We start from the raw sequence: 57,541 nt of genomic DNA, 5'->3' as shown, positions 1-57,541 counted from the left end.
GACGACGAGCTCGGGAAGGTGATCGCCTCGCACGCGCCCGACGCGGCGGCGGTGGAGAGCCTGTTCTTCGCGAAGGACGCGCAGAGCGCGGCGAAGCTCGGCCACGCGCGCGGCGTCGTGCTGCTCCGGCTGGCGCGCGCCGGCGTGCCGATCTCGGAGTACCCGCCGGCGCTGGTGAAGCGGACCATCGTCGGCCGCGGCGCGGCCGAGAAGGCGCAGGTGGCGCAGGTGATGACCGCGGTCCTGCGGCTCGCCGCGCCCCCGCGGCCGGACGCGGCCGACGCGCTGGCGATCGCGATGACCCACCTCAGCGCCGCGGGCTTCGCGGCCGCGCTGGCGGCGTCCGGCGCGCCCGCCCCGTCCCGGGCCCGGCCGCGGCGGGCGCGGCTCGGTTGAGCGCTGCCCGGCCGCGCGCGGCGGCTGGGCTCGACGCGGCCCCGCCGGGCGCGACCCGGGCGGTCCGGGCGCGCACACCGTGTGCTATGGAGCCTGCATCGGACGCGCCCGCGCCGCGTCCAAAGTGGAAAGTTGCGGCGCGCCCCGGCTTCGGCGAGGGCGGCGGTCGCCGGGGGGACCGGCGGTGATCACCGGTGCCCCTGTCTCACGAAGCGCGGAGGCGACACGCCTCTGGACATCAAAGGAGATCGGGAAGGATGACGCGAACCTCACTTTACCGCCTGGCCGCCGCGTGCCTCATCGGGCTGGCGGCGCCCGTCACGGTCGTGCTCGCGACCGCCGGCGAGTCTCAGGCCGCGGGCCCCACCGCCGAAGAGCTCGGCAGGCGCGTCCAGCAGTTCTACGACTCCACCAAGACCTTCAAGGCGAGCTTCACGCAGACCTACACGATCAAGGTCCAGGACGTGAAGAAGGTCTCCACCGGCAAGGTGACCTTCGAGAAGCCCGGCAAGATGAGCTGGATCTACGACGCGCCGAACGGCAACCGCGTCGTCTCCGACGGCGAGACGATCAAGGTCTACGAGAAGGACAACGAGCAGATGTTCGAGACGCCGGTGAAGGGCTCCCAGTACCCGGCGGCGCTCGCGTTCCTGATGGGCAAGGGCCAGCTCACCAAGGATTTCTCGCTCCGCCTGCTCGACCCGGCGCAGATGAAGTTCGAGGGCGGCTATGTCCTCGAGGGGACGCCGAAGGAGGCGACCCCGGCCTATCAGAAGATGCTCCTCTACGTGGACGGGCAGACCAACCAGGTGCGCCGTGTGCTGATCCTCGACGCGCAGGGCAACCGGAACCGGTTCGACTTCGCGTCGCCGGTCGTCAACCAGCCTGTCGCCAAGAACGAGTTCAATTTCACGCCCCCTCCCGGCACGCGCATCGTCCGCCCCTGACGCCATCCTGGCGCGCGGCGGCCGCCGCCGCGTCACCTCCGTCGACAGCTCGAGGAAGCGGAGCGTCACGGCGCCCGCGCTGCTCGCCGAGCGCGCCGCGCCGGACGCCGCAGGGAGGTATGCCCGGCGCGTCCCGGCGTGGTAGAAATATCGTGTGATGCTTCGATCCGGCGGGTGTGAACGACAGCTCCGAGACTGCCGTTGCCCGCCGCGGATCGTCGCCGCTTCTGGCGGCTCCATGCGTGCGGTGGGGGTCCGTCTCGGCTGAGCGGTCACCCGCTGTCACGAGGATTTCGCGAGAGCGCTCGAGCCATGGACAACGCCCACGGACACCGTCCCGATTTCCGCGGCCTGCCGCAGCAACCCCGGCCGGCGGAGCGCCCGAACGAGCACGCCCAGCCCAGCGGCGGGCAGGTTCGCCCGGGGTATCCGGCGCAGGGCGCGGGGCAGCACTCCCCGGGGCAGCCGCCGCACTGGCCGCAGGGGCACGGGTCGGCGCCGCAGGGGCATGGGCAGGCGCCGCAGGGGCATGGGCAAGCGCCGCAGGGCTACGGCCAGGCGCCGCAGGGCTACGGGCAAACGCCGCAGGGCTACGGTCAGGCGCCGCAGGGCTACGGTCAGGCGCCGCAGGGCTACGGTCAGGCGCCGCAGGGCTACGGTCAGGCGCCGCAGGGCTACTGGCCCCCGGCCCGTGCGCCGATGCCAGCGCACGGCCCTGGTCCGCAGCACGGCGTCCCCTCGCCGCACGGCCTCGCGCACCCTGCGCCCGCGCATCCCCACGCTGGCTACCCTGCGGTCATGCGGGCGGCGCGAAGGCCCGACCCGGACCGGCGGCGGCGCATCGCCGGGCTGTGGCTGTGGGCCAACGGCATCATCGCGGGCGCGGTCCTCAACGTGATCTTCACGCTCTTCGGCGTGATCGAGTCCGGGGGGAGCATGCTCGGCGCCATGGTCGTCGGAGCGCTCTTCGCGTTCCCGCCGCTCGTCCTCTACCTCTTCGTCCCGATGGTCATCGATCGGTACGATCCGGAGCCGTGGTGGTGCTTGCTGATGGCGTTCCTGTGGGGCGCGCTCGCGGCGACCGGCTTCTCGATCCTGATCAACACCGGCGTCCACGTCGGCGTCTCCAGCAGCTTCGGCGAGCCGATGGGCGAGCTCGTCAGCGCGTCGGTCAGCGCCCCGTTCGCGGAGGAGCTCTTCAAGGGGCTCGGCGTGTTCGGCTTCTTCTACTTCTTGCGCCGCGAGTTCGACGGCATCGTCGACGGCATCATCTACGCCACGTTCTGCGCGCTCGGCTTCGCCGCGGTGGAGAACGTGCTGTACTACGCGCGCGCCTCGATGCAGGGCAGCGACGTGCTCGCCGGCACCTTCGTCCTGCGCGGCGTGTTCACGCCCTGGCTCCACCCGCTGTTCACGTCGATGACCGGGATCGGCTTCGGCCTCGCCCGGGAGTCGTCGAAGACCTGGGTGCGCGTCGCGGCCCCGATCGGCGGCTACCTGCTCGGCGTCGCGCTGCACGCGGTGTGGAACTTCCTCCCGACCGCGCTGGGTCGCGCGATGGGGGATCTCTTCATGCCGTGGCTGCTGCTCTGGCTGTGCTTCGTCGCGTCGTTCTTCGGGATCATCGTGGCGCTCGTCATCCGCAAGGGCTGGGTGATCCGGGATCACCTGCGCGACGAGGTCGCGCTCGGCATGCTCACCCAGGACGAGCTCGAGCTCGTCTGCTCTCCGATCGGGCGGCTCCGGTGCACCCTCGGCTGGCGCGGGGCCACCGGGCGGAGCTTCATCCGCGCCGGCGCGCGGCTCGCGCTCAGCAAGTGGCACACGGCGCGCGCGCTGGAGGGCCGCAACCGGACGCTCAGCGCCGACTTCATCGGCCCGCTCCGGCTCGAGATCGCCCAGCTCCGGCAAGAGCTCCTCGCTCGAGCTCCGCGTTAGAGAGCGGCGGCTTGCGGTCAGCTCTGGGGGCCGTTCGGCTCGTCGGCTGCGCTCGGAAGCGCGGTGGCCTGGGCGGCTCGGTCCTCGCGGCGCTGCACGGGCTTCGCGGGGATGCCGACGACCGTCGTGTTCGGCGCGACGTCGTGCACGACCACGGCGTTGGCGCCGATCCGGGCGCCGTCGCCCACCGTGACGCCGCCGACGATCTTCGCCCCGGCGCCGATGAAGAGATCGCTCCCGAGCACCGGCGTCTGCCGCCGATCGGCGCCGATCGTCACCTGGTGCTCGATGAGCACGTTCGAGCCGCCGCGGACGTTGCCGTTGATGACGACGCCGTTCGAGTGGATCAGCACGAACCCCGGACCGAAGTCCGCGCCGCGCCCGATGACACAGCCACCGGCGAGGTTGGTCGCCTTGTTCAACAGCATCTCGACCACGGGCATCCGGTGCGCCCGCGCGGCCTGCGTGCACCGGTAGAGGACCATCGCCGCCGTGCCGTCCGTCGCCAGCGTCTTCAGGAGCGTCGGCCATGGATCGCCGCCGTAGCACCATGTCGCCTTCTTGCGCACGTCGGCAGCGATGAGTCGCAAAGTCCGCAGCATCCCCGCGAGACTAGCGCATCTCGCCCCGCCGGTGCGACCTTTCGCCGCGCGTCCGCGTAGCCGCGCGCCCACGTAGCCGCGCGCATCGCCGCTCGCCCCTTCACGACGAACCGCGGCGCATTCTCTCCGGAGAAAGAGGCGCACCGCGCTGTTGCCATCCGGTCATCTGCCCGTCACATCGCTCGGGTACACGCGCTCTTCAGCATGGCGCGGATTTTGGTCATCGAGGACGAGCCGGCGCTCCAGAAGGTGCTCGATTACAACCTCAGGCAAGCCGGGCATGAGGTGCTCCTCTCGGGACAGGGCGGTGAGGGGGTCCGGCTGGCCATGGACCAGCGGCCGGATCTCGTCTTGCTCGATCTCATGTTGCCCGACATCTCGGGCACCGAGGTGTGCCGCGCTCTCCAGCAGAGCGAGGGCACCCAGCAGATCCCCGTGATGATCGTCTCGGCGCGCGGGGACGAGGTCGACCGCATCGTCGGCTTCGAGCTCGGCGCCGTCGATTACGTCGTCAAGCCGTTCAGCGTGCGAGAGCTCATGCTGCGCGTGCAGGCCGTGCTCCGCCGCGCGAAGTCCTCCGGGGACGGGGAGCGGAGCATCGAGTTCGGGTGCCTCCGGATCGACGAGGGCGCTCATCGCGTGTGGGTCGATCGCGAGGAGGTCGAGCTGACGCTCCTCGAGTTCAAGCTCCTCGTCGCGCTGTACGAGGCGCGCGAGCGCGTGCAGACGCGCACCGCGCTGCTCGACGGCGTCTGGGGCATCGACGTGAGCATCACGACGAGGACCGTGGACACCCACGTCAAGCGGCTGCGCGACAAGCTGCGCCGCGCCGGCGATTACATCCAGACCGTCCGCGGCATCGGCTATCGATTCGCTTCCTCGCCCGACGTGCCCGAGAGCCGCAGCGCCTGATCGCGATATCGGGAAATACCCGGCAATCGTTGCCACCACGTCATTCTGGCGTAACGAAAAGTGCCTACCGTGTGCGTGTTGGTTCACAGCGTGGACCAACCCATTGAAGCCGGTTGCGCTTGCCTGAGCTCAGGTGGAGCTCTGGCTTTTTCACCAGCTGGCGCCTGGAGCCTCGATGCACCTGGAGACGTGGAATGCGGGGGAGGTCGATCCCGACCGAGCGAAGCGGCTCGCGATCGGGTATGCGGCAGGGCTCCTGCTCTTCGCGGGCATTGCGCTCCTCGCCGCCCGCCTGAGCGGCGCGATTCAACCTCCTCCGCCCGAGGAGGAGGTCGTCGACGTCAAGCTCGCCACCCGGGTCCCCGAGGCGCCGCCTCCCGCGCCGGCGCCGGCGCCCCCACCACCGGCGGCGGAGGCCCCGGCGCCTCGTCCCGCGGCGCCCAGGCGCTCGGCGCTGGTCGCGCCGACCGCGGTGCCGAAGGAGGCGCCGCCCGAGGCCGACCCGAGCGAGGCGAAGGCGAGCGACGAAGACACCTACGGAGAGCCGGGCGGCGCGCCGGGCGGCGTGCCCGGCGGGGTCCCCGGCGGCACGGGGACGGCCGCCGTGACGGCAGCGCCGCCTCCGCCGCCACCGCCTCCGCCGCCACCGCCGCCGCCGAGGGGGCCGATTCACCTGCCCGAGAACGCGACGCCGCCGGTCGCGCTCTCCTGTCCGCCGCCGGTCCCGCCTGAAGCTGCGCTGAGCGCGGGGGTGGAAGCGACCGTGGCCGTCCGGTTCGTGGTCACCGAGACGGGCGAGGTCACGAATGTCTCCATCGTCCGCGGCCACCCCCTCTTCAATGACGCGGTCCTCGCGGCGATGAAGACGTGTCGCTACAAGCCGGCGATCTCCGAGGGGAAGCCGGTGTCCGTCTGGAGGACGATTCCATTCCGCTTCAAGGCGAAGCGGTGATTTCCAGCGCACGGCCGCGGAGGCGGCCTCTCGCGAGAGGAACGAAGGAGTAGAGTCATGATGCAGTTCGATCTCGGGCACATCTGGGCGAGCATGGGCCTCCTGAGCAAGCTCGTCGCGTTCGCCCTCGTGCTCATGGCGCTGGCGAGCGTCGCCGTCGTGGTCGAGCGGCTCATCGCCCTCGCCCGTCAGGCGTCCGAGACCCGGCGCTTCGCGACCGAGGCGCGGCCGGTGATGGAGGCGTGGGACACCGCGCGGCTCGTGCAGATCGCCGGCCAGTACGAGCGATCGGCGCTCGCCCGGCTCGTCGCGGCGGCGGTGCGCCGGTTCCAGCGCGCCCTCGACGCCGGCGAGGGCGGCGTGCCCCCGGTGGAGCTCGCGCGCCGCGAGGTGTTCCGGCGCCGCGAGGCGATCTCGGCCGATCTGCGCCGCGGCCTGTCGGTGCTCGCCACGGTCGGCTCGGTGGCCCCCTTCGTCGGGCTGCTCGGCACGGTCATCGGCATCATCACCGCCTTCCAGACCATCGCGTCGACCGGCTCGGGCGGCCTCGGCGCCGTGAGCGCCGGCATCGCCGAGGCGCTCATCGTCACCGCCCTCGGGCTCGGGGTCGCCATCCCGGCGGTGCTTTGCTTCAACTACCTCACCACCCGCATCGCCGCGGTGGAGCTCGCGCTCGAGCGCAGCGCGGGTGAGCTCATCGACGAGATGGAGAACGAGCATGGGCGTTCGAGTGGAGAGCAAGCGTTCGAGTCGGCAGCAGCCTGAGCCGGAGATCAACGTCACGCCGCTCGTCGACGTGGTGCTCGTGCTCCTCATCATCTTCATGGTCATCGCCCCCCAGATGGAGCACGGCGAGCGGGTCGAGCTCCCGGCGGTCTTTCAGCCGGATCCGAAGTCGAAATCGAAGCTCGACCCCATCTACGTGACGATCACCGGCGCCGGCACCGTGTTCCTGGAGAAGGAGGCCGTCGCCGATCTCCCGGCGCTCGGCGAGCGGCTGCGGGCCATCCGCGCCGCGGAGCCGGAGCGCCGGGTGGTCATCAAGGGCGACTCCTCCGCGAAGTACGGCCGCGTGCGGGAGACCTTCGCGCTGTGCCAGGAGGTCGGCTTCGCCGGCATCTCGCTGCAGGTGAGCCAGCGGGGCGGCGGGGCCTCCCCGGCGCCGGAGGAGGGATAGCGCCGTGGGGATGAGCGTTCCGCAGGGCAGCGGCAGGAAGGGCGGCGTCGCGCCGAGCATGAACGTGACGCCGCTCGTCGACGTGGTGCTCGTGCTCCTCATCATCTTCATGGTCGTCACGCCGCTGCTCGCGAAGCAGTTCTGGCTGAACCTGCCCAAGAAGGACGACGCCGCGAAGCTCTCGCCGCCCCCCGACGACGCCACGAGGCCCGTGGTGCTCACGGTGGACGAGCGCGGCGTCATCCGCATCAACCAGGCCGAGGTGCAGCGCGGCGAGCTGAAGGAGCGGCTCGCCCGCATCTTCGCGGCGCGCTCGGACGACGTGCTGTACTTCGACGCAGAGGACGAGGCCGCCTATGCGGTCGCGGTGGAGGCCATGGACGCCGCGCGCATGGGCGGGGCGAAGACGATCGCCGTCCTGACAGAGAAGACCGGGCGCTGAGCCGGCGCGGCGCGCGGCCCCGAGGCGGCGTCGAGGAGGCGCCCGCGGGGCCGACGCCCGACGGCGCGCGCGCGGCGCGGTGCTTCGAGAGGGCGGCGGGCAGCGGGCTCTTCCGCCCTCCTCATCGACGGGGCGCAGGTGCGCCCGGACATCGGATCGGAAGGCGCGCCCGAGCTCGGGGCGTGAAGGGACAGGTGCATGATTCGCAGGAGGATCTCGGGGGTAGTCGCAGCGCTCGTGGCGCCGCTTTGCTGGGGGGCCACGGCCCTCGCCCAGGGCGATCCGGGAGCGGCGGCGCCGCCGCCGGAAGGCGCCGGAACCCCGGCCGGCGCCGCGCCGGCCGAGGGCGCCGCAGGGCTCGACGAGCCGAGCCCGTCGCGCCCGCCGCCGGCAGGGAAGGGCGTCGTGTGGGGCGTCGTCACGGACTCCGCCACGAAGGAGCCGGTCTTCGACGCCCAGGTGTCCGTCGTCGGGACGAAGCTCAAGGTCATCGCGGATCTCGACGGCCGCTACCGCCTGGAGCTCCCGCCGGGGAGCTACCAGCTGCGGGTCTGGTACGAGGCGTACAAGCCTCAGCGCGTGCAGGACGTGCGCGTGACCGCCGGGCAGGTGAGCCAGGTCGACGTCGGCCTGGAGCCGGATCAGCAGGTCGAGGACGTCGTCGAGGTCGAGTTCGAGCCGGAGCGGGCGAGCGTCGCGGCGCAGCTGCTCATCCGGAAGAACGCGGCCCACGTGGGCGATGCCGTCGGCGCGAAGGAGATCGCGAAGACGCCCGATCGCAACGCCGCGGAGGCCGCGAAGCGCATCGTCGGCGCGACCGTGGTGGACGGCAGGTACGTGTACGTGCGCGGCCTGGGCGAGCGCTACACGAACGCGCTCTTGAACGGCGCCCCGCTGCCGAGCCCCGAGCCCGACCGGCAGGCCGTCCCGCTGGATCTCTTCCCGTCGCTGGTCCTCAGCGACATCACCGTCGTCAAGACGTTCACCCCCGACATCCCCGGCGATTTCGCGGGCGGCTCGGTCCAGATCAACACGCGGGAGCTCCCGACCAAATTCCTCTTCCAGGCCTCGCTGTCGCTCGGGCTGAACACCCGGGCGACGTTCCGGGATCGCCAGAGCTACGACGGATCCGGGACCGACTGGCTCGGGATCGACGGCGGCGCCCGCGCCCTGCCGGACGAGATCCCTGACTACAAGGTGGTGCGCCTCGGCCCCGAGCCGGGCGGCGGCACCATCTCCAGGGATGAGATGACGGCCTACGGGAGGGCGATCGACTCGTCCATGGCGACGACGCGATCGTTCACCCCGCCGAACGGCAGCGGCAGCGTGGTCGTCGGCGACACCCTGAAGCTCGGCGGCGAGCAGCGCCTCGGCTACATCGCCACCCTGAGCTACGGCCGGAAGTTCTCTCCGCGCGCGAGCGAGGTCGCCGGCATCTTCGATCCCGACCCGCAGACCGGCGAGCCCGAGCGTGTCGGCGACATCGCGACGGGGAACATCCGTGATCAGGTGTCCTGGGGGAGCTTCGGCAGCGTCACCTACAACCCGGATCAGGACCACAAGGTGACGCTCACCGGGCTCCACAGCCGTTCATCGGACGACCAGGTCAGCGTGGCCGACGTGGACCCGAGCCGCGGGGACAGCGCGTATAGCGACACGATGCTGCGGTTCACCTCGCGATCGCTCACCCTGGGCCAGCTCCAGGGCGAGCACCGCTTCGAGGCGCTCGACGGCGGGACCGTCGACTGGAAAGCGTCGCTCTCCCTCGCGACCTCGGACGAGCCCGACACCAGGGAGACCGTCTACGTCCGGGATGACGCGAGCGGCGCCCTCTCGTGGGACGAGGGCACGCTGAGCGGCGCGCATTTCTTCAGCGACATGAGCGACGTGAGCTACGGCGGGCAGCTCTCCTACACCCAGCCCCTCGTCCGCGGCGACACCCCGACCCGGCTGAAGGTGGGCGGTCTGCTCAACTTCCGGGAGCGCGAGTTCAACGCGCGCCGGTTCCGGTTCAAGCAGCGCCCGGGCGCGGATCCGGCGCTCCTGCGCCAGGAGCCGGGACAGCTGTTCTCGGACGAGAACATCGGCTCGGTGCTCGAGCTCGAGGAGATCACGCGCGAGACCGACTCCTATACGGCGAACGACGATCTCTACGCGGGTTACGTGATGACCGACGCCGCCGTGACGCGATGGCTCCGCGCGGTGCTCGGCGCCCGGGTCGAGGCCTCCTCGCTGTCGCTGAGGGCGTTCGACCGGTACTCCGCGGCGAACCCCGAGATCAACGTCGAGAGCGACAAGGTCGATCTCCTGCCGGCGCTCAACGTCATCGTCAAGACGACCTCGAGCTCGAACGTCAGGCTCGGCGTGGCCAAGACGCTGGCGCGGCCCCAGCTCCGCGAGCTCAGCCCGACCCTGTATCAGGAAGGCTATAGCGGCAGAGAGGTGCAGGGCAATCCCGAGCTCCGGCGGACGAGCGTCGTGAGCGGCGATCTTCGCTTCGAGATCTTCCCGACGGCCGGGGAGGTGGCGGCGGTCAGCGTCTTTTACAAGCACTTCCAGGAGCCGATCGAGGAGGTCATCATCCCGAACGGCGGCAGGGGCAGGCTCACCTACGTCAACGGAGACGCCGGCTACCTCGCCGGCGTCGAGCTCGAGCTCAGGAAGGGCCTCGGCTTCATCTCCCCGCTCCTGCGGGAGGTCACCGCGCTCGGCAACCTCACCTTCGTGACGTCGGAGGTGACGATCGATCCCGAGATCAGCGCGGGAGGGATCACCATCACGAGCAGCCCGACGCACCCCCTCCAGGGGCAATCCCCCTTCGTCGTGAACCTGGGGCTCGACTACACCGGGGAGTCGACCGGCACGAGCGCTCGGCTCCTCTACAACCTGTTCGGCGTCCGGCTCAGGAGGGTGGGGAGCAGGCTGCCGGACGAGTACGAGCAGCCGCGGCACCAGATCGACCTCACCGTTGCCCAGCGCCTCGGCGAGCACGTCGAGCTGAAGCTGGCCGGCGAGAACCTCATCGACGCTCCGGTGCGCATCACGCAGGGGAGGGAGAGCGACGGGGACAACATGGTCAGTCGATACAGCATCGGCACGACGGTGACATTGAGCGCCTCCTATACCTATTGAGCGCGTGCCATTGAATCGTCACGCGTCGATCGTCGCGATTTCGCGCGCATGATTCATGGTGGCTCGCCAGGAGGTAAATAACATGCGTACATTCGGAATTGCCTTGGCTTGCGTCTCGGCGCTCTCCGTCGCGGCGCTCGCCGCTTGCGGCGACGACGACTCGGTTTCTCCGGCCGCGACCGGCACCTCGGCCACGAGCGGCTCCGGCGGCGGCGGCGCTGGCGGCTCCGGCGGCGGCGGCGCTGGCGGCTCCGGCGGCGACGGCGGCGGCAGCCCCGCCGATTGCTCCGCCCCGGTGGCGGTCTCCGGGGCGATCGACGCCGACGCGACGTGGACCGCCGACAAGTGCTACCTGATGAAGGGCATCGTCTTCGTCGAGCGGGGCGCCACCCTGACCATCGAGCCCGGGACGACGATCATGGGCGAGAAGGTCAGCCTCGCGACGCTCGTCGTGAAGCCCGGCGCGAAGATCAACGCCAAGGGCACGGCCGACGAGCCCATCGTGTTCACGAGCCAGGGCGAGAAGGGGGACCGCGCCGCGGGCGACTGGGGCGGCGTCATCCTGCTCGGCGAGGCGCCGGTCAACGTCGAGGGCGGCAAGGCCACGGTCGAGGGCATCACCGGCAAGGGCACCGAGTACGGCGGCAACAAGCCGGAGGACAACAGCGGCGTCCTCGAGTACGTGCGCATCGAGTTCAGCGGGATCCTGCTCTCTCAGGACAACGAGGTGAACGGCCTCACCCTCGCCGGCGTGGGCTCCAAGACGACCATCGATCACGTGATGGTGCACCACACGCTCGACGATTGCTTCGAGTTCTTCGGCGGCACCGTCAACGCGAAGCACCTCATCTGCGCGCAGAACGGCGACGACGGCATCGACTGGGACCTCGGCTACGTCGGCAAGCTCCAGTTCATCGCCGTCCAGCAGGACCCCTCGGTGGCCGATGACACGAACGGCTTCGAGGGCGACAACGACGCCGACTCGTCGGCCAACACGCCGGTCAGCGAGCCGATGATCTACAACGCGACCTTGTGCGGCAAGAACAAGGACGTCGACAAGCAGCAGTACGGCATGCTGCTCCGCCGCTCGACGAAGGCCCATATCTTCAACACCATCGTGACCGGCTTCGAGGCGGGGGTGGACCTCCGCGACGCGCTCACCGAGGTCGAGCTCGCGAGCTCGATCTTCTTCGGCAACGTCAAGGCGAACATCGCCTACGAGGAGACCGACGTGAACGCGACCACCGAGTCGAAGCTGGATGACGACGACGACGCGGGGGTGGACGAGATCGCGTGGTTCGAGGGCGAGGCGTCCAACAGCGTCGAGGATCCGGGGCTCGCCGGGTGCTTCGCCGCGAAGCCCGACTTCCGGCCGGAGGCCACGCTCGTCGAGAACGCGGCCACGCCGCCCGACGACGGCTTCTTCGACGCCGAGGCGAAGTACATCGGCGCCTTCAAGGCGGATGACACCTGGGCGACGGGCGCCTGGGTCTCGTTCGACGCGAACTGACGCCGCGCCGTCCGCGTCGGCTCGTCGTCGCGTGAGGGGCGGACCGGATCCGTGGCGAGAGAAATGACGAAGGCCGGCTCATCCGCCGGCCTTTATCGTCGCGAGCGTCTCGGCTCCGCCGCAGGCGCTCAGCGCACGCGCGGCGTGAACCCGGACACACTGCTCCGGTGCTCGCTGCATACGCCTCGCGCGTCCGGGTTGTCCTTGAATGACACCCTCCCGCACACCTCGCAGATGCAGAGGTGTGCGCGATAGAACTCGCGGTCGAGCAGGATGTCGGCAGCGAGCAAACTGAGCACAATGTCGCCGAGGAAGTCGATCTCGCGCGGCGAGGCGACCCAGACGGGACGGCCGCCCACCGCGGCCCGGCGGACCCTGCCCCCGTAGATCGCCGCGTTCAGGAACCGATCGTCGGTGACGGGCGCGATGAGGCCCCGCAGCGCCGTGATGACGCGCCCGCGGGCCTTGTGGATCAGCTCCTCCAGGTTGCTGCCGCCGTCGGCGCGCGGGTCGAGCATGACGGGCGTCGCGCCGGGCTCGCGCACGATCTGAGGGCGCTTCATCAGGCCCGGGGTCACGAGGTGATCCACGAACCAGTCCTGGAGGTCCTTGGGCGTCCACTCGGAGGCCGGCCACTCCAGGAACTCGAGCGCGCCGCGGAGGCCGCTGATGCTCTGGAGGCCGGGATGGGTCGGGAAGCTCGGCAGGGTGCGGGCTGTGTGCAGACGCCGGGGTGAGCGGCGGCCCGCTTCGTCGATCGTGCGGCCGGAACCCATGTTCACCTCGAGGGCGGTCCCCCGGTCCCGATGGATGCGAGCTCTTGCAGAGGCCACCATACCGACCAGACAAGCACAACTCGTGCCGAGCCTGGCGAACGGGACGACGTTGATTTCCCAGGAGTTCTGCCCAGCTAGCTCGAAGCGATCGATGGGATGGCCGGCCACTGGCCGGCCAGGTTCTTGAACAGGTAAGATAGATCCTGATGGACCACTCCACCGTCCGCGTCTCGGTCCCGCCTGAGCCCTCGGTCGCCGAGCCCGTTCCCGGGATCGTCCTGATTTTCTCGGGGGATCAGCCGCGATGCGCGCCGATCCCGCTCGATCGCGGCGCCGTGGTGCTGGGTCGCGGGGGCGTGGCCGGCGTGCCCCTCGTGGACGACTCGCTCATGTCGCGGCGACACGCGCGCATCGCGTACGACGGCGCCGCGTGGACCGTGGAGGACCTCGGCAGCACCAACGGGACGTCGGTGAACGGCGAGCCCATCCGCGGCGAGGTGCGGAGGGACGCGATCCAGGTCGTCGGCGCGGGGACGTCGGTGTTCCTCGCGCTCGCGGACATCCGGAGCTTCGCGCGCGGCGCGGTGCGCATCGAGAAGGAGAGCGTCCTCGGGCCCAGGCTGCAGCTGGTCTACGACACCATCGTCCGCGCCGCGGCCGCGGGCGACAGCCTGCTCGTGACGGGCGAGAGCGGCACGGGCAAGGAGCTCGCGGCGCGCGCCTACCACGAGGCGGGGCCGCAGGCGCGCGGCCCGTTCGTGGCCGTCAACTGCGCGGCCATCCCGGAGGGCCTGGCCGAGCGGCTCCTCTTCGGCGCCCGGCGCGGCGCCTACTCCGGCGCGACGCACGACACCGAGGGCTACGTGCAGGCCGCGCACGGGGGCACGCTCTTCCTCGATGAGGTCGCCGAGCTCGACGCGGCGGTCCAGGCGAAGCTGCTCCGGACGATCGACACCCGGCAGGTGCTCGAGCTCGGCGCGGTCGCGCCTCGCCCGGTGCAGATTCGGATCTGCGCCGCGACGCACGACCTGCGCGCGCGGGTCGCGCAGGGCCGCTTCCGGGACGATCTCTATTACCGCATCGGTCGGCCCGAGGTCCGGCTCCCGCCGCTCCGGGAGCGCCTCGAGGAGATTCCCTGGCTGCTCACGCAATGCGCGAAGGCGGTGGGCGCGGTCTTCGGCAAGGTGCCGCCGGCGATTCACCATTCGATGATCATCGCGTGCGCGATGCGCCGCTGGCCAGGGAACCTGCGCGAGTTCGTCGGGGAGGCGCGGCGCGCCGTGACGCGCGCGCTCGACGAGGGGCGGCGCACGGTCGAGGCCAAGGATCTCGATCCGCTCGCGGGCGTCGGCCTGGGCCCGGAGACGACGGATTCGCACGCCCGTCAGACAGGGAGCGACGTCCGGTCGGGCCCCTCGCGCCCGAGCCAGGCGCCGCCCGAAGATGAGATCGCCGAGGCGCTTCGCCTCGAGCGAGGCAATGTGTCTCGCGCCGCCAACAGGCTCGGCGTGCACAGGAATCGAATCCGACGCTGGCTCGAGAAGAATGGCGTGGATCGCTCCCACTTCGCCGAGGGGAGCGAGCTGTCCGATAACGACTGAGCCGCTCGCCGTGCGCTGTATGCACAAGTACAGGAGTACGTCAATGGCGGCATTTCATCCCAGGGGAGCGCTTGCCCGCCGCGCTCCCGTGTCGCTGCCGGTGTCGCTCCGGGCGTAGGCGGCTGAGGCCGATAGGGCGGCCGTTCCATACATCGCCTCCACCAAGCGCTCTGGCCTTCAGGGCGATTGCGGGCCGAAGCGCCGCTCTCCTCAAGGAAGCAGGCCCGGCAGGTCGAGGAGCCCGGTCGTCGCAGGGTTGCCTCCATCCGGTGACGGAGCGCGGCTCGATCGACCGAGGGCCCATGTATAGGGACTTTACAGACCTGCTTATGCAGGCTGTAATGTAGTGTGTAAGCCCCGTCTCCCAGCGAGGTGCTGTCACGACCACGGTCAAGTCAACGAGTCCGGCGCGCGCGGCGCGCCAGGTCGGAGGGCGCGATGCGCTCTAAAGAGAGCAGCGGTGAGGTGTGCCGAGTCCTGCGCCCGCGCACCGCGGCGGCGCCGCAGCGCGCGCGCGGCGCGTCCTGCGACGGCGCTGCGCGTCTTGCGACGGCGCTGCGCGGCTGGCGGTCCGCTCGCGGCCCGCGGCGGGTGGGGACTCCCCCTGCGGGGCGGCGGCGGTCGTCTCGTACGGTGCCTACGAAAGCCTACGTCTGCCGCCGGAAGGTGGGTTCGGACGTCCGGGAGGGGGCGCGATGCACAATCATGATCTTGGACTTGACCGGACGAGCGGCTTCATCGATGTACAGAGAGTTGTCTGTCGGGCCCTCGTGCGAGCTCAGGTCCCGTCGCGTCATGGGCGGGCGCTGCGCTTCGCGGCGTTGCCGCGGGCGCGCGGCTGCCGAGCGCCTGTCCCCGGCTCGCCGTCGGGCCCTCCCGCAGCGACATCAGCAAACATTGAACCCCCCGGCTCCTGCGAGGTAGTCGACGTCATGCGTTCGCGCTTGAAATCGTCCCATCGTGGAGAGCCCAGCCAGGACGGCGGGCTGCCTGGTTGAACAGCCCAGGACACCATGAACGCGATCCGTAGACACGCATCGGCCGAAGAGGCGTCTGTCAGCCTACGAGAGCACATCGAGGGGCCCTCCAGCGCGGCCGCGTCCGGCCCGGGGCTCGGACAGCAGCCGAGCTCGGGCACCCGACAGACCCACTCGCGCCGCCGCCCGTTCCTGAGCCGCCTCCTCTCGGCGGGCGAGGCGATCGACGCAGGGGACCACGAGCGCGCGAGGGCCCTCGTGGAGGGCATCCTGCGGGCGGAGCCCGATACCGGTGACGCCTCGGAGCGCATTTCAGGCGTGTTCGGCCGGGCGTTGCTCGCCCGCCTGGACGGAGATCGCTCCGGCGACGGCAACCTCTACCTGCGCAGCGCCGGACCGCGGGACATGCTCGCGGCGTTTCAGCTGCTCGTGCACGCGACGCCGCTCATCCGCTTCGGATACCTCAGCGCCAACGCGGCGATCGTGGAGGCGTTCCAGCACGAGGAGGAGATCCACGTCATCGACATCGGCGTCGGGGGCGGTACGCAGTGGCCGTTCCTGCTACACCGGCTGGCGACGCGGCCCGGCGGCCCGCCGCGCGTCCGGCTGACCGGCATCGACCTACCGTGTCGGGGCCCGGATCCCGAGCAGCGGCTGCGCTGGGCGGGCGCGTTCATCGGGGGATGGGCGGAGCGGCTGAAGGTCCCGTTCGAGTTCCACGGGGTCGCGTCCTCGGTGGAGCGCGTCGACTGGAGCCGTATTGCGTCCCGCTCGACGGCGCCCATCGCCGTCAATGCGGCGTTCGCATTGCACCACGTACCCGACGCCTCGGTGCACCCCACCGCGAACCGCGACACCATTCTCACGAGGATCCGCGCGCTGTCGCCGCGCGTGCTGACGCTCGTCGAGCCGGACGTGGAGCACAACGCGCTCCCGTTCCTCCCGCGCCTGTCCGAGGCGATCGGCCATTATTATGCGGTCTTCCAGGCGCTCGAGGCGCTGCTCCCGCCGCACATCGCCGCGCGCGAGACGATCGAACAGGTCTTCTTCGGACAGGAGGTGATGAACGTGGTGGTGGGCGAGGGGGCCGCGCGGGTCGAGCGGCACGAGCGCCGCGGCGCCTGGCAGCGCCGGCTCCGCATGAACGGCTTCGAGCCGCTGCGCGTCTCGCCGCACGAGTCGATGGTCCGCGGAGGGCTGCGCCTCAACACGGGGTTCGACGTGCGGGCGGACGAGCCGGCGCTCTTGCTCATGCGCAACGGGGTGTCGATCGTGGCCGCGTCGGCGTGGCGGCCGCGGCAGGTGCCGCCGCCGTCGCGGTTCATCTCCGGGCTGTTCCGCCGGACCGGCTGAGCGCTGCCTTGCCAGGGGCGCCTGCGACGCGGGCGGCCCCTCGCCTCAACGCCCCAGCCCGGCGAGCGCCGCCCAGAGCGTCAGCGCGCCGATCGCGAGGCTCGCGAGGACGAGCCACAGCGCGCGGCGGCCGCGCGGCGCGAGGGCCCGGAGCTCGCTCGCGAGCTCCGGGAGGAAGCCGAGGCAGCGGCCGGCCCTGGGCCGTACGCCGCGAGGGGGCAGGGGGCTCAGCCCATGGCGTCGGACCATATCGAACAGCACGGAGCCGCGCTCCTGGGCGCGCGCGAGGCGCTCCAGCATCTCGCGACGGCAATGAAGGCAGAACGTCGACGCATCCTCCTCGACGTCGTCGAGGCCGAGCTCCCGCAGCTTCTGCTGCTCCCAGCTCTCCCTGGCCTGGCGGGCCTCGTCCGAATCGTCCGTCGGGCGGTCGTGATGGTGTGGGCTGTCCTTGGCGCTCATCGATGCTCCTGATCCCTGCCGCAACCTGCGACTCCTACGAGGATCTATTCCAGTCAGCCGCGGGGATTTCTCAGGCGTCGTGCTCGGGGAGCCACCGCAGCCCGGCCGACAGCGCCGAGCTGGCGCCGTTCCACGAGCGGCGCGCGCTCCGGTCTCCGGTCTCCGGTCTCCTCATTTACGGATGCTCTGGGAATTTCGTTTCGAAATATCGAGGATCTCCGAGCCTGATCCCGGGGTGTCTCGGGGCGCGTCGTTGCAGAGCGATCTGTGGCCGCAGGCGCGCACCTCGGGAGTCGGGGAAGCCGTCGAATCGCAGCAGCGCCCGGCTGGACGCGCACGGCGCGGTCGGGCCCGCGCCGGAGGCATCGCGGCCGATCGAGCGAATCCCCGAGTCACCCCGCCGTCGCGGACGAGCACCACCGGCGCGGGCGGCCCCCCTGGGCAGACGGACCGCGGCTTCACGGGCAGGGGATGCAGGCGGACGGCGTACCGGGTGAGAGGTGAGCCCCGTACCAGGTTGGGCGGAGGCGGGGGGAGAGTTTTTTGAAGGTGTAGAAATGTAGTATGATGCAAGCGTCGCTGGGCTCGGGACCGAGCTCAGCGGGTCACGAGCACCTTGAGGGCGCCTGGCGCAGCCGCGGCCCGCAGCGCCTCCTCGGCGCGCTCCAGCGGGAGGCGAGCCGACACGAGCGAGCGCACGTCGACGGTCCGGGCCTCCAGGGCGCGCAGCGCGGGCTCGAACAGCCCGCAGCGCGAGCCGACCACGGTGATCTCGTGGATGACGAGCTCCGCCAGGTGGACGCTGGAGAGCCCGGCGACGGTGCTCTTCAGCACGAGCGTTCCGCGCGGCCGGGTCGCGCGGACCGCCCTCATGAACCCCTCGGCGGTGCCGGTGGCCTCGACCACGAGCTCGGCCGGCTCGCCGGCCCAGGCGCCCTGAGGAGGCGCGGCGCCTCCGGCGGCGTCGGCCGAGGCCAGCGCGGCCGGGCGCACGAGCTCGGTCGCGATGCCCCGCGCGCGCAGCAGGGCGAGCTTCTCCTCGTGCTTGCCGACCGCGAGGACGCGGGCGCCGGCCTGGTGCAGCACCTGGGCGATGAGCAGGCCGAGCTTCCCGTCGCCGAACACGAGCGCCGAGGTGCCCGGCGCCACGCGCACCTGCTCCAGGATCTCGAACGCCGCCGCGAGCGGCTCGGTGAACACCGCCTCCTCGTCGTCCACCCGGTCATCCACGGCGTAGAGGTTCGCCACGGGCACCGCGACGCGCTCCGCCAGCGCGCCGTCGGCGCCGGCGATGCCCATCACCGTGCGCGCCGGGCAGTGCCGTCCCAGCCCGCGCGCGCACGCGCTGCAGCGGCCGCACGCGAAGTTGATCTCCCCGACCACGCGACGGCCGCGCCACGCGGCGGGCCCCTCCGCGACCTCCCCGACGAACTCGTGGCCGAGCGTGCCGCGGAAGTCCATGTAACCTTTGGTGATTTCGAGATCCGTGTTGCAGATCCCCGCGCACCGCACCTCGACCACGGCCATGCCGGCCGCGATCGAGGGCGGGGCGCGGTCGGTGACGCGCGCCGCCGTGCCGTCCCAGACCAGCGCTCGCACGGACGAGCCTAGCCCGCCGCGAGCGCCAGCCGGCGCTTCGCCGGCTGCATCAGGTACGCGTCGACCGCCTCGGCGGCCTTGCGCCCCTCCGCGATCGCCCACACGACGAGGCTCTGGCCGCGCGACATGTCGCCGGCGGCGAAGACGCCCTCCACGCTCGTGCGCCCGCCCGGGGCCTTCACGTTGCCGCGCTGGTCCATCGCGACGCCGAGCTGCTCGAGCAGCCCCTCGCGCTCGGAGCCGACGAAGCCCATCGCGAGCAGGACGAGCTCGCACGGGATCTCGAACTCGCTCCCCGGGACGGGCACGAACTTCCCGCCTTCCAGGCTCACCCGCGCCGCCTTGAGGGCGCGGACGTTCCCGTGCTCGTCCCCGACGAACCCGGTGGTCGACACCGACCAGTCGCGCTCGCCGCCCTCCTCGTGCGAGGACGACGTGCGGAGGATGAGCGGCCACGCGGGCCACGGGTTCGTGAGCGAGCGCTGCTCGGGCGGACGGGGGAGGAGCTCGAGCTGCGTCACGTGCGCCGCGCGGTGGCGATGGCTCGTGCCGAGGCAGTCCGAGCCGGTGTCGCCGCCGCCGATGACGACCACGCGCTTGCCCGTCGCGAGGATCGCCTCGCTGTCGGGGATCACGTCGCCGGCGACCCGCTTGTTCTGCTGCGTCAGGAAATCCATGGCGAAGTGGACGCCCTTGAGCTCGCGGCCCGGGACCGGCAGGTCGCGCGGCCGGCGCGCCCCGCCGCAAAGCACGATGGCGTCGTACTGCTCGCGCAGCGCGTCGCCGGTGACGTCGACGCCGCAGTGGACGCCGGTGCGGAAGGTCACCCCCTCGGCCTGCATCTGCTCCATGCGGCGGTCGATGAGGTGCTTCTCCATCTTGAAGTCGGGGATGCCGTAACGGAGCAGGCCGCCGATGCGATCGTCGCGCTCGAAGACCGTCACGTCGTGCCCCTTGCGCGCGAGCTGCTGCGCGGCCGCGAGGCCGGCCGGGCCCGACCCGATGACCGCGACCCTCTTGCCCGTGCGCTGCTTCGCGATGACCGGCGCGACCAGGTTCCGCTCGAAGGCGCGATCGGCGACGCCGCGCTCGACGTTCTTGATCGTGACCGGCTTGCCCTCGATGTTCAGCACGCACGACGCCTCGCACGGCGCCGGGCACACGCGGCCGGTGAACTCGGGGAAGTTGTTCGTCGCGTCGAGCGCCGCGATCGCCTCGGGGAGGCGCTCGCGGAACATGTGATCGTTCCAGTCGGGGATCAGGTTCCCGAGCGGACACCCGTCGTGGCAGAACGGGATGCCGCAGTCCATGCACCGCGCCGCCTGATCGCGCAGCTCGGCGTCAGGGATCGGGAGCTCGAACTCCTGCCAGTCGTTCAATCGCTCGGAGACGGGCCGCTTCTTGATGTCGACCCGCTGGATCTCGAGGAAGCCTCGTACCTTACCCATGGGCGGCCGACCTCTCTCCCGTGCTCGCGGGACCCGCGTTGGCGGGGATGTAACGTCCAGTGGAAACGTAGGGGGTGGAGGGTGAAAGCAGGGACACGATCCCGCTCGACGCGTCGGCCCCGTTCGTCGCGGGCGACGCCGCGGCCTCGAGGGCGCGCCGGTACTCGCTCGGGACGACCTTCACGAACTTCGGCAGGACGGCCTGCCAGGAGTCGAGCAGCTCGGTCGCCTTCCGGCTGCCCGTGCGCCGCACGTGCTCCTCGAGCAGCGCCCGCACCGACTCGGCGTCGGCCGCGGTCATCGTCTCGAGCTGCACCATCTCCTTGTTGCAGCGCGCCTCGAAGAGGGCGTCCTCGTCGAAGACGTAGGCGAGCCCGCCGCTCATGCCGGCGCCGAAGTTGCGGCCGGTCGTGCCGAGGATGATCACGGTGCCGCCCGTCATGTACTCGCAGCCGTGGTCGCCCACGCCCTCGACGACGGTGGTGGCCCCGCTGTTCCTGACCGCGAAGCGCTCGCCGGCGCGGCCGTTGAAGAACGCGCGGCCGCTCGTGGCGCCGTAGAGCACGACGTTGCCGACGATGACCTGGTCGTCCGGCTTGAACGGCGCCTCGCGCGGCGGGCGCACCGCCACGACGCCGCCCGACAGGCCCTTGCCGACGTAGTCGTTCGCGTCACCGGCGAGCTCGAGCGTCATGCCCTGCGAGGCGAAGGCGCCGAAGCTCTGGCCGGCGCTGCCGGCGCACTTCACGACGATGCTGTCCTCGGGCAGCCCGGCGCTGCCGTGGCGGCGCGCGATCTCGCCGCTCAGCATGGCGCCGATCGTCCGGTCCGAGTTCCGCACGCGCGTCTCGATGACGACGGGCGGCCCGCCGTCGATCGCGGCGCGCGCCTGCTCGATGAGCTTGAGGTCGAGCACCCGGTCGAGCTTGTGGTCCTGCGGCTCGACGCAGTGGTTCGGGCTCGTGAGGGCCTCCTTCGGGCGGTAGAGCACCTCGGAGCAGTCGATCTTCCTCGCCTTCGCGTGGAGCCCGGTGCGCCGCTGCACGATGCAGTCCGAGCGCCCGACCATCTCGGTCAGGGTGCGGAAGCCCAGGCTCGCCATGATCTGCCGGAGCTCCTCCGCCACGTAGAAGAAGAAGTTGATGACGTGCTCCGGCGCCCCGGTGAACTTCTTCCGGAGCTCCGGGTCCTGCGTGGCGATGCCCACTGGACAGGTGTTGAGGTGGCACTTGCGCATCATGATGCAGCCCGCCGCGACGAGCGGCGCCGTGGAGAAGCCGAACTCCTCGGCGCCGAGCAAGGCGGCGAACGCCACGTCCCGGCCGGTCATCAGCTTGCCGTCGGTCTGCACGATGGCCCGGCCGCGGAGCCCGTTCATCACGAGCACCTGGTGCGCCTCGGCCAGCCCGAGCTCCCACGGCACGCCCGCGTGGTGGATCGACGTGAGCGGGGAGGCGCCGGTGCCGCCCGAGTCGCCGCTGATCAGCACCACGTCGGCGTGCGCCTTCACCACGCCCGCGGCGATGGTGCCGACGCCCGCCTCGGCGACGAGCTTCACGCTGATGCGCGCCTTCGAGTTGATGTTCTTCAGGTCGAAGATGAGCTGCGCGAGATCCTCGATCGAGTAGATGTCGTGGTGCGGCGGCGGCGAGATCAGCGTCACGCCTGGGGTCGAGTGCCGCACCTTCGCGATCACCGCGTCGACCTTGTGGCCCGGGAGCTGGCCGCCCTCGCCGGGCTTGGCCCCCTGCGCCATCTTGATCTGCAGCTCGTCGGCGTTGACGAGGTACTCGGCCGTGACGCCGAACCGCCCCGACGCGACCTGCTTCACCGAGCTCCGCTTCGAGTCGCCGTTCGCCAGCCGGATGAAGCGCGCCGGGTCCTCGCCGCCCTCGCCGGTGTTCGACCGCGCGCCGATGCGGTTCATCGCGACGGCGAGGGTCTCGTGCGCCTCCTTCGAGATGCTCCCGAAGGACATGGCGCCCGTGGCGAAGCGCCTGACGAGCGAGGCGGCGGGCTCGACCTCCTCGATCGGCACCGGCGGGCCCGCGGGCCTGAAGTCCCACAGCCCGCGGAGCGACATCGGGTGCTCCTGCTGCTCGTTGATGATCGCGGAGTACTCGGCGTAGCTCTTCGCGTCGTCGAGGCGGACCGCCCGCTGGAGCGTCGAGATCGACTGCGGCGTCCAGAGGTGCCGCTCGCCGAACACGCGGAAGTGGTGGTGGCCGCCGACGTCGAGGTGCGTCCGCGCCCGCTCGCCGTACGCCGCCTGGTGGCGCGCGAGCGCCTCCTCCGCGATCTCGCGCAGCCCGACGCCGCGGACGCGCGACGCCGTGCCGGTGAAGTACGCGTCGATGACGATCTGGTCGATGCCGATGGCCTCGAAGATCTGCGCGCCCTGGTAGCTGGACAGCGCGCTGATCCCCATCTTCGACATGATCTTCAGGATGCCCTTCTTGAGCGCCTTCACGTACCGCGAGCTCGCCGCGGACGGCGACAGGTCGGGGCCGAGGGTCTTGTCGCGGCACATCGACGCGATCGACTCGAACGCGAGGTACGGGTTCACCGCGCCGGCGCCGTAGCCGATGAGCAGCGCCATGTGGCCGACCTCGCGCGCCTCGCCGGTCTCCACGATGATGCCGGCGCGCGTGCGCGTCCCCTCGTTGATGAGGTGGTGGTGCACGGCGCCCATGGCGAGCAGGCTCGGGATGGGGGCGAGCGTCTCGTCGATGCCGCGGTCGCTGAGGATGAGGATGCTCGCCCCGTCGGCGATCGCGCGGCTCGCGTCCTTGCAGAGCTTCGCGAGCGCGCTGCGCAGGTTGTCCTCCGGGTCGCCGTCGACCGCGAAGTACATGGGCAGCGTGGCCGCGCGGAAGTCGGGGAAGACGTTCTTGCGCAGCTTCGACAGGTCGTCCTGCGTGAGGATCGGGTGCGGCAGCTCGAGCATCCGACACTGGCGGGGCGTCTCCTCGAGGAGGTTGCCCTCGCCGCCGACGCAGCTCACGAGCGACATCACGATCTCCTCGCGGAGCGGGTCGACCGGCGGGTTCGTGACCTGCGCGAACAGCTGCTTGAAGTAGCGGAAGAGCAGCTGGGGCTTCTCGGAGAGGACGGCGAGCGGGATGTCGATGCCCATCGAGCCCACCGGCTCCTCGCCGAGGGTCGCCATCGAGGCGAGGATCATCCGCTGGTCCTCGTCGGTGTAGCCGAACGCCTGCTGCAGGGTCCGCAGATCCGCGTGCGGGATGGTGTAGAGGCTCGGCACGTCCTCGAGGGCGCGCAGGTCGATCTTGTTCTCGGCGACCCACGCCGCGTACGGCTTCTGGGTCGCGACGCGGCGCTTGATCTCGTCGTCGCTGACGACGCGGCCCTCGCTCGTGTCGACGAGGAACATCTTGCCCGGCTGGAGGCGCCCCTTCTGGATCACGCGCGCCGGCTCGATGTCGAGCACGCCGAACTCGCTCGCGAGCACGACGAGCCCGTCGCTCGTCACGACGTACTTCGCCGGGCGCAGCCCGTTGCGGTCGAGCGTCGCGCCGATCAGCCGTCCGTCCGTGAAGCACAGCGCCGCGGGGCCGTCCCAGGGCTCGATGAGGCAGCCGTGGTACTCGTAGAACGCCTTCTTCTCGGCCGACATGTCCGGGTCGAGCGCCCAGGCCTCGGGCACGAGCATCATCATCACGTGCGGCAGCGATCGGCCGCTCGCGAGCAGGAAGTCGACCACGTTGTCGAGCGCGGCCGAGTCGGACCCGCCCAGGCGGATGATCGGCTTGAAGTCCTCGATCGCGTTCGCGAACACATCGCTCTTGAGCAGCGCCTCGCGCGCCGACATCCACGCGGTGTTGCCGCGGAGCGTGTTGATCTCGCCGTTGTGCGCGATGACCCGGTACGGGTGCGCGCGCTCCCACGTGGGGAAGGTGTTCGTCGAGAAGCGCGAGTGCACCATCGCGAGCCGCGACACGGTGCGCTTGTCGGACAGATCGGGGTAGAACGCCGCGACCTGCTCCGCGAGCATCAGGCCCTTGTAGACGACCGTCCGCGACGAACAGGACGCGAGGTAGAAGTCATCCGCGTGGGCGGTGCGGCCGGCGCGCTTGCGGATCGCATAGAGGACCTGCTCGAAGGACTGGCGAGGCGCGACCCTGCCGATGAACAGCTGGCGGATCGCGGGGCGCGAGTCGCGCGCGACCGGGCCGATCGCCCCGTCGTCGATGGGGACGTCGCGCCAGCCGAGGACGCGCTGGCCGTGGTGCACGACCGCCGCCTCGAGGATCGCCTCGCACTGGCGGCGCCGGGACGGGCTCTGCGAGAAGAACGCCGTCGCGACCGCGTAGTCGCCGGGAGCAGGCAGCTCGATGCCCAGGGAAGCTAGGGAGGCGGCGTACAGCTCGTGCGGGATCTGGAGGAGGATGCCCGCGCCGTCGCCGGTGCAGGGGTCGCAGCCCGCGGCGCCGCGATGGGTTAGATTTTCGAGGATCTCGAGCGCTTGGCAAACGACCTCGTGCGTCGCTTCACGGCGGAGCGTGGCGACGAATCCGAGACCGCATGCGTCGTGTTCGAAAGCCGGATCGTAAAGACCTTGTCGTTGGGGCAGAGGCATGGTGCTGACTTCACACGCGCGTAGCACATGTTGCACAAGGATTGGAGCCCTAGTTAATGCGGCGCGCCAGCTCACCCGGAACCGGGCGCAAAACCCGGGGGGCGCGGCCCCCCTCTCCCCGGGCCGGATGGGCCGCGGGGGGCGGCGCGCGGCAGTGGACGCCCGTCGCCGCCCGTGGTGAAGGTGGGGATGGCGGGCCCGCTGGCCCGGCCGCCGGTGATGTGTCATTAGCATGAAGCTCTTCGCACTCAGTGATCTCCACGTCGGCTATGCGGAGAACCGCTCGGCCCTCGAGCGCATGACGCCGCGCCCGAACGACTGGCTGATCCTCGCTGGCGACCTCGGGGAGACGGAGCAGCACCTGCTCTACGTGCTCGACACGCTGGGCCCCCGGTTCGCGCAGCTCGTGTGGGCGCCGGGCAACCACGAGCTCTATACGATGCCGAGTGAGCGGGGCGGGCCGCGCGGCCGGGCCCGCTACGATCGGCTGGTCGAGCTATGCCGGAGCCGCGGGGTGATTACGCCCGAGGACCCGTACGTGCTTTGGGAGGGCGAGGGCGGGCCCCACGTGCTGGCGCCGATGTTCCTGCTCTACGACTACAGCTTCCGGCCGGCCGGCGTGGCCGAGCTCGACGCGGTGGCGTGGGCGATGGAGAGCGGCGTCCTCTGCAGCGACGAGGAGCTGCTCGACCCGGCCCCGTACGCGAGCCGGCCTGAGTGGTGCCGGGCCCGCCTCGCCGAGACCGAGGCCCGACTCGCCGCGATCGAGGCGCACCCCACGGTGCTCATCAACCACTTCCCGCTGCGCGAAGAGCTCGTGCGCCTGCGGTACATCCCGCGCTTCTCGATCTGGTGCGGGACGCGGCGCACGCACGACTGGCACACGCGCTTTCGCGCGCGGGTGGTCGTCTCAGGCCACCTCCACATCCCCCGCACCGACTGGATCGATGGTGTTCGTTTCGAGGAGGTTTCGTTCGGCTACCCGCGCCAGCGGCCCATCGGCCTCACCGCCGACAGCTGCCTTCGGGAGATCCTGCCGGGGCCCGCGGCCGCGGCGCCGCTGCCAGGGGCGACGTAGATGCTCGAGATCGCCCCCGGCGCCGCGCACCTCTGGTACGTCTTCTCCGAGCCGGTCCGCGACGAGGCGCTCCTCGCGGCGTACCACCGGCTGATGGCGCCGGACGAGGCGGCGCAGCAGGCGCGCTTCCTGTTCGCCGACAACCGGCACGAGTACCTGCTCACCCGCGCGCTCGTGCGCACGGTCCTCTCGAAGTACGCGGACGTCGCGCCCGAGGCGTGGACGTTCGTCCGGAACGAATTTGGCCGGCCGCAGATCGCGGGGCCGCCGGGGGGGCCGCCGCTGCGGTTCAACCTGTCGAACACGCGGGGGCTCATCGCCTGCCTGGTCGCGCTGGACCGCGACGTGGGGGTCGACGTCGAGGACACCGAGCGCTCGAGCAGCGCCGTGGACATCGCCGACCGCTTCTTCTCGCCCGCCGAGGTGCGCGCGCTGCGCGCGCTGCCGCCGGAGAGGCAGCGCGCGCGCTTCTTCGAGTACTGGACGCTCAAGGAGTCGTACATCAAGGCGCGCGGGATGGGGCTCGCGATCCCGCTCGACCAGTTCTCGTTCCACCTCGACGACGGACCGTCGATCGGCATCTCGTTCGATCCGCGGCTCGGCGACGATCGCTCGGCCTGGCAGTTCGCGCTCTACCAGCCCTCGGCGCGGCACACGATGGCCGCCGCCATCCGCACGGGGGGCGCGCCTCCGCTGTCGATCGAGCTCCGGGAGACGGTGCCGCTCCGCGACGGATGAGCGGCGGCCGAGGCCGCTGACCGGCGCCCGGGCCGCCCGCGCGGCGCCTTCAGTCCGGCCGCGCGATCGAGAGCTCGACGTTGCGCCACGACGGCTCGCCGCTGCCGTCGCTGCCGAAGCCGGAGGTGACGTCCACGACGGCGCGGCGGCGCCCCTCGGCGGCGACCGGGTCGCCGTCGACGGCGTAGTCGAGGGCGACCCCTCGGATGGCGACGGAGCCGTTGTCCTCGTCCCAGATCTCGATGACGCGGACCTGGTGGGGGTAGTCGGCGAGCGCGGAGGTCTCGAGCTCCCAGTAGGCGTGCCCGCCGCTCGGCGTCACCGGGGTCACCCGGTGCACGTGCGTGTGGCCCGCGAGGTGGAGGAGCACGTTGTCGTAGCCGCCGACGAGCGACTGCCACGCCTCGACGGTGAGCGCGCCGGGCACGGCGGGGGTGCCCGTCGCGGCGAAGGAGCCGTCCCCGAGCAGGCGCGACGCGTGGTGGGACGCGAGGACGACCCACCTGCGATCGCGCCGCGCGCGGTCGAGGGCCGGGCGGATGAACCGGTCGACGTCGGCCTGGAGGATCACGCCGCCCGGGCCGCCGGTCTCGGCGGCGGTGTCGAGCACGAGGACGCGCACGGGCGTGTCCTTCACGTCGAACTCGTAGAACGCCTTCCCGTACGCCTGCGCGTCGGGCCCGATCCCGTGCCCGTCGCCCGCGGCCGCCACTTGATCCATCAGCGCGGTGCGGCTCAGGAGCGCCCTCCGCGGATCGGGGACGACCTCGCCGGTGACCACCGGACCGCCGGGGCGCGACCAGTCGCGCGTCCCGCCGTCCGCGATGCTCCCCGTCGCGATGGCGGCGCGGGTGTCGACCGGGAAGTTCCCCTGGTGCAGGACGTCGTGGTTGCCGGTCACCCAGCGCCACGGCACGAGCAGCCCCTCGGCGACGAACGGATCCTTGGGATCGTTGTCCGGCCCCTGGACGGGATCGTCGTCGTCGCCCGAGTCGCACTCGACGCGCTCGGCGCCGTCGAGGATGGCCGTGAACCACGCGATCTCGTTCGTCTGCGCGCTGTCGGCGTTGTCGCCGCCGAGCAGGACGAAGTCGAGCGGCGTGCTCCGGTGGAGCGCGTTGATGGTGCGGACGGCGGCGTTGAGGATCCGGCACTCGTGCCCTTCCTGCGGGCGGAAGGCCGAGCCGATGGCGGGCGAGTCGAAGATCGCGAGCCGCGCGGGCGACTCGTCGTCGGCGAGCTGGGTGTCGGCGAGGTGCACGAACCGCGTGAGCAGCTTCGGCCGCGGGCCGCGCGGCGGCGGAGGCGCTCCGTCGAGCGTCGCCGGCGCGAGCGGCAGCCCCGGCCCGATCTCGAGCTCGCCGTAGCCCTCCGCGAGCATCTGCTCGATCTGCGCCGGCACCGCGGGGTTCCTCGCCGGCGGATCGGCGACCGCGGCGCGCGGCACGAGGGTTCGCTCGGTCGTCAGCGGCGGCGCGTCGGCGAGCGCCGGCAGCGGCGTCGGCGCAGGCGTGGGCGCGGGATCGACGGACTCCTCCGCCGCGCAGGCCGCCACGAGCGCGAGGGACAGGACCGCCGCGGGGCCACCTCGGCGCGCGCGTGCGCCGAGCGATCGGACGAGCTCCGCCGTTGCCGTGCTCCCTGCTCGTGTCTGGCTCATCGCTTCCTTACATGACAAGACAGCAGCGCCTGATCAAGAAATGTTCATTCGAGCGGTAGCGATCGTGTCGTCGGTCATCATCAGGCAATGAAAAGAGACTTTCCGGAATGAGGGTTAACCATCCCACGTGACGCCGGCGGCGCCGCGTGGCGTCACGTTGATGCGCACGGGCGGGCTGAACCATGGTAGGGCGGAGCCGCGGCCAGCGCGCCGGCGGCTGCTAGGATGCGGCGCGTCCGGGCTCCGGGCGCTCCTCTCGAGGTCATCACATGGTCCTTTCGCGATTTGTGGGCTTCGTGCTCGCGGCGGTGGCGCTGGCGGGCTGCGGTGAGCCCGATCCCATCATCGAGACCCATTACGGTCCTTACGAGGGGGACGCCTATCCGGATCGGCGCCCGAAGATCACGGTTCCGGAGGGGGGCATGGGCGTGGTGAGCGACAGCCGCTCCGACACGCTCTCCCTCATCTCGCTCGCGACGGGGGAGCGGTTCGGCGTTTACCCCGTGGGCCGCGATCCGGTGACGATCGACGGGCCTCACCATGTCGCCGTGGACGCTCCGGGAAACGCGGTCTATGTCGCGCTGTCGTACCCTGTCCTCGCCGGCACGATCGGCCCCCACGCGACCCACGGATCGAGCGCGATGGCCGGCTATGTCCAGAAGCTCGCGCTCGACGACATGCGCGTCCTCGGGCAGGTGCGCGTCGAGCCCAACCCGGGCGACATCGTGATCTCCGAGGATGGCGGCCGCGTGGTCGTCTCTCATTACGATCTCAAGCGCGCGATCGACAACCCCCACGACATCGAGGCGGCGCGCTCGTCCATCGCCGTGATCGATCCCGACGAGATCTCACGCTCGGGCTCGGCCCAGCCGGTGCTCATCCCGACCTGCATCACCGCGCACGGGATCGCCCTCTCGCGCCCGGACGGCGCACGCGCCTACGTCGCCTGCGAGGGCGAGGACGTCCTCGCGGTCGTCGACCTGACCGACCCCGGCGCCGAGGTGAAACGCGTGCCCGTGGGGCCGCTCCCTGCCGAGTGGGACTCGTCCTACGCCCCCTATGCCGCGGTCATGTCCCCGGATCAGAAGACCATCGCCGTGAGCAACACCAAGAGCCGGGATGTGCGCTTCTTCGACGTCGCGTCGGAGTCGTTCAGGGAGCCCCAGTCCATCTTGACGCTGATCGGCGCGCCGTACTTCGTCGCGTGGACCCCCGACGGGAGCCGCCTCTACGTGCCGACCCAGACGCCCGACGCGATCGCGCTCATCGACGTGGCGAACGGCAACGCCGAGCTCGCCTACCGCGATCTCACCGGGGTCTGCGAGAAGCCGCACGTCGTGGATTACGACGGGGGAGACGGGCTCTTCCTCGTCTGCGAGGGCGATCAGACCGAGACCCCCGGCCGGGTGCTCCGGCTCGATCCCGAGACGCTGGAGACGCGCAGCGACGCCGAGGTGGGCCTCTTTCCCGACGCGTTCGCGCGCGTCGCGGCGGAGGCGCCGTGAGGCCGCGCTCCCTCGCCCTCGCCGCGCTCGCCTTCGCGGCGCTCGCCTGCGGCTGCGCGGGCGATCCGGAGACGAAGATCGTCGACGCGACGGCCGTGGAGCACGGCGCGGCGCTCTTCCGGGACCCCTCGATCGCGGAGACGCGCTTCAATCGTTATTCATGCTCGACGTGCCATGAAGCGATCGCCGGCGAGGCGGGGGACGCCATGCTCCCCGGCGCCCCGCTCGCCGGCGCCGTGGATCGCCCGCATTACTGGGGTGGCCAGGAGGTCGATCTCCTCGGCGCGATCAACCATTGCCTCTATTACTTCATGACCAAGGACCTGCCCTGGGCCGCGGACGACCCCGCTGCGCGGGCCATGTACGCCTACCTGGAATCGCTCCCCAGCGACGGCGACGCGGCCGAGGCCGTCCCGTTCACGCCGGTCTACGGGCTGAGGGAGCCGCCGCCCGGCGATCCGGGGAAGGGCGCGCTCATCCACGATCGCGCCTGCGCCTCGTGCCACGGGCGCGCTCGTTCGGGGGAAGGGCGGCTCGTCGAGCGGGCGCCGGCGCTGCCCGATCAGACCCTCGAGGAGCACCCGCTCGGCGAGTACACCGAGCGCGAGCGGCGGCTGGTCTTCGTCGAGAAGGTCCGCCACGGCGGCTTCATCGGCTACGGCGGGCAGATGCCGCCCTTCTCGCTCGAGGTCCTCTCCGACGAGCAGTTCGGCGATCTCCTCTCGTTCTACGCGCTGCCCTGACGCCGCCCGTGAAGCGCGCCGAGAAAGCCGAGAGGATCGCCGAGATCCTCGATCGATTGTACCCGCAGCCGGCCATTCCGCTGGTCCACGAGGACCCGTATTCGCTGCTCGTCGCGGTGATGCTCAGCGCGCAGACCACGGACAAGATGGTAAACGCGGTGATGCCGGCGCTCCTCGCGCGCGCCCGGACGCCCGCCGAGATGGCGGCCGTGCCGACCGAGGAGATCGCCGAGCTCATCCGGAGGATCGGGTTCGCGCCCACGAAGGCGAGGCACCTGAAGGCGCTGAGCGAGCGGATCGCGGCCGAGCACGGCGGCGTCGTCCCCGCCTCGTTCGAGGCCCTGGAGGCCCTGCCGGGGGTCGGTCACAAGACCGCCTCGGTGGTCATGGCGCAGGCCTTCGGTCACCCCGCCTTCCCGGTCGACACCCACATTCACCGGCTCGCGTCTCGCTGGGGGCTGTCCTCCGGAAAGAACGTCGTCGAGACGGAGCGCGACCTCAAGCGCACGTTCCCGCCCGAGCGGTGGAACAAGCTCCACCTGCAGATCATCTACTTCGGCCGCGAGCACTGCCCGGCGCTGCGCCACGATATGTCCGGCTGCCCGATCTGCAGCTGGGCCGCGCGCCGGCGTTGAGGCGGCGCGCTCGCCGCTCGGTCGTCGGCGTCGGCGCCGGTCGGCCCGGCTCAGCGGCGAACCCAGCGCGCCCAGGGAGGCGACAGGCTATCCGGAGCGCCAGCGGCCGTCAAGCAGGGCGCACCGCTCCCGCGGCGGCCTGAATGCGGCTGCGGGGGCGTGCGGCGCGCCGCGTCGCGCCGTCGGGTTTCGGGCGCGGCCGCGTGCGGTTCCCGGTCGCCGCGGGCGTGCGGTTCGAGTAAGGCAGCTCTGTGGCAAAGATGGGATTTGAGATCATCGGGACGGGGCACTACGTGCCCGGCGAACCTGTCACCAACGACGACCTCGCGCGGGTGATCACGACCTCCGACGAGTGGATTTACCAGCGCTCTGGCATCCGCCAGCGACATTATGCGCCGGACGGAGTCGGCGTGAGCGATCTGGCGTGCGAGGCGGCGAAGCGCGCCATCGAGTCCGCGCGCATTTCACCGTCGGAGATTGATTACATCCTCTTTGCCACGATGACGCCGGACTACATATTTCCCGGCTCCGGGGCGCTGCTCGGCGCGAAGCTGGGCATCCCCGGCGTCCCTGCGCTCGATATCCGGCAGCAGTGCGCCGCGATGCTGTTCGGCCTCCAGACGATCGACGGGCTCATCCAGACCGGGGCCGCCAAGACCATCCTGTTCGTGGGCGCCGAGGCGCACGCCGGCTTCATGCCCTGGGAGGACTGGGGAGCGCTCGACCCGAAGAACGGCCGTTCCGCCACGCCGGAGGCGCGGGCGCGCGCCGACCGCCACCGGAACCTCGCGGTCCTGTTCGGGGACGGGTCGGGCGCGCTCGTCCTTCGCGCGACCGACCGCGACGCGGGCCTGCGCGGCAACAAGATCTGTTCCGACGGGCGCTTCGCCGAGCTCCTCTACGTCCCCGGGGGCGGCTTCCGCGCGCGGCCGTACTGGAAGCAGAGCTCGTTCGAGGACGACGCCCACATCCCTCGCATGGACGGCCGCGAGCTCTTCAAGTTCGCGGTGACGAAGCTCCCGGCGACCGCGCGGGAGCTCTGCGCCTCGCAGGGCGTCTCGATCGAGCAGATCGACGTGTTCCTGGCGCACCAGGCGAACGGCCGCATCAACGAGCACATCCGCAAGGACCTCGGCGTGCCGGTCGAGAAGCTCCCGAGCAACATCGACCGATTCGGCAACACGAGCGGGGCCACCGTGCCCATCCTCATCGACGAGGAGATGCGCGCCGGCAGGGTGAAGAAGGGGCAGCTCGCCATGGTGCTCGCGCTCGGGACCGGCGTCCATTGGGGCTGCGCGCTCTGGAAGCTCTGAGCTGAGCGGCTGTACATAAATCGCCGGCCCGGCGCCCTGCTGGGCCTGGCATCGTTCTCGCTTCGCCTGCGGGCCGGCGGCGGGGGGCGCCGGTCTGAACCGTCAGATCCCGCCGGATCCTCTGGATCCAGCGCGCCTCGGCCGCCTGAGCAGGGAAGGAGCGCGGCGGGGGTGCACAGCGCGAATCAGCTGGTGCGGTCCGTGTACGACCGGATCGCGGAGCGGTACGACGACCGATGGGGGCGCCACATGAGGGAGCCTCAGGATCGGCTCACGGCGGGGCTCGCGCTCGTTCCTGGCGCGCGGTGCGCCGACCTCGGGTGCGGCACGGGGATCGAGACCGTGGAGATGCTCCGGCGGGTCGCGCCCGGCGAGGTCGTGGGCGTCGACTGCTCCGAGGAGATGCTCCGGGCCGCCCGGGCCCGCGCCCGGGCCGCCGGGCTCGCGCTCTCGACGAGGCGCGCCGAGGCCGAGCTCTTCATCCGCCGCGCGGAGGCGTCGAGCTTCGATGTCGTCACGCTGCGCTTCTGTCTTGCCTACCTGGACTGGCGGTCAGCGCTGCCGTGCCTCGGGCGGATGGTCCGGCCCGGCGGTCGCGCGGGGATCCTGACGAACCTCTCGAGCAGCACCCCGCAGGCCTATGCGGTCTATTGCCGGATGATCGACGAGCTCAACCTGGGACGGGTGGCGCTGCCGGTCCCGGACAGCCCCGGGCAGGTCAGCGAGGCGCTCCAGCGCGGCGGGCTCCGCACCGTGGAGGCGTGGACCCACCGGTTCCGGCTGTGGTTCGGCTCCGGGGCGCAGGTGGCGAGCTGGCTGCAGGAGAGCGGGTTCGTGACCCACGCCGCCCTGCGGGAGTTCCCTCCGGAGGTGCTGCAGCCGCTCTGCGACGAGTTCGCGGCCCGCCTGGAGGCCTACCGGGAGCCCGACGGCATCCCGCTCGACTTCGAGCTCGCCGGCGTCATCGCGGTCCGGCGATAGCGCCGTTGCGCGGCCGGGGCGCCGGGCGCACTGTCGCGCTCGGCGCGCGGACCTTGTCGGATTTTCGACCGAGCGCGCCGTGGCGCGTTGCACACGGCGTTGTCTTTGTTACGTTTGAATCACCGCCTGCGGCGATCCCCGCGTCGGCAGCGCGGTCCACCTGGCGCCGTCGCCGGCAGGAAAGCCACGTTCACGGCTCGGCTGCACCGGCTCCCCTCCGGCGAGCGTCCGTCGAAAGAAGCGCGAAGGGGCCGTAAAAGCGGCCAACGAGCAGCCATCGAACGCGGAGCGGGGAACCGGGAACGAGCAGCGAACAAGCGGCGATCGCGGCGGCCGCGCGGCGATCGAGCAGTGCGCGGGTGCGCGGAGCACGCGTGAGCGCATGTGCTCGGATGTCGTCTTGCATCTCTCTCGACCACACGGCTCCAGGTTTTTCACTTCACCGGGCCCGCTGCGTCTGTTGCTCCGATGACGAAAACGCAAACTCTTCGTATTGACTTGGACGCACAATTAATGAATTTTGCATACTGAGGTGGGTGTGATCGGAGAACAGGGAGCGTCGATCCTCAGAGACACGCCGACCCAGCTTGGGCTCGGCCGATATCGTCCGATTGCGAAGCTCGGCCGCGGGGGGATGGCGGACGTCTTCCTCGCCATGGCTCACGGGCCGGCCTCCGTGAACAAGCTGGTCGTCGTCAAGCGCCTCCGCAGCTTCGCGGACGAGGAGGATCGCCAGGTCCTCATGTTCATGGACGAGGCCAAGCTCTCGGCGCGCATGAACCACCCGAACGTCGTCCAGACCTACGAGGTCGGCAGCGACCAGGAAGGGTACTTCATCGTCATGGAGTACCTGGAGGGCCAGCCGCTCAAGCGCGTCATGAAGGCGGCCATGGATCGGGCGTCCGGCACCGGCGGGCTGGTGCGCGGCACGTGGATCCGGATCGTCGCCGATGTGCTGCGCGGCCTTCATTACGCGCACGAGCTCTGCGATTTCGATGGCAAGCCGCTCGGGATCGTGCATCGCGACGTCTCCCCGCACAACATCTTCATCACGTACGACGGCGCGGTGAAGCTCGTCGATTTCGGCGTGGCCAAGGCCGCCGTCAACTCCTCCAACACGGAGAGCGGGACCTTCAAGGGCAAGCTCACCTATATGGCGCCCGAGCAGGTCACGGCGGGCAAGACGGTGGATCGCCGGGCGGACATCTTCGCGGTGGGCGTCGTGTTCTGGGAGCTCCTCGCCGGGCGGCGGCTGTTCGAGGGCGATCAGATCACCGTGATGCATCAGCTCCTCTTGGGGAAGATTCCGCGCCTCTCGACCGTCGTGCCGGGGATCCCGATCGCGCTCGACCAGATCGCCGCGAAGGCCCTTGAGCGCGACCCGTCGAAGCGCTTCGCGACGGCGCAGGAGATGTGCGACGTGCTCGAGAGCTACCTGCAGTGGTCGGGCGAGGACGTGCGTGGGGAGTTCCTCGGCGCCTGCATGCGGGGCATCTTCGCGGAGAGCAGGGCCAGCATCCGCCAGCAGATCAAGGCGCAGATCGAGCGGGTGACGAGCTCGATGATGATGAGCGATGGCTCGGGCCAGGTGACGCTGAGCGGAATCGGCCTCTCGGCGGGTCCGTCGAGCTCTCGCTCGGGCGGCAGGCTCCCCTACGTCGGCGAGCCCAGCAACTCGGGTATGGAGCGGGGCTCGGGTATGGAGCGGGGCTCGGGTCTGGAGCGAGGCTCGGGTATGGAGCGGGGCTCGGGCATCGAGCGAGGCTCGGGCGTCGAGCGGCCCAGGACCCCGGTGAGCGACTCGGTCAGCCTGCGCGCGACGACGACGGTGCCCTCGTCGCCCTCGAGGCGCGGCTACCTGCTCGGAGCGTCCGGGCTCGCCGTGCTGGCCGCGGTGGCCGGGGGCGCGCTGCTCGTCGCGAGCAAGCGCGCGCCCGCGGTCGAGCCTCCGGTGGCCGCCGCCGCTGCGCGCGGCGCGGAGGCCGTGGAGGCCGTCGAGAAGAAGCCGGACGAGGCCCCCAAGGTGAGCGTGGTGATCGCGAGCGACCCGCCCGACGCCACGGTGAGCTGGAAGGGGAACACGCTCGGCAAGACGCCGCTCAAGACCGAGCTGCCCGTGGGCACGCAGGTCGTGGTGGTGTCCCGGTCCGGCAGCTTCGACGAGACGATCATGCTGACGCTCACCCCGAACGAGTCGGTCGAGCGCTCCGTCAAGCTGCGGCCCACGAACTGAACGGTCGAGTCCAGGCGGCGTCCACGGCCGAGAGCACCCGTGGGGCGAAGACGGGGAGGGCGTCGCCGAACCAAGGAGAAGAGAGAAGAGAAAAGGAACCACAAAGGCACAGAGGGCGCAGAGGGAGGAGAGAGAAAGGCTATTTCTCTCTCCTCTGTGCCCTCTATGCCTCTATGGTTCGAATTCTTCCCCCTCGGCGTGCCCGGCGCTCATGGCAGCTGGAGCGACGAGGTCACGGCGATGATCCGTAGTGGATCTGGGAGATCACCTTGGTGACGCCCTTGGCTTCCATGGCCTCCTTCACCGCCTCGGTCGCCTCCTTCACGCTGGCGACCTTGCCTTGCAGCGTGACCACCCCGTTGTGCACCGTCACGCTCAGCTTCTTCACCGTTTCGTGGTCGCTGTCCGCGAGCTTGCCGCCCACCGCGTTGCGGAGCGCCTCATCGGCCTGCCGCTCGCCCGAGCCCTTCGACTCCTTGGTGGCGACGACCGAGCCGTCGCGGTTGAAGCTGACCTGGTAATCGTTGTCCTTCGCCTCCTGCGTCCACGTGTCGCGCGTGCTCGCGACGGCGCCTCCAGCCTGACCCTTGTCTCTGGCACCGCCGGTATGGCCTTGCGTCTCGCGGCCTTGCGTCTGCCCCTTCGCCTCGCGGCCCTGCGTCTCTCGACCTTGCGTCTGGCCCTGCGCTTCTCGGCCCTGCGTCTGCCCCTGCGCCTCTCGGCCCTGCGTCTGCCCGTGCGCCTCTCGGCCCTGCGTCTGGCCCTGCGCCTCTCGGCCCTGCGTCTCTCGACCTTGCGTCTGGCCCTGCGCTTCTCGGCCCTGCGTCTGGCCCTGCGCTTCTCGACCTTGCATCTGGCCCTGCGCCTCTCGGCCCTGCGGCGCGCCCTGGTCTCTGGGCGCCGGCGTCGGCGCCGCCTGCTCGTGCGTGCCCGGGCCCCGGTCGCCCTTCAGCGCGCCGGTCTGCTCGCCGACCCGGTTCATCTGCTCGTTGGCCTCGCGGCCCACCTCGCGCCCTTGCTCGGCCAGCTGCTCGGCCTTCTCGCCCACGCGCTCGGCCTGCTCGCGCGCCTCCCGGCCGAGCTCCTGGCCCTCCCGGGCGAGCTGCTCGGCCTTGTTGCCCACGCGTTCGGCCTGCTCGCGCGACTCCTGGCCGGGCTTCTGGTGCTGGCCTTCAGGCGGAGCGTTCCTGTCGCCCGTGCTCCGGTCCCCCGGCTCGCGGACCGCTCCCTCCGCTCTCTCGCTCTCGCTCCTGCAGGCGGTGCCGACGAGGGCGAGCGCAAGGACGGTTGCGCCGGAGAACCAGCGCATTCTGCTCATCGTGCAGCGATAGCTCATGGTGCCTCTCCGGCCGCACACCCAGGCAGGCGCCGTGCCATGAACGCGGTCGATCCCGGCCGCTCGGGAACAACCGCGCGGCGCGCGTGTCGGGACCGCCATGCCGAGACCTTCCCTGGCCACCGCAGAGCGGCGGCGCCGGACGCTGGACGAGCGCTCCGGCCCGACCCATCGTAGGCTCGAGATCGTGAGCGCGGCGCCGCCGGAACCCGTCCTGCCAGACGCCTCGCCCGGTCAGCGCGCCGCGCCCGACCTCCTCTCCCACCGGCCGGCGCTCCGGGTCGACGCGCGGGCCGTCAAGGAGTCGCTGGCGTTCGCCTTCGCGGGCGGCGCGCCCGCGGGGGCGCTCGACCGGCACGTCGAGTCGGCGTCGCTGCCCGCGTCGACCTGGGACCCGGCCCGCTTCGCGCAGCACGTCTTCCTGCAGGAGCTCATCGTGGGCTGCCTGCACTTCACGACCGAGGGGCGCACGCGCATCCCGAGCCCAGCGCTGCTCGGCCGCGCCCTCTCCCAGCCGCCGAGCGACCGCGACACGGTCGAGCTCCGGCGCGAGATCTTCCGGGAGCTCACCGGCTCGGAGGCGCTGCGCCGCGACCTCGCGCGCGCCTACGCGGCGCTGCGCCGCTGGGTGAGCCAGCTGGAGACGATCTCCATCTCCCGCCGGGAGGGCAGCCGCCGCCGGCTGGACATCCTCGTCGCCGCGAAGGAGGCGTTCGACGCGCTCGCCGACGGGTTCGCGGGCGCCCGCTCCGGCCTCGCGCGGCTCCCGGCGTTCGGCGCGGCCGTGCGCGAGACCGAGGCGTACCGCCGCCTCGCGGACCTGCTCGCGTACGACGAGGGGCTCGCGACGCTCGAGGTCCGGATCCGCGTCGGCGCCGACGGCCACGTCCGCGATCTCCGCGCCCTGTCGATCCGCGAGAACAGCGAGAACCGCTTCTATCAGTCGCCGATCGGGCGCGTGGTCACGAAGCTCGTGATGCTGTGGCGCGGATATCGATTCAGCGACGACGAGGTGCTCGCCCGCTACGTCAACGGCGTGTTCGACGGCATCGAGGACGATCTCGTCGCGCTCGTCCAGCTGCTCGGAGATCTCGAGTTCTACCTCGCCGGCCTCGCGCTGCGCGAGCGCGCCCGCGCGGCCGGGCTCGCCGTCTGCCTGCCCGAGCTCGCCTGGCCCACCGGCGCGCGCGACGAGGCCCCCGGGCGCGCGCTCAGGGGGCTCTTCAACCCGCTCCTGCTCGCGACCTCGGCGAGCATCGTCGCGTGCGACATCGCGACCGAGCACCACGACGCCACCGTCATCGTGACCGGGCCGAACTCGGGGGGAAAGACGCGGCTGCTCGAGGCGCTCTCGCTCGCCCAGATGCTCGGTCAGGCGGGCTTCTTCGTGCCGGCCGCGGAGGCCCGCCTGTCGCCGTGCCACGGGCTCTTCGTGTCGCTGATCGAGCAGGCGCAGGCCGACCAGAGCGAGGGCCGCCTCGGGATGGAGCTCCTGCGCATCCGGTCGCTCTTCGAGGCGATGCAGGTCGGCGACATGGTGGTGCTCGACGAGCTCTGCTCAGGCACGAACCCGTCGGAGGGCGAGGAGATCTTCCAGCTCGTGATCTCGCTCCTCGCGGAGCTCCGCCCCCAGGCCTTCATCACGACGCACTTCCTGGAGCTCGCGGCGCGGCTCGAGCGGGAGCGGCCCGTCGATCGGCTCGTGTTCCTGCAGGTCGAGCTCGACGCGCAGCAGTGGCCGACGTACCAGTTCGTGGACGGGGTCGCCCGGACGTCGCTCGCGCATCGGACCGCGGCGCGGCTCGGCGTCACGCGCGAGGAGCTCGTCGCGCTCGTCGAGCGGAGCAAGCGCGCGCACCGCCGCCGCGGGGTCGAGCCCGCCTGAGCGCGCGCGGTCCGGTGGAAAGGCGCGCTCGCCGGGGGCGGAAAAATCTGGTTGTATGCGCCGCCATGGAATATCGACCTCTTGGCAGAACGGGTCTCCGCATCTCCTCGGTGAGCTTCGGCGCCTGGGCGATCGGGGGCACCTGGGGCGACGTCGACGACAAGGAGTCGCTCGCGGCGCTGCACCGAGCCGTCGATCGCGGCGTGAACTTCTTCGACACCGCGGACGTGTACGGCGACGGCCGGAGCGAGCGGCTGCTCGCGCGCCTGCGGCGGGAGCGGCGCGAGGAGATCGTCATCGCGACGAAGGCGGGCCGGCGGCTGAGCCCGCACACGGCGGACAGCTACAACGAGGGGAACTTCACGGCGTTCGTCGAGCGCAGCCTGAAGAACCTCGAGACGGACGCGCTCGATCTCGTCCAGCTGCACTGCCCGCCGACGGACGTCTACTATCGGCCCGAGGTGTTCGACACCCTCGATCGGCTGGTGAAGGCGGGCAAGATCCGCTTCTACGGGGTCAGCGTCGAGCGGGTGGAAGAGGCGCTCAAGGCGATCGACTATCCCGGCGTCCAGTCGGTGCAGATCATCTACAACGTGCTCCGGCAGCGCCCGGCCGACCTCTTCTTCCCCGAGGCGAAGCGCCGTCAGGTCGGGATCCTGGCGCGGCTGCCGCTCTCCTCGGGGCTGCTCACCGGCAAGATGAGCGCCGCGACGACGTTCGCGGCCGACGATCACCGCAACTTCAACCGCGAGGGCGCCGCGTTCGACAAGGGCGAGACGTTCTCTGGGGTCGACTTCAACCTCGGCCTCGAGGTGGTCGAGGAGCTCCGCCCGCTCGTGCCCGCCGGCGTGAGCATGGGCGCGTGGACGATGCGGTGGATCCTCATGCAGGACGCGGTGACGTGCGTGATCCCCGGGGCGAAGCGGCCCGATCAGGTCGACCAGAACGCGAGCGCGGCGGACCTGCCCGCCCTACCGCCGGAGACGATGGCGAAGATCCGCGAGATCTACGATCGCCGGCTGCGGGCCGCGGTTCACCACCGCTGGTAGGCCCTCGGCGAGGAGCGCCGCGGCCGACGGCGCCGCGGCGCGGCTCCGCCCGCTGGCCGTGCGGCCCGTGTCGGCCGGGAGATCGGGGGCAGGTCAGAGGATGCGCGGCAGGAGCCACCCGGCGAAGGAGACCAGGGCGGCCGTGCCGAAGAGCGGGCCGAGGCCCCGGATCTCGAAGTCGTCGATGAGCTTGTCCGTCGCCCAGAGCAGCACGGAGTTCACGACGAGGCCGAAGAAGAGGTAGGCCAGGCCGAGCGTGAGGATGGCGGCGGGCAGGAGCGCCACGGCGACCAGGAACTTCACCAGCCATCCGAGGAGGAGGTTCAGCAGCGTGAACACGGCGGCGACGACGAGCGCCGTCTGGGTCCTGCGAATCCGCACGCCGGGCATGAGCTTCGCGCCGATGAGGACCGCGATGCCCGCGGCGAGCGCCTGGATGATGAGCGTCTTCATGACCACCTCCCTGGGCCGGCACCGCTCGCGGCGGGCCGGCGTTCGCCCGTTCTTGGTGACCCAGGTGTGGACCGAGCGCAACCCCGCCCGGTACAGGAGGGGGGCTCGCCCGGACTTCTTCAGGTGAGCAGCTCCGGGTGAGCAGCTCCGGGTGAGCAGCCGGGCAGCTCCGGCGGCCAGGCGGCGCGCGCCCGCGCAGCGCGCGGCGAAGGGCGAGGAAGCGCGCCTCCTCGCCCGGTCACTCCTTCGGCTTGTCGCCGCCGAGCAGCTCGCCGATGGCGGGGGCGCCGCCCGGGCCGAGGGCCTGGGTGCTCTCGATGAGGTGGATCAAGAGCTGGCGATTGTCCGTCACCGAGAGGTTCTGGAGCTCGAGCGCGCCGATGCGGTCCTCCGGGGTGAAATAGGCCTCTTCGACCTTCTCCATCGAGAGCTTGTGCGGCGCATACGCCATGTAATCGGCGCGCGTGTTCAGGATGCTGTAGTCGTCGCCGCGGCGCAGCTCGAGCGTCACCTCGCCGGTCACGCCGGGCGCGATCCAGCGCGAGAGCGCGTCCTTCAGCATCATGGCCTCGGGGTCGTACCACTTGCCCTCGTAGAGCAGGCGCCCGAGGCGACGGCCCTGGGTGAAGTACACGTCCAGGGTGTTCTCGTTGTGGATGGCGGACAGGAGCCGCTCGTAGACGGCGTGGAGCAGGGCCATGCCCGGCGCCTCGTAGATGCCGCGGCTCTTCGCGTCGATCACCCGGTTCTCGATCTGATCGCTCATGCCGAGCCCGTGGCGCCCGCCGATCCGGTTGCACTCGACGAACAGCTCGAACAGCGAGCCGTAGCGCTTGCCGTTGATCGTCGTCGGGACGCCGCGCTCGAACCCGAGCGTGACCGTCTCGGCCTCGATGGCGACCTCCGGCCGGAAGGAGGCGACGCCCATGATGGGCTGGACGATCTTGATCCCGGTGTTCAGGTGCTCGAGATCCTTCGCCTCGTGCGTCGCGCCGAGCACGTTTGCGTCGGTGCTGTACGCCTTCTCCGTCCCCATGCGGTAGGGCAGGCCGTGGCGCTCGAGGTACTCGCTCATCTCCTTGCGCCCGCCGAGCTCTCCCACGAACTTCGGGTCGAGCCAGGGCTTGTAGATCTTGAGCGAGGGGTCGACGAAGATGCCGTAGCGATAGAACCGCTGGATGTCGTTGCCCTTGTGCGTGCTGCCGTCGCCGAAGACGTGGACGTCGTCGTCGCGCATGGCGCGCACGATCGCGGTCGTGGTCACCGCGCGGCCGAGCGGCGTGGTGTTGAAGTATTTCTTGCCGCCCGTCGAGAGGTGGAAGGCGCCGCACTGGATGGCCAGGATGCCCTCGCGGACGAGCGCGTCGCGACAGTCCACCAGCTTGGCGGAGACGGCGCCGTGCTGCAGGGCGATCGGCGGGATGTCGCCGGGGGAGTCCTCGTCCGGCTGCGCCAGGTCGGCGGTGTACGCGTGCACCTTGAGCCCGTTGCGCGAGAGCCACGCCACCGCGCACCGCGTGTCGAGCCCGCCCGAGAACGCGATGCCGAGGTGGGTGCCGGCCGGGGGAAGTGAACGGAAGATCCTACTCATGGCAGCGCAGCATAGTCGCAACGCGCGCGGGCGCGCGAGCGGAGATCGTGGGGCGGCGGCGCGCTCGGCCGCTGCCGGGCGGCGCGCCGTCGGCGGCCGAGCGCGCCGCCCGGGAGGCCGCGCCGAGCGGCCCGACGCCCTCTGGAACCGGGGAGAGCTCGGGCGGCGAGGTACTAGGATGGTGGGCGCCGCGTCACGCGAGCCCTTCTCTTCTCCGATGAGGTACACGCCCATGCCGAAGCTTTCGTACGTCGAGATCGCCCGGATCGAGGAGCGCCGGCTGGCGCTCGGCACCTCCTCCGTGGTCGCCTGCGCCGAGCCCATCGCGGGCGGGTGGATGGCCTTCGATGGAGACGGCTCCTGGGGCAACTTCGCCGCGGGGCTCGGGCTCGATGGGCCCGTCTCCGACGAGGACCTCGATCGCCTCGTGGCGTTCTACGCGGCGCGGGGCATGGAGCCGCAGATCCAGGTCTGCCCCTTCGCGCACGAGTCGCTGGTGCGCGGCCTCGCCGAGCGCGGGTTCGTGCTGCGCGAGTTCGAGAACGTGCTCGCGCGCGAGCTCGCGCCGGACGAGGATCTCCGCGCGCTGGTGCCGCACGACGGCCCCGCGGGGCTCGAGATCGTGCGCGTCGATCCGCGCGACGAGGCGCAGGTCCGGGCGTTCATCGAGGTGTCGACGAGCGGTTTCAGGGCCGAGGACGAGCCGATCACGCCGGCGCTCTTCGAGATCACCCGCCGTGTCGTCGCGCAGCCCGGCTGCGACTCGTACCTGGCGCTCGTGAACGGCGAGCCCGCCGGCGGCGGCAGCGTGGAGATCGCCGGCGACGGCGCCGCGCTCTTCGGCGCCTCGGTGCTCCCCCGGTTCCGCGAGCGCGGCATTCAGCAGCTGCTCATCGTCCGCCGCCTGGAGCGGGTGCGCGAGCGGGGTCGCCTTCTGGCGTGCATCAGCGCGAGCCCGGGTATCCCCACGGAGCGCAACGCCCTGCGGCTCGGGTTCTTCATGGCCTACAGCAAGGGTGTTTTTGTGCAACGAGGGGGGAGCTCGCGATTGCCGACCTGAGCTTTCCGTGGCGCCGCAAGACTGTCCTCGCGGCTCGCCGATTTTGCAGGTGTGCAGCGCTGCAATTGCAGAAGCGCAACGATCGCCCCGGACAACCCTGCGAAATGCCCGACTACGACGGAATCACGCCATGGCACGCTCGGTGCTCTAAGGCATCCCAGCGTCGCTGGCGTGGCCTTTCCCCCCCCCGAGGCCCCGGCGGCGCTTTTTCATTTTGTGGTTTGAGTCGGTTCAGCAGAACCGCGAGAGGGAGTGCGCCGCGCGGCTCACTCCCTCTCGCGGGGCGGGCGATCCGGGATCCCCAGCCGCCGCCTTACCGCTTTACCGCTTCAACCTCGCGCCCCCGACGCAGCTCGGCCACCGCGTTGCGCACGAGCCGCAGCCCCACGTTGTCGTCCTGCGAGAGGATCGACTCGGGGTGGAACTGCACCGCGGCCATCGGCAGCTCCGCGTGCTCGATCGCCATCACGACCCCGTCCTCGGTCTCCGCCGTGATCTTCAGGGAGGAGGGGAGCGCGTCGCGCAGCGCGTGGAGCGAATGGTAGCGCCCCGCGTGGAACTCGCGCGGGAGCCCCTCGAAGATGCGCCCGCCCAGCACGCGCACCTTCGAGGCCTTGCCGTGCATCGGGTAGTCGAGCACGCCGAGCTTGCCGCCGAAGTGCTCGACCATCCCCTGCAGGCCCAGGCAGACGCCGAACACGGGCAGCCGCCGCTCGAGCAGCGCCGAGAGCGTCCCCGAGAGGTTGAAATCGCTCGGCGTTCCAGGGCCCGGCGAGAGCACCACCAGATCGGGCGCGTAGGCGTCGAGCTCCTCGTGCGGGAAGCCGGCGCGCAGCGTCATCACCTCGGCGCCCGTCTGCCGGAGGTAGTTGGCCAGCGTGTGCACGAACGAGTCCTGGTGATCGACGAGCAGCACCTTGAGGCCGCCCCCCGGCACCGGGTTGATCACCGCCGGCGCCGTCGCGGGCACCCCGCGCGGCCTCCGGATCGCGTCGATGAGCGCCGACGCCTTCACGTGGGTCTCGCGCTCCTCCTCGTCGGGATCCGAGTCGTAGAGCAGCGTCGCGCCCGCCCGGATCTGCGCCACGCCGTCCTTGATCCGGATCGTGCGCAGCGTCAGCCCCGTGTTCATGCTGCCGTCGAAGCCGATGAGCCCGACCGCGGCCCCGTACCACGCGCGCGGGGAGCGCTCGTGATCCTCGATGAACTGCATGGCCCAGGCCTTCGGCGCCCCCGTGACCGTGACCGCCCACGTGTGCGCCAGGAACGCGTCGAGCCCGTCGAACCCGTCGCGCAGCCGCCCCTCGACGTGATCGACCGTGTGGATCAGCCGCGAGTACATCTCGATCTGCCGGCGGCCGATCACGCGCACGCTCCCCGGCACGCAGATGCGGGACTTGTCGTTGCGATCGACGTCCGTGCACATCGTGAGCTCCGACTCGTCCTTCGCGGACGCGAGCAGGCGCGCGATCTGCGCCGCGTCGGCGATCGGGTCGCTGCCGCGCGGGATGGTGCCCGAGATGGGGCACGTCTCGACGCGGTTGCCCTCGACGCGGACGTACATCTCCGGCGAGGCGCCGACCAGGTACTCGGCCTCGCCGAGGTTCATCAAGAAGCCGTAGGGCGCCGGGTTGCGCTCGCGCAGGCGGTAAAACAGCTCGGTGGGCGCGGCCGGGCACGGCTCGTAGAACGTCTGGCCGGGGACCACCTCGAAGAGATCGCCCCGCTTGAACGACTCCCGCGCGACCCGCACCAGCGCGGCGTACTCGCCCGGCGCGTACTCGTTCGGCGGCGCGCTGTGCGCGCCCACGTAGGGCCGCGTCGCGCCGTCGCGCGGCAGCCCCTCGGTCGAGCGATCGCCGAACTTGAGCTCGTAGCGCGTGCGCGTCGCCCGCTCGCGGCGGTGGTCGACGGCGACGATCTCGTCGGGGAGGTAGAGGACGAGATCCCGCTGATCCGCCGGGCGCTCGAGGCGGAGCCGGATGGGCTCGAACTGGAAGGCGAGATCGTACGCGAACGCGCCGTAGAGCCCGAAGAGCGGATCGCCCGGGACCCCGAAGAGCTCGATCATCCGCCGCAGCACCGAGAAGATGGACGGCTGCCGGCTGCGCAGCTCCTCCGGCACCCGCTCGCCCGCCGGCCGGACCGCGCCGACCACCTCGTCCGCGCGGCGCTCGACGGCCTCGATGGGGTCGTAGCCCCGGAGGGACTCCTCGATGGCCGGCAGGAGCACGCGCCCGCGCTCGTTCAGCGCGGTGAACCGGAAGTCCCGGCCGCGGGAGACGAGCACGAGCGGGGGATCGATGAAGCCGATGTCCCAGCGCGTGTACCGGCCCGGAACCTCGTAGCTCGACGCCAGGATCACGCCGAGGTGGCTGTCGAGCGCCTCGACGATCGGCTGGATCGCGCCGTCGACGGCGAGGTCCTCGACTTCCCGTCGGACGGCGACGCCCCTCCGCGTAATGTTGCTCTCTCGTTTCACGACCACGTCTCCTTCTACGCGGCGAGTATACGCGGTGCGGCATGGACGCCGCACCCGCTTCTTCGCCGCGCGCACGGGTTCGTCGGGTACGTCATCCGCGTGCCGCGTGCGCGCACGGCGCGGGGGCTCGGCCGGCGTCCGCGACGCGCTCCGCGAGGTAGACGGCGCGGAGCAGGGGGAAGCTCTTGACGAGGACCTCCTCGTACTCCGCCTCCGGGCTCGACTCCGCGACCACCGCGCCGCCGCTGCCGAAGCTGACCCCCTCGGCGTCGGCGACGAGGGTCCGGATGGCGATGTTCATGTCCATCGGGCCCTCGTAGGCGAGGTACCCGATCGAGCCCGTGTACACGCCCCGCGCGCGCCGCTCCAGGGCGTCGATGATCGCGATCGTCCGGTGCTTCGGCGCCCCGGTGATCGAGCCGCCCGGGAAGCACGCCTCGAGCGCGTCGAGGGCGCCGCGGCCCTCGCGCAGCGCGCCCGTGACCACCGAGGAGAGCTGGAGCAGGGTCGCGTGCTCCGTGATCCGCAGGAGCTCCTCGACCTCGATCGAGCCCATGGCGCAGACCCGGCTGAGGTCGTTGCGGACCAGGTCGATGATCATGAGGAGCTCGGAGCGGTCCTTGTCGCTTGTCGCGAGATCGCGCCGCAGGGCCAGCGTCTCCTCCTCGGTGGCGCCCTTCGGCCGGGTCCCCTTGATCGGCTCGCTGCGCGCGCGCCGCGCCCGGTCCACCGAGAGGAACCGCTCCGGCGAGGACGACAGCACCGCGCCGTCCGGCAGCCGGAGGTAGGCCGAGAACGGCGCGGGGTTCGTGCGGCGCAGGACGCGGTAGAGGGCGAGCGGGTCCACCGAGGTCCGCACGCGGAATTCGTTCGTGAGGCACACCTCGTACGTCTCGCCCTCGCGGATCTCGCCGAGGATCGCCTCGACGGCGTCGAGGTGCTCCCTGCGCGAGAGGCGCGGCGCGTGCGCGACGCGATCGGCGAAGCCCTCCGGGACGGGCGGCATGGCGAGCTCCGGGAGGGCCGGGAGGCCCTGGAGGCGCGCCGCGATCTCGTCGAGCCATGCTTCCGGCGAGGGCGGCGGAGGCTCGTCCGCGACGATCGCGCACGCGTACACCGCGCGCTCGACGTGATCGAAGGCGAGGAGCCGCCGCGCGATCATCATCGCGCTGTCCGGGAGCGCGCGGCGCGGGTGGGCGGACGCGCCAAAGCCGAGGTGCTCCTTGAGCTCGTAGCCGAGGTAGCCCACGAGGCCGCCGGTGAAGTGGAAGGGCAGGCCGCTCGGCTCGAGCGACACGGACGCGAGCTCCCGCCGGAGCGCCGCGAACGGGCTCCCCTCGGACATGGCCGGGGTGAGGAGCCCCCCGGGGCCGCCGGCGCTCCACCGCGTCACGGCGGCGCCGTGGCTCTCGATGGCCTCGGTCGCGCTCCCCATGAACGAGAAGCGCCCGTCTCGGCCGGGCGCGCTCGAGTCGAGCCAGAACGCGTACGGCGCCGCGGCGAAGAGCCCGGCGAAGGCCCGCTCGGGGTCGACCCAGGGGAGCCGGAGGTGCCGCACGCGGCCGCGCTCCCGCGCGCCCCCCAGCGCGGAAGGCGCGCGCGCGCCCGCGCCCGGCGCCCTCCGGCCGCGGGCTGCCTCCATGGCGATGTCTCGGAAATTGCTGAGGATCTTCTTGCCGTGCTCGGTGCCGATCGACTCGGGGTGGAACTGCACGCCGTAGAGCGGACGACCCTTGATCTTGAGGGCCATGATGAGCCCGTCGCCGCGCGTCCGGGCGGTCACCTCGATCTCGGGCGGGAGCGCGTCGTCGCCGACGATCAACGAGTGGTAGCGCACCACCTTGAACGGGCTGGGCACGCCCTCGAACAGCCCGGTGCCGTCGTGCTCGACCTCCGAGACCTTGCCGTGCATGACGCGCGGCGCGTGCTGGACGCGCCCGCCGAAGCGCGCCGCGAGCCCCTGGTGGCCGAGGCAGACGCCGAGGATCGGCGTGTCGGCGAGCGCCTCGATCACATCCATGCAGACGCCGAAATCGGCCCGCCGCTCGGGGCGGCCGGGGCCGGGCGAGAGGACGATGCCGTCCACCTCCAGGTCCCTGATCTCGGCGAGCGAGAGGCTGTCGTTCCTGACGACGATCGGCTTCTCGCCGTTCACCTCCCAGAGGTACTGCCCGAGGATGTGGGTGTACGAGTCGTAGTTGTCGATGAGGAGTGTCTTCACGGCGAAGCTCCCCTCCGGGCCCGCGCGGCGGCTGCAAGCGCGGCCCGGCCGGCGCGGCGGCGCTCGGCGCGGGTGAGGCGCCCGGGCGGCGGCCCTGGCGTCAAGGGCGGATGATGGCGGCGAGCATGGCCTGGAGCTTGAGCTGCGTCTCGACCAGCTCGGCCTCCGGGCTCGATCCGGCGACGACCCCGACGCCCGCGACCATGCGGGCGCGCGCGCCGTCGACGGTCGCGCTCCGGATGCCGATGAACCAGTCGCCGTCGCCGCGGGCGTCGACCCAGCCCACGAGCCCCGCGTAGAGCCCGCGCCGGATGCCCTCGTGCGCGCTGAGCCAGGCCTCCGCCGCGTCGCGCGGGGTGCCGCACACGGCGGGCGTCGGGTGCAGCCGCGCGGCGAGCGTGAGCGCGTCCGGCGCCGTCTCCTTGAGGTGGCCGTGGATCGGGGTGCCGAGGTGCATCACGTTGCGGAGGCTCAGGATCGACGGCTCGCTCGGGACGTCGAGCGACGCGCACTCCGGCGCGAGCGCCGCGGCCACGGCCTCCACCACGAAGCGGTGCTCGCGCTGGTCCTTGGCCGACTTCCGGAGGACCTCGGAGAACCGGCGATCGGCGTCGACGTCGGCCGAGACCGCGTACGTGCCGGCGAGCGGGTGCGAGGAGACGGCGCGGCCGCGCCGCGAGAGCAGGAGCTCCGGGCTCGCGCCGAGGAAGCCGTCGACGTGGAAGATCGCGCACGAGGGGTAGAGCGCGGTGAGGCGGCGCAGGACCTCCTCGACGACGATGGGCCGGTTCGCCTCGACGTCGACCGCGCGCGCCACCACGACCTTGGAGAGGTCCCCGTGCTGGATGTCGGCCACCGCGCGCGCGATGCGCCCGCACCACTCTTCGTGCGGGAGCGCCGATTTGAGCGTGAAGCTGTCGGGCGAGCGCCGGTGGCTCTCGGTCCGCTCCAGGTGCGGCGGGGGCGCGGCGCCCTCGCCGACGGTGGTGACCCACGCGGTCCCGTCGGGCGCCACGCCGACGACCTGGGCCGGCACGACGAGCGCCGCCGGCTCGGTCCGGTCGAACGGCAGGGCGCCGAGCGCCACCGGGCCGCAGCCGGGGCGACCCACGGCGTCGGAGGCGGCGATCGACGAGAGCGCCTCCTGGATCCACGCGACGCCGCCCTCGATGCCGTGCGGCAGCTCCAGGCGGGCGGCGACCCCGTGGGCGATCAGCTGCGCGCTGGGGTGCATCCAGACGCGCGCGCCGTCTCCCGCGAGCGACGAGATGCCGCCGGGCATCCTCGCGAGCGTGTCAGCGTCGAGCCGGACGGTGCGGGCGACGAGCCGTGCCGAGAGGCGGGGGGCATCGGCCGGAGAGGAGAGCGTGAGGGGGGTCATGCACAGCGGTGCGCAGGTCGGTTCGGGCTCGTCCTGCCCGGCAGGACCAGCCTGGAACCGGCAGGCCGAGAGCCCGCGGCTCCATGCCGGATCGCGAGCGCCGGCCGCGCAGCATCGGCTCTACCGCCTCCGGAAGGGCTCCGCAAGCGCAAAGCAGCCCACGCCGAGGGGGCGAGGGCGCGGCGTTCGGCCGCTGAAATGGGGCTTTCGGACGCGCGCCCCGCTTCGCGCAAACGATGCGCGCTCGCCTCGCGAGGCGCTGCGCACCTCGCCTCGCGTCTCATCTCCGACTGTCGCGCTCGCCAAACGCCTTGTCGCGGCCGCGCCACCCGCCGTCAGCACAGAGAGCGGTGCTCCGTCCTCTGTGTGATCCGAGGGCGCTCGCGCTCGGCGCCTCCGGAGCCACGCATGAGATCCCTTGCCCCGGAGCGCGCAATTGTTCGATGCTTCCGCAGGCTTCACCTTCGCGGCGCTCGGGAGCGGCGTGTCTCGATAGCTCCGAGGCCCCGGGCATGTCGAAATTCTTCACGACTGAGCTCAGAAAGGATCCTGCGATGGACCTCACCCGGCCACATGACCCCCGCGCGTGGCGAGCCACAGCGCTCCTCCTCTTCGTCGTCGGGCTGTGCGCCTGTCGCGGCGACAAAAGCCCGCCTGCCGGCGAGAGCCGCCCTCCCGCCGCCGCCACGACCGCGGCCGCGGTCGCCGAGGCGCCGGGTGACACGGCGATCAAGGCGCAGCCCCCCGCGGTGCCGAACGCCGCCGAGGCGAAGAAGCACGCCGGCAGCAAGCTCAAGTATTACAGCGAGCCGCTGGGGGTGGGCGCCGAGCTCGACAAGGTGATGGTCAAGCAGTTCCAGCAGGACACCGGCATCGAGGTGACCATCATCCCGAGGCCCAAGGACGCGACCGAGACCTACGCTGTCTACCAGCGCCTCTTCCAGGCGCAGTCCGGGGACGTGGACGTCATGATGCTCGACGTCATCTGGCCGGGCGCCTTCGCGCAGAACCTCGTCGACCTGAACGAGAAGCTCGGCGAGGCCGCCAAGCAGCACATCGAGAGCATCGTGCGGAACAACACGGTGGGCGGCAAGCTCGTGGCGATGCCGTGGTTCACCGACTTCGGGCTGCTCTATTATCGCACCGATCTGCTGGAGAAATACGGCTACAAGAAGCCGCCGGAGACGTGGGACGAGCTCGAGCAGATGGCGAAGAAGATCCAGGACGGCGAGCGCGCGAGCAACCCGAACTTCCTCGGCTTCGTCTGGCAGGGCAAGGCCTACGAGGGGCTGACCTGCAACGCGCTGGAGTGGATCGCCTCGCACGGCGGCGGCGCGATCATCGAGGACGGCAAGATCACCGTGAACAACCCGGGCGCCCAGAAGGCGCTCGCGCGGGCCAAGGGCTGGGTGGGCTCTATCTCCTCCGCCGGCGTGACGAGCTACGAGGAGGAGGACGCCCGCAACACGTTCCAGGGCGGCCACGCCGCCTTCATGCGCAACTGGCCTTATGCGTACGCGGCCGGCAACGCCGACAAGTCGCCGATCAAGGGCAAGTTCGAGGCGGGCCCGCTGCCGCACGAGCCCGGCCAGAAGAGCTCGGGCACGGTCGGCGGGTGGCAGCTCGCCGTCTCGAAGTTCTCGCCGAACAAGGACGCGGCCATCGAGTTCGTCCGCTACATGACGAGCCCCGAGGCGCAGAAGTTCCGCGCGACCGCGGGCTCGTTCATCCCGACCATCCCGTCGGTGCAGCAGGACCCGGACGTGGTGAAGTCGCTGCCCTTCCTGGCGAACGCGAAGGACATCGCGCTCGTGCCGCGCCCCTCGAACAGCACCGGCGCCCGGTACAACGAGGCGTCGATCGCGTTCTTCCAGGGGGTGAGCCAGGTCCTCCAGGGCAAGGCGCCGAAGGAGGTGCTCGGGCAGGTGGAGCAGCGCCTGACGCGCGCGCTCCGCTGACCCGGCCCCGTCGCGTCGCCCGGGCTTCGACGCCGCGAGCCGCGCGGCGTCGAAGCTCGAGATCTCCCGGCCACACCACCTCGCGAGAACGGATCATCCCATGAGCACGCCGGAGAACAGAGAGGCCACGACCGCAGCGCCCCGAGCGGACAGCGCATCGTTCGAGGCGCGGCGACAGCGGCGCGCCTGGTTGTTCCTGCTGCCGACGCTCGTGGTCGTCGCCTTCATCGCCCTCTATCCCCTGGCCCAGACGTTCTACCTGAGCTTCACGAACGCGCGCCTCGGCACGGGGGAGCCGGCCACGCTCGTCGGGGCGCAGAACTACGTCGACCTCGTGCAGGACAGCTACTTCCACGACGCGGTCCTGCTCACGGTCTTCTTCACGGTCGTCACCGTGCTGAGCGAGCTCGCCCTCGGGCTCGGCATCGCGCTCCTCGTCAACTCCCAGTTCAAGGGGCGCTCCGCGGTGCGCGCGGCCATGCTCATCCCCTGGGCCATACCGACGGTCATCTCCGCCCAGATGTGGAAGTGGATGTACAACGACGTCTACGGCGTCTTCAACGATCTCCTCGTCAACCGGCTCGGCGTCCTCCCTCGCAACGTCGCCTTCGTCGCCGATCCCGACGTGTCCTTCTGGGCGGTCGCCATCATCGACATCTGGAAGACGACGCCGTTCATGGCGCTCCTCCTGCTCGCCGGGCTGCAGCTCATCCCGAGCGATCTCTACGAGGCCGCGCGGGTCGACGGCGCGACGCCGCTCCAGCAGTTCACCCGGATCACCCTGCCGCTCCTCAAGCCCTCGATGCTGGTCGCGCTCATCTTCCGCACGCTCGACGCGCTCCGGGTGTTCGACGTCTTCTTCGTCATGTTCGGCAACCGGCCGGACATGCAGACCATGGCGACGTACGCCCAGCAGACGCTGGTCAGCGTCTCGAACATCGGCTACGGCTCGGCGATCTCGGTCGCCCTCTTCCTGATCATCGCCGTGTTCATCCTGATCTATCTCGCGGTGTTCCGCACCGAGGAGGCGTGAGATGAACGGTCCTTCAGGTCCTTCGCTTGGCTCCGGGGTGCAGCGCTCGCCGGCGCAGCACGCCTTGCGGGCCCTGTTCTACCTGCTCGTCGCCGCGGTCGTCGTGTTCACCGTCTTCCCGTTCGTCTGGGCGTTCGTCTCCTCCATCAAGCCCGACGACGAGCTCTTCACGACCCCGGTCCGCTACTGGCCCGGGCGCCCGACGCTCGAGAACTACCGCCTCGTGCTGGACAACGGCGAGTTCCAGACGGCGCTCCTGAACAGCGTGATCGTCGCCGTCTCGGTCACGGCCCTCTCGCTCGCCGTCGGCTCGCTGGCCGCCTACGCGCTCGGGAGGTTCCGGTTCCGCGGGCGCAGCGCCGTGCTCTACGTCGTCCTGGCGATGACCATCTTCCCGCAGATCGCCGTCCTCGGCGCCCTGTTCGAGATGATCAACTTCTTCAAGCTCTACAACCAGCTGCCGGCGCTGGTCCTGACGTACCTCATCTTCACGCTCCCCTTCACGGTCTGGGTGCTCACCGGCTTCTTGAAGGCGATCCCGCGCGAGATCGAGGAGGCGGCCTACGTCGACGGCGCGACGCCGTGGCAGGTGTTCACCAGGATCATGCTGCCGCTGTCGGTCCCCGGGATGGCGACGACCGGCATCCTCGCCTTCATCGCCGCCTGGAACGAGTTCCTGTTCGCGCTCTCGTTCACCCAGACGCCGGACAAGCGCACGGTGACCTACGCCATCCAGGCGTTCTCGACGACGACCAGCGGGCTCTACGAGATCCCGTGGGGGCAGACCATGGCGGCGTCGATCGTCGTGACCGTGCCGCTGGTCGTGCTGACGCTGGTCTTCCAGCGCCGGATCCTCGCGGGGCTCACGGCGGGCGCGGTGAAGGGCTGACGGGGCGGCGCGCGGCGCGGGCGCCGGCTCACGCGCGCCCCCACGGGAAGCGGAGCCAGCGCGGCCCGTAGACGGCGCCGAGATCGCGCAGCCCCGAGAGCAGCACGCCGGCGGCCATGAGCGGCAGGATCACGCGGAGGGCGAGCGGCGCGTCCCAGCGGGAAAAGCCGGTGGGCGCGAGCGACCAGCGCCGGAGCTCGGGGAGCAGGTGCGCGAGGGCGGCGCCGTAGACGATGCCCATCACGGCGTGCATCGCCCGCTCTCCCGGGTAGACGCCGCCGAGCGGCCGCCGGACCGCGTCCTCGACGATGAAGTCGCGGAGCGTGATCGCGATCTCCGCGAGCAGGAGCGCCGCGAGCGCCCACGCGGCGAGCCCCTCCCAGCGCACGAAGGGCAGGGAAGCGAAGAGCACCGCGTACACGAGATCGCGGGCGCCGTGCAGCACGAGCTCGGGCGCGGTGCCGGGCACGCCGCCGGGCAGGCGGGCGCGCCACTCGTGGTAGTAGAGCGTGTCGAACGCGCCGAGCGCGCCCTGCACGGCGAGGAGCACGAGCGCCGTGATCACGCGGCGCCCTCCGGCGGAGGCGCGCCCGGCGCGACGGCGCGCGCGGAGGGCGCCGCGCCTCGCTCCTCGCCCGCCACGCGGCCCTCGTACGCGACGAGCAGCCCGGCGACCGGCGCGAAGATCCGCACGTCGACGCGGACCTCGTCGCGCGAGGGCTCGGCCCGCCCCTCGACCCGCGGGGCGAGCCACCGGGGCAGCGGCAGCCCGAAGCCGCGGAGCCCGAACGTCGACCGCGCCTGCTCGAACACGAGCGCGCCGCCCTCGGCCCGGAGCCGGAACCAGCACTGGATCGGGCCGAGCGCCTCCACCAGCAGATCCCCCGAGCGCCACTGCGACGAGCAGAGCAGGCGGCCGCCGAAGGCGCGGATCCACCGCTCGCCGTCGCCCGAGCGCTCGACGGCGAGCGTCACGAGGACGTCCTCCGCCGCCGCGGGCATGCGCAGCAGGGCGGCGAGCAGGCGCGCCGCGAGCCCGCGGCCGCGGCGCACGCGGAAGCGGCCGCGGGCGCGCGCGCCGCCGCCGTGGAGCGCCTGGACCGGCGGCGCGAGCGCGGCCCACGCGGAGCCGAGGAGGGTAGGGTAGAGGGCAGGCATCGGGGCACCGCGCGCCGCGATCGAGCGGGAGCGCGAGGGCGCCTCGCGCGAGCCATCGCCCGTCCGGCGCGACCTCTCGTCAGCCGTCCTCGGGGAGCATCTCGCGCGGCAGCGCGGGGCTCCTCGGGGCGACGACCGCGTCGGCCAGGTCGCGGATCTTGACGAGGAGCGCGCTCTCCGCGTCGCCCTCCGTCTCCTCGCAGAGCGACCGGATCTGCCAGAGCAGCTTGCGCGTGCGCCGCAGCTCGAACACGAGCCACCGTGTCTCCGGCCGCGCCTCCAGCGGGTGGCGCTCCAGGGCGACCTCGATCTCGCGGATGCGCTCCTCGATCTGCTCGCCGGTCGGAAAGATGCGGCCGTTCCCGTGACAGTCCTTGCACAGGAAGGGGCCGGCGTCGGTGTTGATCTCGCCTTCGCCGTAGCAGCTCGTGCACGTAACCAGATCGTAGGAGTTCATGGGGCGCCACTCTATCCGATCCTGCGCGCGCGGTGCTCGCGGCCCGCGCCGATCCTGCGCGCGCGGCGCTCGCGGCCCGCGCCGCCGGTCCCCTCGATCGCGCGGCGTGTCGTCGAGCGCGGGAGCGGCGGCGACGCCCTCCTCGGACGCGCGCGGCGCCGCGAGCGCCGCTGCATTCGTGCTTCGTCACGCCAGCCTGGCCGGGGCGGATCGGGCGTCCGTGGCCGTTCGAGATCGCGACGCGTCCGGCCCAAGGCGATCGCGGCCGGCGCGTCCTAATTCCGCTTACGCCGTTCCTTGCGGTAATGGGAGCCTCCGTGACCTGCCCTCATCCTTCGCGCCGGGGTGCGCTGTGCGCCGTCCTGGCCCTGTGCGCCGTCTCCCTCGGCTCGTCGCGCGTCGCCTCGGGGGCCCCGCCGCTCCCTCGGCTCGCCGTCCACCGGGCGCCCTCGGCCGCCGACTGCCCGGATGCGGCGTCGCTCGCCGCCGCGGTCGAACGCGTGATGAACCGGCGCGCCGTCGAGCCTGCGAGCGAGGGCGGTCCGCCGGCAGGCCCGGGCGGCGCTCCCGCGGGGGCCGACGACGCGGCCGACGATGCCGGCGCAGGTCCGGGCGGCCTTCCGGCTGGCGCGGGCAGCGCGCCGGCAGGCCCGGGCAGCGCGCCGGCAGCCGCCGGCGATGCCCCCGCAGGCGCCGGCGTGCCCAGCGGCGCCGGCGCCCCCGCCGCTCCGGTGATCGCCGGCGTTGCCCCCGAGTTCGAGGTGCATTTCCTCCGCACCGATGCCACCTACACCGCCGTTCTCCAGGCGGGAGGCCGCGCCCGGCAGCTCTCGTCCGAGCCGGGCGCGACCTGCGACGAGCTCGTCGAGGCGGTGGCGCTGACCGTCGCCATCCTGCTCGACAGCCAGCCGGCGCCTCCTCCCGCGCCGCCCCCGGCCGCGCCCGCCCCGGTCGCCGTCCCGCCGCCGCGCCCTCCGCCTCAGGCGCCGCGCGGGGACGTCGCGCTGGAGCTCGGCGCCGCGGGGACCGTGGGCATGCTCGATCCGCTCCGACCGGCCGCGATGGCCGACGTCTTCCTGCGGCGCAGCGCCTGGTCCGCCGGGCTCGGCGCGGTGTGGCTGCCGCGTCAGGACATCGAGATCGCCCCGGGCGCCGTCTCCGTCGGGCTCGTCGCCGCGACCGCGCGCGGCTGCGCGACGCTCCTCGACGAGCTCGACGCCTTCCGGCTCTCGGCCTGCGCCGTGTCGCTGCTCGGCGCCGTCCACGGCGCAGGCAAGGGGTTCGACCCGGACCGCGAGGCCGCCGCACCCTGGTTCGCCGTCGGCGCCTCGGCCCTCGCGGAAGGGCCCCTCTTCGGCACGCGCGCGCTCGGGTGGGCCGCGCGCGCCACGCTCCTCGCGCCGGTCGTGCGGGCGCGCGTCACGATCGAGCGCCGCGCCGGCGCCGAGGTGGGCGCCGCCGTGACCGAGGACCCCGCGCTCGATCCGTCGCCGGTGGGGTTGCTCGTCGGCCTGAGCGCCCGCGTGTCGATTTTCTGATGGCGAGGCAGGAGACCCTCCACAGACGGGGTGAGCATGGCGAAGAGCGGCAGGACAGAATGACCTTCGGAGAGGTCTATGCGCAGCATTTCCGGTTCGTCTGGCGCTCGCTGCGACGCCTCGGCGTGCCCGAGAGCGACGCCGCCGACGCGGTTCAGGACGTCTTCCTCGTCGTCCATCGGCGGTTGCCCGAGTTCGAGAACCGCTCAAAAGTTACAACTTGGCTTTACAGTATTTGCTTCCACGTCGCCCGCGACCGGCGCAAGCTCGCGCACATGAGGCGGCGCGCTCACGATGACGAGCCGCTGCTCGACTGCGCGGACGACCGGGCCGACGTGGGCGCGGAGGCGGAGCGGCGCCAGGCGATCGCGCTCCTGGAGATCATCCTCGACGAGCTGCCCCTCGAGCAACGCGCCGTGTTCACGCTCTTCGAGCTCGACGGCATGGGCGGAGAAGAGGTCGCCGAGCTGCTCGACGTCCCGCTGGGGACCGTCTACTCGCGCCTCCGCCTCGCGCGCGACGCGTTCCGCCGCGCGGTCGTGCGCCTGAACGCGCGCGACCAGTTCCGCGTGGGCGGGGCCGCGCCCACGAAATCGCAGCCCGTGCTGAAGGCGGCGGCCGTCGACCCGGGGCTCCCGGCCCTGGATGGGGGCCCGGCGCCGCCAGGGCCTTCCTCGATCGTCGTCCCCCTGCCGGGGGTCGAGCGGCGATCCCTCTGGAAGCGCGCGGGAGGAGAGCGATGAGCGATCCCGTGCGCTGGCTCGACGCGGAGGTGAGCGCGCTCGATACGGAGCGCGATCTCCTCCGTGCAGCTCCGCCCGTGGACCCGCCCGATGGCGCGCAGGAGCGGGTGTGGGCCGCGATGGCCGCGCAGCTCGGCCTCGCCGGGGCGGCCTCGCTCGGCGGGATCCAGGGCGCCGGCGGAGGAGCGCTCTCCGCGAACGCGGGCGGCGCGGCGAGCGCTGCCGCGAACGCGGGCGGCGCGGCGAGCGCTGCCGCGAGCGGCGCGGGCAAGGTCGCCGCCGCCGCCACGTCGGCGGGCAAGGTCGCCGCCGCGTCCGCGGGCAAGGTCGCCGCCGCCGCGTCCGCGGGCAAGGTGGCGTCGGCCGCAGGCGTCGGCGCGGTGGGCGCTGCGGGCGGCGTCGGCGCTGCCGGCACCGCCGGCGCGGCGGCAGCGGTCGCCGCCGCGGGCGCCGCGGGCGCTGCGGGCATCGTGAAGTCGATGCTCCTCGGCGCCGCCTGCGGGGGCCTGTTCCTCGCCGGCTATGCCGCCGTGGCCCCGCCGAGCGCGGCGCCGCCAGCTCAGGTCGTCGAGGTCGCGCCGGCCGTCGCGCCGGAGG

General features: G+C 71.6%; 46 protein-coding genes (2 of these 46 cut by a window edge). 30 read left to right on the top strand and 16 right to left on the bottom strand.

All coding sequences use genetic code 11. The features are described 5' to 3' along the window. The 3 genes from ruvC to WMF20_RS30080 form a co-directional block, all read left to right on the top strand. A protein-coding gene (ruvC, locus tag WMF20_RS30090) for a crossover junction endodeoxyribonuclease RuvC (protein ID WP_129577656.1) crosses the window boundary here: on the top strand, positions 1 to 396 show its 3' portion. The gene continues 144 nt to the left of window position 1, outside the view; 396 of the gene's 540 nt are visible here — the last part of the coding sequence; the start codon falls outside the window, past its left edge; it ends in the stop codon at positions 394 to 396. 257 nt (positions 397 to 653) lie between these two features. Continuing rightward, on the top strand, positions 654 to 1,343 hold the full coding sequence (locus WMF20_RS30085) for a LolA family protein (RefSeq protein WP_129577655.1): 690 nt from the start codon (positions 654 to 656) through the stop codon (positions 1,341 to 1,343). 312 nt (positions 1,344 to 1,655) lie between these two features. Next, a complete protein-coding gene (locus WMF20_RS30080; RefSeq protein WP_437605330.1) occupies positions 1,656 to 3,281 on the top strand; it encodes a PrsW family glutamic-type intramembrane protease in 1,626 nt (541 codons plus the stop codon). Between the two features lie 17 nt (positions 3,282 to 3,298). On the opposite strand, the gene WMF20_RS30075 is transcribed toward WMF20_RS30080, so the two are convergent. Continuing rightward, positions 3,299 to 3,871 carry a serine O-acetyltransferase gene (locus WMF20_RS30075; protein ID WP_437605329.1) on the bottom strand — a complete coding sequence of 191 codons (573 nt, stop codon included), beginning with the start codon at positions 3,869 to 3,871 and terminating at the stop codon, positions 3,299 to 3,301. Positions 3,872 to 4,087: 216 nt separating this feature from the next. Between WMF20_RS30075 and WMF20_RS30070 the strand changes: the two genes are divergently transcribed. The 7 genes from WMF20_RS30070 (at position 4,088) to WMF20_RS30040 (ending at position 12,008) form a co-directional block, all read left to right on the top strand. Continuing rightward, positions 4,088 to 4,795 carry a response regulator gene (locus WMF20_RS30070; RefSeq protein ID WP_437605328.1) on the top strand — a complete coding sequence of 236 codons (708 nt, stop codon included), beginning with the start codon at positions 4,088 to 4,090 and terminating at the stop codon, positions 4,793 to 4,795. A gap of 175 nt (positions 4,796 to 4,970) precedes the next feature. Continuing rightward, positions 4,971 to 5,747 (top strand): energy transducer TonB, encoded by a 777-nt coding sequence (locus WMF20_RS30065; protein WP_437605327.1) that lies wholly within the window; start codon positions 4,971 to 4,973, stop codon positions 5,745 to 5,747. A 57-nt stretch (positions 5,748 to 5,804) separates the two neighbouring features. Continuing rightward, a complete protein-coding gene (locus WMF20_RS30060) occupies positions 5,805 to 6,512 on the top strand; it encodes a MotA/TolQ/ExbB proton channel family protein (protein ID WP_437605326.1) in 708 nt (235 codons plus the stop codon). Further along, on the top strand, positions 6,478 to 6,924 hold the full coding sequence (locus WMF20_RS30055) for an ExbD/TolR family protein (RefSeq protein WP_437605325.1): 447 nt from the start codon (positions 6,478 to 6,480) through the stop codon (positions 6,922 to 6,924). Before WMF20_RS30060 ends, WMF20_RS30055 begins: the two co-directional genes overlap by 35 nt. A 4-nt stretch (positions 6,925 to 6,928) precedes the next feature. Then, positions 6,929 to 7,366, top strand: coding sequence for an ExbD/TolR family protein (locus tag WMF20_RS30050; RefSeq protein ID WP_437605324.1), 438 nt, complete (start codon positions 6,929 to 6,931; stop codon positions 7,364 to 7,366). 198 nt (positions 7,367 to 7,564) lie between these two features. After that, a complete protein-coding gene (locus WMF20_RS30045) occupies positions 7,565 to 10,498 on the top strand; it encodes a TonB-dependent receptor domain-containing protein (RefSeq protein WP_437605323.1) in 2,934 nt (977 codons plus the stop codon). A gap of 82 nt (positions 10,499 to 10,580) precedes the next feature. Further along, on the top strand, positions 10,581 to 12,008 hold the full coding sequence (locus WMF20_RS30040) for a T9SS C-terminal target domain-containing protein (protein WP_437605322.1): 1,428 nt from the start codon (positions 10,581 to 10,583) through the stop codon (positions 12,006 to 12,008). A gap of 128 nt (positions 12,009 to 12,136) precedes the next feature. Here the strand turns inward: WMF20_RS30040 and WMF20_RS30035 are convergent, their stop codons facing one another. Then, positions 12,137 to 12,952: a hypothetical protein gene (locus tag WMF20_RS30035; protein WP_237244239.1), complete on the bottom strand. Its 816-nt coding sequence runs from the start codon at positions 12,950 to 12,952 to the stop codon at positions 12,137 to 12,139. A 38-nt stretch (positions 12,953 to 12,990) separates the two neighbouring features. Between WMF20_RS30035 and WMF20_RS30030 the strand changes: the two genes are divergently transcribed. Next, a complete protein-coding gene (locus WMF20_RS30030) occupies positions 12,991 to 14,385 on the top strand; it encodes a sigma 54-interacting transcriptional regulator (protein WP_437605321.1) in 1,395 nt (464 codons plus the stop codon). Positions 14,386 to 15,398: 1,013 nt separating this feature from the next. Next, the gene (locus tag WMF20_RS30025; RefSeq protein WP_437605320.1) at positions 15,399 to 16,715 is read left to right on the top strand and encodes a GRAS family protein; all 1,317 of its coding nucleotides are present in this window, start codon (positions 15,399 to 15,401) and stop codon (positions 16,713 to 16,715) included. A gap of 45 nt (positions 16,716 to 16,760) precedes the next feature. Here WMF20_RS30025 and WMF20_RS30020 read toward each other — a convergent pair whose 3' ends face one another. The 4 genes from WMF20_RS30020 to gltB all read right to left on the bottom strand — a co-directional run bounded on the left by WMF20_RS30020 (position 16,761) and on the right by gltB (position 24,824). Next, positions 16,761 to 17,177 carry a hypothetical protein gene (locus WMF20_RS30020; protein WP_129577645.1) on the bottom strand — a complete coding sequence of 139 codons (417 nt, stop codon included), beginning with the start codon at positions 17,175 to 17,177 and terminating at the stop codon, positions 16,761 to 16,763. 597 nt (positions 17,178 to 17,774) lie between these two features. Then, complete coding sequence (locus tag WMF20_RS30015; RefSeq protein ID WP_437605319.1) at positions 17,775 to 18,776, bottom strand: MDR/zinc-dependent alcohol dehydrogenase-like family protein; 1,002 nt, start codon at positions 18,774 to 18,776, stop codon at positions 17,775 to 17,777. Between the two features lie 8 nt (positions 18,777 to 18,784). Beyond that, entirely contained in the window at positions 18,785 to 20,224 is a 1,440-nt protein-coding gene (locus WMF20_RS30010; protein WP_437605318.1) for a glutamate synthase subunit beta, read from the bottom strand. After that, positions 20,217 to 24,824, bottom strand: coding sequence for a glutamate synthase large subunit (gene gltB / locus WMF20_RS30005; protein ID WP_437605317.1), 4,608 nt, complete (start codon positions 24,822 to 24,824; stop codon positions 20,217 to 20,219). Before gltB ends, WMF20_RS30010 begins: the two co-directional genes overlap by 8 nt. A 232-nt stretch (positions 24,825 to 25,056) precedes the next feature. Between gltB and WMF20_RS30000 the strand changes: the two genes are divergently transcribed. Together WMF20_RS30000 and WMF20_RS29995 are read left to right on the top strand one after the other, a co-directional pair. Next, positions 25,057 to 25,902 carry a metallophosphoesterase family protein gene (locus WMF20_RS30000; RefSeq protein WP_437605316.1) on the top strand — a complete coding sequence of 282 codons (846 nt, stop codon included), beginning with the start codon at positions 25,057 to 25,059 and terminating at the stop codon, positions 25,900 to 25,902. Then, positions 25,903 to 26,640 carry a 4'-phosphopantetheinyl transferase family protein gene (locus tag WMF20_RS29995; RefSeq protein ID WP_437605315.1) on the top strand — a complete coding sequence of 246 codons (738 nt, stop codon included), beginning with the start codon at positions 25,903 to 25,905 and terminating at the stop codon, positions 26,638 to 26,640. A 49-nt stretch (positions 26,641 to 26,689) separates the two neighbouring features. Here the strand turns inward: WMF20_RS29995 and WMF20_RS29990 are convergent, their stop codons facing one another. Continuing rightward, positions 26,690 to 28,300, bottom strand: a complete 1,611-nt coding sequence (locus WMF20_RS29990; protein ID WP_437605314.1) for a metallophosphoesterase — start codon at positions 28,298 to 28,300, stop codon at positions 26,690 to 26,692. A 269-nt stretch (positions 28,301 to 28,569) separates the two neighbouring features. Here WMF20_RS29990 and WMF20_RS29985 point away from each other — a divergent pair, with 269 nt between their 5' ends. The 6 genes from WMF20_RS29985 to WMF20_RS29960 all read left to right on the top strand — a co-directional run bounded on the left by WMF20_RS29985 (position 28,570) and on the right by WMF20_RS29960 (position 35,710). Further along, positions 28,570 to 29,805: a YncE family protein gene (locus tag WMF20_RS29985; protein ID WP_437605313.1), complete on the top strand. Its 1,236-nt coding sequence runs from the start codon at positions 28,570 to 28,572 to the stop codon at positions 29,803 to 29,805. Continuing rightward, a complete protein-coding gene (locus WMF20_RS29980) occupies positions 29,802 to 30,548 on the top strand; it encodes a c-type cytochrome (RefSeq protein WP_437605312.1) in 747 nt (248 codons plus the stop codon). The genes WMF20_RS29985 and WMF20_RS29980 overlap by 4 nt, the downstream gene beginning before the upstream one ends. Positions 30,549 to 30,556: 8 nt before the next feature. Beyond that, positions 30,557 to 31,183, top strand: a complete 627-nt coding sequence (locus WMF20_RS29975) for an endonuclease III domain-containing protein (RefSeq protein ID WP_437605311.1) — start codon at positions 30,557 to 30,559, stop codon at positions 31,181 to 31,183. A 260-nt stretch (positions 31,184 to 31,443) separates the two neighbouring features. Further along, positions 31,444 to 32,496: a 3-oxoacyl-ACP synthase III family protein gene (locus WMF20_RS29970; protein ID WP_129577636.1), complete on the top strand. Its 1,053-nt coding sequence runs from the start codon at positions 31,444 to 31,446 to the stop codon at positions 32,494 to 32,496. Positions 32,497 to 32,667: 171 nt separating this feature from the next. Continuing rightward, positions 32,668 to 33,477, top strand: coding sequence for a class I SAM-dependent methyltransferase (locus WMF20_RS29965; protein WP_437605310.1), 810 nt, complete (start codon positions 32,668 to 32,670; stop codon positions 33,475 to 33,477). Positions 33,478 to 34,009: 532 nt separating this feature from the next. Further along, entirely contained in the window at positions 34,010 to 35,710 is a 1,701-nt protein-coding gene (locus tag WMF20_RS29960) for a protein kinase domain-containing protein (RefSeq protein ID WP_437605309.1), read from the top strand. A 232-nt stretch (positions 35,711 to 35,942) separates the two neighbouring features. Here the strand turns inward: WMF20_RS29960 and WMF20_RS29955 are convergent, their stop codons facing one another. Next, on the bottom strand, positions 35,943 to 37,019 hold the full coding sequence (locus WMF20_RS29955) for a BON domain-containing protein (protein WP_437605308.1): 1,077 nt from the start codon (positions 37,017 to 37,019) through the stop codon (positions 35,943 to 35,945). Positions 37,020 to 37,146: 127 nt separating this feature from the next. Between WMF20_RS29955 and WMF20_RS29950 the strand changes: the two genes are divergently transcribed. Both WMF20_RS29950 and WMF20_RS29945 read left to right on the top strand, forming a co-directional pair. Further along, positions 37,147 to 38,931 carry a MutS-related protein gene (locus tag WMF20_RS29950; protein WP_437605307.1) on the top strand — a complete coding sequence of 595 codons (1,785 nt, stop codon included), beginning with the start codon at positions 37,147 to 37,149 and terminating at the stop codon, positions 38,929 to 38,931. A 65-nt stretch (positions 38,932 to 38,996) separates the two neighbouring features. Further along, positions 38,997 to 39,980 carry an aldo/keto reductase gene (locus WMF20_RS29945; RefSeq protein WP_437605306.1) on the top strand — a complete coding sequence of 328 codons (984 nt, stop codon included), beginning with the start codon at positions 38,997 to 38,999 and terminating at the stop codon, positions 39,978 to 39,980. Between the two features lie 93 nt (positions 39,981 to 40,073). Here the strand turns inward: WMF20_RS29945 and WMF20_RS29940 are convergent, their stop codons facing one another. After that, positions 40,074 to 40,433 (bottom strand): phage holin family protein, encoded by a 360-nt coding sequence (locus tag WMF20_RS29940; RefSeq protein ID WP_129581701.1) that lies wholly within the window; start codon positions 40,431 to 40,433, stop codon positions 40,074 to 40,076. On the opposite strand from WMF20_RS29940, the gene WMF20_RS29935 reads away from it, so the two are divergent. Next, a complete protein-coding gene (locus WMF20_RS29935; protein WP_437605305.1) occupies positions 40,432 to 40,560 on the top strand; it encodes a hypothetical protein in 129 nt (42 codons plus the stop codon). The genes WMF20_RS29940 and WMF20_RS29935 overlap by 2 nt on opposite strands. Before the next feature lie 111 nt (positions 40,561 to 40,671). Here the strand turns inward: WMF20_RS29935 and argG are convergent, their stop codons facing one another. After that, on the bottom strand, positions 40,672 to 42,024 hold the full coding sequence (gene argG, locus WMF20_RS29930) for an argininosuccinate synthase (RefSeq protein ID WP_129577632.1): 1,353 nt from the start codon (positions 42,022 to 42,024) through the stop codon (positions 40,672 to 40,674). A gap of 232 nt (positions 42,025 to 42,256) precedes the next feature. Between argG and WMF20_RS29925 the strand changes: the two genes are divergently transcribed. Further along, on the top strand, positions 42,257 to 43,084 hold the full coding sequence (locus WMF20_RS29925) for a GNAT family N-acetyltransferase (RefSeq protein WP_437605304.1): 828 nt from the start codon (positions 42,257 to 42,259) through the stop codon (positions 43,082 to 43,084). 313 nt (positions 43,085 to 43,397) lie between these two features. Here the strand turns inward: WMF20_RS29925 and WMF20_RS29920 are convergent, their stop codons facing one another. From WMF20_RS29920 to WMF20_RS29910, 3 genes are all read right to left on the bottom strand, one after another. Further along, the gene (locus tag WMF20_RS29920; RefSeq protein ID WP_437605303.1) at positions 43,398 to 45,572 is read right to left on the bottom strand and encodes an anthranilate synthase component I; all 2,175 of its coding nucleotides are present in this window, start codon (positions 45,570 to 45,572) and stop codon (positions 43,398 to 43,400) included. Between the two features lie 85 nt (positions 45,573 to 45,657). Next, positions 45,658 to 47,787: an aminodeoxychorismate synthase component I gene (pabB, locus tag WMF20_RS29915; RefSeq protein WP_437605302.1), complete on the bottom strand. Its 2,130-nt coding sequence runs from the start codon at positions 47,785 to 47,787 to the stop codon at positions 45,658 to 45,660. A gap of 100 nt (positions 47,788 to 47,887) precedes the next feature. Beyond that, positions 47,888 to 49,168: an isochorismate synthase gene (locus tag WMF20_RS29910; RefSeq protein ID WP_437605301.1), complete on the bottom strand. Its 1,281-nt coding sequence runs from the start codon at positions 49,166 to 49,168 to the stop codon at positions 47,888 to 47,890. Positions 49,169 to 49,722: 554 nt separating this feature from the next. On the opposite strand from WMF20_RS29910, the gene WMF20_RS29905 reads away from it, so the two are divergent. From WMF20_RS29905 to WMF20_RS29895, 3 genes are all read left to right on the top strand, one after another. Further along, positions 49,723 to 51,126 carry an ABC transporter substrate-binding protein gene (locus WMF20_RS29905; protein WP_129577627.1) on the top strand — a complete coding sequence of 468 codons (1,404 nt, stop codon included), beginning with the start codon at positions 49,723 to 49,725 and terminating at the stop codon, positions 51,124 to 51,126. 100 nt (positions 51,127 to 51,226) lie between these two features. Continuing rightward, complete coding sequence (locus tag WMF20_RS29900; RefSeq protein WP_129577626.1) at positions 51,227 to 52,159, top strand: carbohydrate ABC transporter permease; 933 nt, start codon at positions 51,227 to 51,229, stop codon at positions 52,157 to 52,159. A gap of 1 nt (position 52,160) precedes the next feature. Then, on the top strand, positions 52,161 to 53,048 hold the full coding sequence (locus WMF20_RS29895; RefSeq protein WP_237244234.1) for a carbohydrate ABC transporter permease: 888 nt from the start codon (positions 52,161 to 52,163) through the stop codon (positions 53,046 to 53,048). A gap of 28 nt (positions 53,049 to 53,076) precedes the next feature. On the opposite strand, the gene WMF20_RS29890 is transcribed toward WMF20_RS29895, so the two are convergent. The 3 genes from WMF20_RS29890 to WMF20_RS29880 form a co-directional block, all read right to left on the bottom strand. Continuing rightward, on the bottom strand, positions 53,077 to 53,613 hold the full coding sequence (locus WMF20_RS29890; RefSeq protein ID WP_129577625.1) for a hypothetical protein: 537 nt from the start codon (positions 53,611 to 53,613) through the stop codon (positions 53,077 to 53,079). Beyond that, complete coding sequence (locus tag WMF20_RS29885; RefSeq protein ID WP_437605300.1) at positions 53,610 to 54,206, bottom strand: DUF4166 domain-containing protein; 597 nt, start codon at positions 54,204 to 54,206, stop codon at positions 53,610 to 53,612. The genes WMF20_RS29890 and WMF20_RS29885 overlap by 4 nt, the downstream gene beginning before the upstream one ends. A 79-nt stretch (positions 54,207 to 54,285) precedes the next feature. After that, entirely contained in the window at positions 54,286 to 54,663 is a 378-nt protein-coding gene (locus WMF20_RS29880) for a hypothetical protein (RefSeq protein ID WP_129577623.1), read from the bottom strand. Positions 54,664 to 54,980: 317 nt separating this feature from the next. Between WMF20_RS29880 and WMF20_RS29875 the strand changes: the two genes are divergently transcribed. The 3 genes in view from WMF20_RS29875 to WMF20_RS29865 are tightly spaced (at most 59 nt apart) and all read left to right on the top strand, a layout consistent with a single transcriptional unit that may run on beyond the window. Next, the gene (locus WMF20_RS29875; protein ID WP_437605299.1) at positions 54,981 to 56,201 is read left to right on the top strand and encodes a hypothetical protein; all 1,221 of its coding nucleotides are present in this window, start codon (positions 54,981 to 54,983) and stop codon (positions 56,199 to 56,201) included. A 59-nt stretch (positions 56,202 to 56,260) separates the two neighbouring features. After that, positions 56,261 to 56,944: an RNA polymerase sigma factor gene (locus WMF20_RS29870; RefSeq protein WP_437605298.1), complete on the top strand. Its 684-nt coding sequence runs from the start codon at positions 56,261 to 56,263 to the stop codon at positions 56,942 to 56,944. Continuing rightward, a protein-coding gene (locus WMF20_RS29865; RefSeq protein WP_437605297.1) for a hypothetical protein crosses the window boundary here: on the top strand, positions 56,941 to 57,541 show its 5' end (the start). It continues 662 nt past the right edge of the window; the window shows 601 of its 1,263 coding nt (coding positions 1-601); it begins with the start codon at positions 56,941 to 56,943; its stop codon lies beyond the right edge, outside the window. Before WMF20_RS29870 ends, WMF20_RS29865 begins: the two co-directional genes overlap by 4 nt.

Origin of the sequence: Sorangium sp. So ce834, from assembly GCF_051521425.1 — a bacterium.
GTDB classification, from domain to species: Bacteria; Myxococcota_A; Polyangia; order Polyangiales; family Polyangiaceae; genus Sorangium; species Sorangium cellulosum_D.
Note: the sequence above shows the minus strand (reverse complement) of the source record. Positions and strands in the feature narration are given on the sequence as shown.

Coding starts and splice junctions, on each gene's coding strand:
- WMF20_RS30085 (WP_129577655.1), top strand. CDS start 654: ATGACGCGAACCTCACTTTACCGCCTGGCCGCCGCGTGCCTCATCGGG.
- WMF20_RS30080 (WP_437605330.1), top strand. CDS start 1,656: ATGGACAACGCCCACGGACACCGTCCCGATTTCCGCGGCCTGCCGCAG.
- WMF20_RS30070 (WP_437605328.1), top strand. CDS start 4,088: ATGGCGCGGATTTTGGTCATCGAGGACGAGCCGGCGCTCCAGAAGGTG.
- WMF20_RS30065 (WP_437605327.1), top strand. CDS start 4,971: ATGCACCTGGAGACGTGGAATGCGGGGGAGGTCGATCCCGACCGAGCG.
- WMF20_RS30060 (WP_437605326.1), top strand. CDS start 5,805: ATGATGCAGTTCGATCTCGGGCACATCTGGGCGAGCATGGGCCTCCTG.
- WMF20_RS30045 (WP_437605323.1), top strand. CDS start 7,565: ATGATTCGCAGGAGGATCTCGGGGGTAGTCGCAGCGCTCGTGGCGCCG.
- WMF20_RS30040 (WP_437605322.1), top strand. CDS start 10,581: ATGCGTACATTCGGAATTGCCTTGGCTTGCGTCTCGGCGCTCTCCGTC.
- WMF20_RS30030 (WP_437605321.1), top strand. CDS start 12,991: ATGGACCACTCCACCGTCCGCGTCTCGGTCCCGCCTGAGCCCTCGGTC.
- WMF20_RS30025 (WP_437605320.1), top strand. CDS start 15,399: ATGAACGCGATCCGTAGACACGCATCGGCCGAAGAGGCGTCTGTCAGC.
- WMF20_RS30020 (WP_129577645.1), bottom strand. CDS start 17,177: ATGAGCGCCAAGGACAGCCCACACCATCACGACCGCCCGACGGACGAT.
- WMF20_RS30010 (WP_437605318.1), bottom strand. CDS start 20,224: ATGGGTAAGGTACGAGGCTTCCTCGAGATCCAGCGGGTCGACATCAAG.
- gltB (WP_437605317.1), bottom strand. CDS start 24,824: ATGCCTCTGCCCCAACGACAAGGTCTTTACGATCCGGCTTTCGAACAC.
- WMF20_RS30000 (WP_437605316.1), top strand. CDS start 25,057: ATGAAGCTCTTCGCACTCAGTGATCTCCACGTCGGCTATGCGGAGAAC.
- WMF20_RS29995 (WP_437605315.1), top strand. CDS start 25,903: ATGCTCGAGATCGCCCCCGGCGCCGCGCACCTCTGGTACGTCTTCTCC.
- WMF20_RS29990 (WP_437605314.1), bottom strand. CDS start 28,300: ATGAGCCAGACACGAGCAGGGAGCACGGCAACGGCGGAGCTCGTCCGA.
- WMF20_RS29985 (WP_437605313.1), top strand. CDS start 28,570: ATGGTCCTTTCGCGATTTGTGGGCTTCGTGCTCGCGGCGGTGGCGCTG.
- WMF20_RS29970 (WP_129577636.1), top strand. CDS start 31,444: ATGGGATTTGAGATCATCGGGACGGGGCACTACGTGCCCGGCGAACCT.
- WMF20_RS29955 (WP_437605308.1), bottom strand. CDS start 37,019: ATGCGCTGGTTCTCCGGCGCAACCGTCCTTGCGCTCGCCCTCGTCGGC.
- WMF20_RS29950 (WP_437605307.1), top strand. CDS start 37,147: ATGCCGAGACCTTCCCTGGCCACCGCAGAGCGGCGGCGCCGGACGCTG.
- WMF20_RS29945 (WP_437605306.1), top strand. CDS start 38,997: ATGGAATATCGACCTCTTGGCAGAACGGGTCTCCGCATCTCCTCGGTG.
- WMF20_RS29935 (WP_437605305.1), top strand. CDS start 40,432: ATGACCACCTCCCTGGGCCGGCACCGCTCGCGGCGGGCCGGCGTTCGC.
- WMF20_RS29940 (WP_129581701.1), bottom strand. CDS start 40,433: ATGAAGACGCTCATCATCCAGGCGCTCGCCGCGGGCATCGCGGTCCTC.
- argG (WP_129577632.1), bottom strand. CDS start 42,024: ATGAGTAGGATCTTCCGTTCACTTCCCCCGGCCGGCACCCACCTCGGC.
- WMF20_RS29925 (WP_437605304.1), top strand. CDS start 42,257: ATGCCGAAGCTTTCGTACGTCGAGATCGCCCGGATCGAGGAGCGCCGG.
- WMF20_RS29910 (WP_437605301.1), bottom strand. CDS start 49,168: ATGACCCCCCTCACGCTCTCCTCTCCGGCCGATGCCCCCCGCCTCTCG.
- WMF20_RS29905 (WP_129577627.1), top strand. CDS start 49,723: ATGGACCTCACCCGGCCACATGACCCCCGCGCGTGGCGAGCCACAGCG.
- WMF20_RS29900 (WP_129577626.1), top strand. CDS start 51,227: ATGAGCACGCCGGAGAACAGAGAGGCCACGACCGCAGCGCCCCGAGCG.
- WMF20_RS29895 (WP_237244234.1), top strand. CDS start 52,161: ATGAACGGTCCTTCAGGTCCTTCGCTTGGCTCCGGGGTGCAGCGCTCG.
- WMF20_RS29885 (WP_437605300.1), bottom strand. CDS start 54,206: ATGCCTGCCCTCTACCCTACCCTCCTCGGCTCCGCGTGGGCCGCGCTC.
- WMF20_RS29880 (WP_129577623.1), bottom strand. CDS start 54,663: ATGAACTCCTACGATCTGGTTACGTGCACGAGCTGCTACGGCGAAGGC.
- WMF20_RS29870 (WP_437605298.1), top strand. CDS start 56,261: ATGACCTTCGGAGAGGTCTATGCGCAGCATTTCCGGTTCGTCTGGCGC.